Source organism: Pseudomonas fluorescens (assembly GCF_018614775.1).
Classification (GTDB): Bacteria; Pseudomonadota; Gammaproteobacteria; order Pseudomonadales; family Pseudomonadaceae; genus Aquipseudomonas; species Aquipseudomonas fluorescens_BY.
In genome coordinates this window covers 1-55,634 of record NZ_JAGGOF010000021.1, presented here as the reverse complement: position 1 = coordinate 55,634, position 55,634 = coordinate 1, and the positions used below count along the sequence as shown (strand labels likewise).

General features: G+C 62.4%; 55 protein-coding genes (1 of these 55 running past the window's edge). 30 read left to right on the top strand and 25 right to left on the bottom strand.

The genetic code is table 11. The features are described from left to right. On the bottom strand, positions 1 to 3,067 hold the 5' portion of the coding sequence (locus J7E36_RS06120; RefSeq protein ID WP_215000946.1) for an Lhr family helicase. Its footprint begins 1,247 nt before the window's first position; the window shows 3,067 of its 4,314 coding nt (coding positions 1-3,067); its start codon is at positions 3,065 to 3,067; its stop codon lies off the left edge, out of view. A gap of 309 nt (positions 3,068 to 3,376) precedes the next feature. Here J7E36_RS06120 and J7E36_RS06115 point away from each other — a divergent pair, with 309 nt between their 5' ends. Both J7E36_RS06115 and J7E36_RS06110 read left to right on the top strand, forming a co-directional pair. Further along, positions 3,377 to 4,261, top strand: a complete 885-nt coding sequence (locus tag J7E36_RS06115) for a sugar nucleotide-binding protein (RefSeq protein WP_215000943.1) — start codon at positions 3,377 to 3,379, stop codon at positions 4,259 to 4,261. Next, positions 4,254 to 5,183 (top strand): NAD-dependent epimerase/dehydratase family protein, encoded by a 930-nt coding sequence (locus J7E36_RS06110; protein ID WP_215000941.1) that lies wholly within the window; start codon positions 4,254 to 4,256, stop codon positions 5,181 to 5,183. The genes J7E36_RS06115 and J7E36_RS06110 overlap by 8 nt, the downstream gene beginning before the upstream one ends. A gap of 134 nt (positions 5,184 to 5,317) precedes the next feature. On the opposite strand, the gene J7E36_RS06105 is transcribed toward J7E36_RS06110, so the two are convergent. The 5 genes from J7E36_RS06105 to J7E36_RS06085 all read right to left on the bottom strand — a co-directional run bounded on the left by J7E36_RS06105 (position 5,318) and on the right by J7E36_RS06085 (position 9,512). After that, the gene (locus tag J7E36_RS06105; protein ID WP_215000938.1) at positions 5,318 to 6,016 is read right to left on the bottom strand and encodes an OmpW/AlkL family protein; all 699 of its coding nucleotides are present in this window, start codon (positions 6,014 to 6,016) and stop codon (positions 5,318 to 5,320) included. Positions 6,017 to 6,229: 213 nt separating this feature from the next. Then, positions 6,230 to 6,748, bottom strand: coding sequence for a DUF3299 domain-containing protein (locus J7E36_RS06100; protein WP_215000935.1), 519 nt, complete (start codon positions 6,746 to 6,748; stop codon positions 6,230 to 6,232). 11 nt (positions 6,749 to 6,759) lie between these two features. Continuing rightward, positions 6,760 to 8,025 (bottom strand): ABC transporter permease, encoded by a 1,266-nt coding sequence (locus J7E36_RS06095; protein WP_215000933.1) that lies wholly within the window; start codon positions 8,023 to 8,025, stop codon positions 6,760 to 6,762. A gap of 1 nt (position 8,026) precedes the next feature. Then, positions 8,027 to 8,737: an ABC transporter ATP-binding protein gene (locus tag J7E36_RS06090; RefSeq protein ID WP_215000931.1), complete on the bottom strand. Its 711-nt coding sequence runs from the start codon at positions 8,735 to 8,737 to the stop codon at positions 8,027 to 8,029. A gap of 184 nt (positions 8,738 to 8,921) precedes the next feature. Beyond that, positions 8,922 to 9,512 (bottom strand): DUF2796 domain-containing protein, encoded by a 591-nt coding sequence (locus tag J7E36_RS06085; protein WP_215000929.1) that lies wholly within the window; start codon positions 9,510 to 9,512, stop codon positions 8,922 to 8,924. A gap of 131 nt (positions 9,513 to 9,643) precedes the next feature. Here J7E36_RS06085 and J7E36_RS06080 point away from each other — a divergent pair, with 131 nt between their 5' ends. After that, the gene (locus J7E36_RS06080) at positions 9,644 to 10,021 is read left to right on the top strand and encodes a hypothetical protein (protein WP_215000926.1); all 378 of its coding nucleotides are present in this window, start codon (positions 9,644 to 9,646) and stop codon (positions 10,019 to 10,021) included. A 42-nt stretch (positions 10,022 to 10,063) separates the two neighbouring features. Here J7E36_RS06080 and trxA read toward each other — a convergent pair whose 3' ends face one another. The 3 genes from trxA to J7E36_RS06065 all read right to left on the bottom strand — a co-directional run bounded on the left by trxA (position 10,064) and on the right by J7E36_RS06065 (position 12,220). Beyond that, a complete protein-coding gene (gene trxA / locus J7E36_RS06075; RefSeq protein ID WP_215000923.1) occupies positions 10,064 to 10,936 on the bottom strand; it encodes a thioredoxin in 873 nt (290 codons plus the stop codon). 163 nt (positions 10,937 to 11,099) lie between these two features. After that, positions 11,100 to 11,759 carry a class I SAM-dependent methyltransferase gene (locus tag J7E36_RS06070; protein ID WP_215000919.1) on the bottom strand — a complete coding sequence of 220 codons (660 nt, stop codon included), beginning with the start codon at positions 11,757 to 11,759 and terminating at the stop codon, positions 11,100 to 11,102. Continuing rightward, the gene (locus tag J7E36_RS06065; protein ID WP_215000917.1) at positions 11,756 to 12,220 is read right to left on the bottom strand and encodes a YbaY family lipoprotein; all 465 of its coding nucleotides are present in this window, start codon (positions 12,218 to 12,220) and stop codon (positions 11,756 to 11,758) included. Before J7E36_RS06065 ends, J7E36_RS06070 begins: the two co-directional genes overlap by 4 nt. A 127-nt stretch (positions 12,221 to 12,347) precedes the next feature. On the opposite strand from J7E36_RS06065, the gene nrdR reads away from it, so the two are divergent. The 11 genes from nrdR to J7E36_RS06010 all read left to right on the top strand — a co-directional run bounded on the left by nrdR (position 12,348) and on the right by J7E36_RS06010 (position 20,354). After that, positions 12,348 to 12,812 (top strand): transcriptional regulator NrdR, encoded by a 465-nt coding sequence (gene nrdR, locus J7E36_RS06060; RefSeq protein WP_215000914.1) that lies wholly within the window; start codon positions 12,348 to 12,350, stop codon positions 12,810 to 12,812. After that, a complete protein-coding gene (ribD, locus tag J7E36_RS06055; protein ID WP_215000911.1) occupies positions 12,809 to 13,942 on the top strand; it encodes a bifunctional diaminohydroxyphosphoribosylaminopyrimidine deaminase/5-amino-6-(5-phosphoribosylamino)uracil reductase RibD in 1,134 nt (377 codons plus the stop codon). Before nrdR ends, ribD begins: the two co-directional genes overlap by 4 nt. 46 nt (positions 13,943 to 13,988) lie before the next feature. Then, positions 13,989 to 14,651, top strand: a complete 663-nt coding sequence (locus J7E36_RS06050; RefSeq protein WP_215000909.1) for a riboflavin synthase — start codon at positions 13,989 to 13,991, stop codon at positions 14,649 to 14,651. Positions 14,652 to 14,667: 16 nt separating this feature from the next. Next, entirely contained in the window at positions 14,668 to 15,759 is a 1,092-nt protein-coding gene (gene ribBA, locus J7E36_RS06045) for a bifunctional 3,4-dihydroxy-2-butanone-4-phosphate synthase/GTP cyclohydrolase II (RefSeq protein ID WP_215000906.1), read from the top strand. Positions 15,760 to 15,983: 224 nt separating this feature from the next. After that, entirely contained in the window at positions 15,984 to 16,460 is a 477-nt protein-coding gene (gene ribH / locus J7E36_RS06040) for a 6,7-dimethyl-8-ribityllumazine synthase (RefSeq protein ID WP_047229743.1), read from the top strand. Beyond that, positions 16,457 to 16,957: a transcription antitermination factor NusB gene (gene nusB, locus J7E36_RS06035; protein ID WP_215000903.1), complete on the top strand. Its 501-nt coding sequence runs from the start codon at positions 16,457 to 16,459 to the stop codon at positions 16,955 to 16,957. The genes ribH and nusB overlap by 4 nt, the downstream gene beginning before the upstream one ends. A gap of 18 nt (positions 16,958 to 16,975) precedes the next feature. After that, a complete protein-coding gene (gene thiL / locus J7E36_RS06030) occupies positions 16,976 to 17,941 on the top strand; it encodes a thiamine-phosphate kinase (RefSeq protein ID WP_215000900.1) in 966 nt (321 codons plus the stop codon). Beyond that, a complete protein-coding gene (locus J7E36_RS06025; RefSeq protein WP_215000897.1) occupies positions 17,938 to 18,441 on the top strand; it encodes a phosphatidylglycerophosphatase A family protein in 504 nt (167 codons plus the stop codon). Before thiL ends, J7E36_RS06025 begins: the two co-directional genes overlap by 4 nt. 11 nt (positions 18,442 to 18,452) lie before the next feature. Then, complete coding sequence (locus J7E36_RS06020; RefSeq protein WP_215000894.1) at positions 18,453 to 19,211, top strand: substrate-binding periplasmic protein; 759 nt, start codon at positions 18,453 to 18,455, stop codon at positions 19,209 to 19,211. Positions 19,212 to 19,320: 109 nt separating this feature from the next. Next, positions 19,321 to 19,938 carry a GTP cyclohydrolase II gene (ribA, locus tag J7E36_RS06015; protein WP_215000891.1) on the top strand — a complete coding sequence of 206 codons (618 nt, stop codon included), beginning with the start codon at positions 19,321 to 19,323 and terminating at the stop codon, positions 19,936 to 19,938. Beyond that, positions 19,935 to 20,354, top strand: a complete 420-nt coding sequence (locus J7E36_RS06010) for an MFS transporter (RefSeq protein WP_215000889.1) — start codon at positions 19,935 to 19,937, stop codon at positions 20,352 to 20,354. The genes ribA and J7E36_RS06010 overlap by 4 nt, the downstream gene beginning before the upstream one ends. A 198-nt stretch (positions 20,355 to 20,552) precedes the next feature. Here the strand turns inward: J7E36_RS06010 and dxs are convergent, their stop codons facing one another. The 4 genes from dxs to J7E36_RS05990 all read right to left on the bottom strand — a co-directional run bounded on the left by dxs (position 20,553) and on the right by J7E36_RS05990 (position 24,938). Continuing rightward, the gene (gene dxs, locus J7E36_RS06005) at positions 20,553 to 22,451 is read right to left on the bottom strand and encodes a 1-deoxy-D-xylulose-5-phosphate synthase (RefSeq protein WP_215000886.1); all 1,899 of its coding nucleotides are present in this window, start codon (positions 22,449 to 22,451) and stop codon (positions 20,553 to 20,555) included. A gap of 124 nt (positions 22,452 to 22,575) precedes the next feature. Beyond that, the gene (ispA, locus tag J7E36_RS06000) at positions 22,576 to 23,463 is read right to left on the bottom strand and encodes a (2E,6E)-farnesyl diphosphate synthase (RefSeq protein WP_215000882.1); all 888 of its coding nucleotides are present in this window, start codon (positions 23,461 to 23,463) and stop codon (positions 22,576 to 22,578) included. Further along, positions 23,460 to 23,702 carry an exodeoxyribonuclease VII small subunit gene (locus J7E36_RS05995; RefSeq protein ID WP_003185917.1) on the bottom strand — a complete coding sequence of 81 codons (243 nt, stop codon included), beginning with the start codon at positions 23,700 to 23,702 and terminating at the stop codon, positions 23,460 to 23,462. Before J7E36_RS05995 ends, ispA begins: the two co-directional genes overlap by 4 nt. A 99-nt stretch (positions 23,703 to 23,801) precedes the next feature. Next, entirely contained in the window at positions 23,802 to 24,938 is a 1,137-nt protein-coding gene (locus J7E36_RS05990; RefSeq protein WP_215000879.1) for a Fic family protein, read from the bottom strand. Between the two features lie 271 nt (positions 24,939 to 25,209). Here J7E36_RS05990 and J7E36_RS05985 point away from each other — a divergent pair, with 271 nt between their 5' ends. The 12 genes from J7E36_RS05985 to J7E36_RS05930 all read left to right on the top strand — a co-directional run bounded on the left by J7E36_RS05985 (position 25,210) and on the right by J7E36_RS05930 (position 40,253). Continuing rightward, the gene (locus tag J7E36_RS05985; protein WP_215000877.1) at positions 25,210 to 25,998 is read left to right on the top strand and encodes a YfaP family protein; all 789 of its coding nucleotides are present in this window, start codon (positions 25,210 to 25,212) and stop codon (positions 25,996 to 25,998) included. 33 nt (positions 25,999 to 26,031) lie between these two features. Next, positions 26,032 to 27,741: a DUF2138 domain-containing protein gene (locus J7E36_RS05980; protein ID WP_215000875.1), complete on the top strand. Its 1,710-nt coding sequence runs from the start codon at positions 26,032 to 26,034 to the stop codon at positions 27,739 to 27,741. An 8-nt stretch (positions 27,742 to 27,749) separates the two neighbouring features. Then, positions 27,750 to 28,388: a DUF1175 domain-containing protein gene (locus J7E36_RS05975; protein ID WP_215001019.1), complete on the top strand. Its 639-nt coding sequence runs from the start codon at positions 27,750 to 27,752 to the stop codon at positions 28,386 to 28,388. Further along, complete coding sequence (locus tag J7E36_RS05970; RefSeq protein ID WP_215001022.1) at positions 28,385 to 32,953, top strand: alpha-2-macroglobulin family protein; 4,569 nt, start codon at positions 28,385 to 28,387, stop codon at positions 32,951 to 32,953. Before J7E36_RS05975 ends, J7E36_RS05970 begins: the two co-directional genes overlap by 4 nt. A gap of 1 nt (position 32,954) precedes the next feature. Further along, positions 32,955 to 34,574: a DUF2300 domain-containing protein gene (locus tag J7E36_RS05965; RefSeq protein ID WP_215000872.1), complete on the top strand. Its 1,620-nt coding sequence runs from the start codon at positions 32,955 to 32,957 to the stop codon at positions 34,572 to 34,574. A gap of 3 nt (positions 34,575 to 34,577) precedes the next feature. Beyond that, positions 34,578 to 35,426: a YfaP family protein gene (locus J7E36_RS05960; protein WP_215000870.1), complete on the top strand. Its 849-nt coding sequence runs from the start codon at positions 34,578 to 34,580 to the stop codon at positions 35,424 to 35,426. Between the two features lie 336 nt (positions 35,427 to 35,762). Continuing rightward, positions 35,763 to 36,344 carry a YjfI family protein gene (locus J7E36_RS05955; protein ID WP_215001017.1) on the top strand — a complete coding sequence of 194 codons (582 nt, stop codon included), beginning with the start codon at positions 35,763 to 35,765 and terminating at the stop codon, positions 36,342 to 36,344. Between the two features lie 22 nt (positions 36,345 to 36,366). After that, on the top strand, positions 36,367 to 37,065 hold the full coding sequence (locus J7E36_RS05950) for a PspA/IM30 family protein (RefSeq protein WP_215000867.1): 699 nt from the start codon (positions 36,367 to 36,369) through the stop codon (positions 37,063 to 37,065). 181 nt (positions 37,066 to 37,246) lie between these two features. Further along, entirely contained in the window at positions 37,247 to 37,912 is a 666-nt protein-coding gene (locus tag J7E36_RS05945; protein ID WP_215000864.1) for a DUF2491 family protein, read from the top strand. Positions 37,913 to 37,927: 15 nt separating this feature from the next. Further along, on the top strand, positions 37,928 to 38,356 hold the full coding sequence (locus tag J7E36_RS05940; RefSeq protein ID WP_215000861.1) for a DUF350 domain-containing protein: 429 nt from the start codon (positions 37,928 to 37,930) through the stop codon (positions 38,354 to 38,356). A gap of 17 nt (positions 38,357 to 38,373) precedes the next feature. Further along, a complete protein-coding gene (locus tag J7E36_RS05935; RefSeq protein WP_215000859.1) occupies positions 38,374 to 39,084 on the top strand; it encodes a DUF1190 domain-containing protein in 711 nt (236 codons plus the stop codon). Positions 39,085 to 39,095: 11 nt separating this feature from the next. Beyond that, on the top strand, positions 39,096 to 40,253 hold the full coding sequence (locus tag J7E36_RS05930) for a glutathionylspermidine synthase family protein (RefSeq protein WP_215000858.1): 1,158 nt from the start codon (positions 39,096 to 39,098) through the stop codon (positions 40,251 to 40,253). A 273-nt stretch (positions 40,254 to 40,526) separates the two neighbouring features. Here the strand turns inward: J7E36_RS05930 and J7E36_RS05925 are convergent, their stop codons facing one another. The 8 genes from J7E36_RS05925 to J7E36_RS05895 form a co-directional block, all read right to left on the bottom strand. Next, the gene (locus J7E36_RS05925) at positions 40,527 to 41,459 is read right to left on the bottom strand and encodes a phosphatidate cytidylyltransferase (protein WP_215000855.1); all 933 of its coding nucleotides are present in this window, start codon (positions 41,457 to 41,459) and stop codon (positions 40,527 to 40,529) included. A 1-nt stretch (position 41,460) separates the two neighbouring features. Further along, complete coding sequence (locus J7E36_RS05920; RefSeq protein ID WP_215000852.1) at positions 41,461 to 42,081, bottom strand: lysophospholipid acyltransferase family protein; 621 nt, start codon at positions 42,079 to 42,081, stop codon at positions 41,461 to 41,463. A 9-nt stretch (positions 42,082 to 42,090) separates the two neighbouring features. After that, positions 42,091 to 42,546, bottom strand: coding sequence for a hypothetical protein (locus tag J7E36_RS05915; protein WP_215000849.1), 456 nt, complete (start codon positions 42,544 to 42,546; stop codon positions 42,091 to 42,093). Further along, positions 42,536 to 43,861, bottom strand: coding sequence for a phosphatase PAP2/dual specificity phosphatase family protein (locus J7E36_RS05910; RefSeq protein WP_215000846.1), 1,326 nt, complete (start codon positions 43,859 to 43,861; stop codon positions 42,536 to 42,538). The genes J7E36_RS05915 and J7E36_RS05910 overlap by 11 nt, the downstream gene beginning before the upstream one ends. Then, positions 43,861 to 45,618, bottom strand: a complete 1,758-nt coding sequence (locus J7E36_RS05905; RefSeq protein ID WP_215000844.1) for a bifunctional alpha/beta hydrolase/class I SAM-dependent methyltransferase — start codon at positions 45,616 to 45,618, stop codon at positions 43,861 to 43,863. The genes J7E36_RS05910 and J7E36_RS05905 overlap by 1 nt, the downstream gene beginning before the upstream one ends. An 11-nt stretch (positions 45,619 to 45,629) precedes the next feature. After that, positions 45,630 to 46,253 carry a CDP-alcohol phosphatidyltransferase family protein gene (locus J7E36_RS05900; protein WP_215000840.1) on the bottom strand — a complete coding sequence of 208 codons (624 nt, stop codon included), beginning with the start codon at positions 46,251 to 46,253 and terminating at the stop codon, positions 45,630 to 45,632. Between the two features lie 360 nt (positions 46,254 to 46,613). Further along, the gene (locus J7E36_RS25505) at positions 46,614 to 46,844 is read right to left on the bottom strand and encodes a DUF7683 domain-containing protein (protein WP_435304159.1); all 231 of its coding nucleotides are present in this window, start codon (positions 46,842 to 46,844) and stop codon (positions 46,614 to 46,616) included. Further along, on the bottom strand, positions 46,841 to 48,031 hold the full coding sequence (locus tag J7E36_RS05895) for a colicin E3/pyocin S6 family cytotoxin (RefSeq protein ID WP_231286431.1): 1,191 nt from the start codon (positions 48,029 to 48,031) through the stop codon (positions 46,841 to 46,843). Before J7E36_RS05895 ends, J7E36_RS25505 begins: the two co-directional genes overlap by 4 nt. A gap of 510 nt (positions 48,032 to 48,541) precedes the next feature. Between J7E36_RS05895 and J7E36_RS05890 the strand changes: the two genes are divergently transcribed. Further along, positions 48,542 to 48,949 (top strand): DUF6088 family protein, encoded by a 408-nt coding sequence (locus J7E36_RS05890; protein ID WP_215000837.1) that lies wholly within the window; start codon positions 48,542 to 48,544, stop codon positions 48,947 to 48,949. Next, positions 48,930 to 49,892 carry a nucleotidyl transferase AbiEii/AbiGii toxin family protein gene (locus J7E36_RS05885; protein WP_215000834.1) on the top strand — a complete coding sequence of 321 codons (963 nt, stop codon included), beginning with the start codon at positions 48,930 to 48,932 and terminating at the stop codon, positions 49,890 to 49,892. Before J7E36_RS05890 ends, J7E36_RS05885 begins: the two co-directional genes overlap by 20 nt. A gap of 86 nt (positions 49,893 to 49,978) precedes the next feature. On the opposite strand, the gene J7E36_RS05880 is transcribed toward J7E36_RS05885, so the two are convergent. The 4 genes from J7E36_RS05880 to J7E36_RS05870 all read right to left on the bottom strand — a co-directional run bounded on the left by J7E36_RS05880 (position 49,979) and on the right by J7E36_RS05870 (position 52,339). Next, the gene (locus J7E36_RS05880; RefSeq protein WP_215000831.1) at positions 49,979 to 50,206 is read right to left on the bottom strand and encodes a hypothetical protein; all 228 of its coding nucleotides are present in this window, start codon (positions 50,204 to 50,206) and stop codon (positions 49,979 to 49,981) included. Positions 50,207 to 50,428: 222 nt separating this feature from the next. Further along, positions 50,429 to 50,665, bottom strand: coding sequence for a DUF7683 domain-containing protein (locus J7E36_RS25500; RefSeq protein WP_435304158.1), 237 nt, complete (start codon positions 50,663 to 50,665; stop codon positions 50,429 to 50,431). Between the two features lie 185 nt (positions 50,666 to 50,850). Beyond that, positions 50,851 to 51,105, bottom strand: a complete 255-nt coding sequence (locus J7E36_RS05875) for a colicin E3-like toxin immunity protein (protein WP_215000828.1) — start codon at positions 51,103 to 51,105, stop codon at positions 50,851 to 50,853. 7 nt (positions 51,106 to 51,112) lie between these two features. Beyond that, a complete protein-coding gene (locus J7E36_RS05870; RefSeq protein ID WP_231286430.1) occupies positions 51,113 to 52,339 on the bottom strand; it encodes a colicin E3/pyocin S6 family cytotoxin in 1,227 nt (408 codons plus the stop codon). Positions 52,340 to 52,556: 217 nt separating this feature from the next. Here J7E36_RS05870 and J7E36_RS05865 point away from each other — a divergent pair, with 217 nt between their 5' ends. Both J7E36_RS05865 and J7E36_RS05860 read left to right on the top strand, forming a co-directional pair. Further along, positions 52,557 to 53,015, top strand: coding sequence for a GNAT family N-acetyltransferase (locus J7E36_RS05865; RefSeq protein ID WP_215000825.1), 459 nt, complete (start codon positions 52,557 to 52,559; stop codon positions 53,013 to 53,015). Between the two features lie 478 nt (positions 53,016 to 53,493). Then, positions 53,494 to 54,768 (top strand): glycoside hydrolase family 68 protein, encoded by a 1,275-nt coding sequence (locus J7E36_RS05860; RefSeq protein ID WP_215000822.1) that lies wholly within the window; start codon positions 53,494 to 53,496, stop codon positions 54,766 to 54,768. The last annotated feature ends 866 nt before the right edge of the window (positions 54,769 to 55,634 follow it).

Below are 55,634 nucleotides of genomic sequence, written 5' to 3'. Positions count from 1 at the left end.
CCAGATGCGCCAGGGCCTGGGTGGCTTGCGCAGTGGTCAATCCCAGCGGGTAGGCGATGGCCTTCAAGGGCAACGGGCCAAACGCGCTGAGCCGGGCGCGGAGCAGTTCCAACACGGCCTCATCGCTGTCCCAGGCTTCATCGAACCCGGCCAGGGCCGTCAACGGCGGCTGCCAGTGCGCCTGTGGATAAATCGCTTGCAGGCAGGTCAGTCGCTCCAGCGCCACCCACAGGCCGCGTTCGGCGCTGATCTGCACGCGGCTGGCCCGGCCACGTTCCGCCAGTGTCTGCAACCAGTCCAGCCATGACGGGTGGGCGCTGGCTTCGCTGTCGGCGATGCCGGCCAGGCTCATCAGTGCTTCGTGCATTTCATCGAGGTTGGCCGGCGTCGGCCAGGCTTCGTCCCGCACCGACTGGATGGCCTCGGCATCCAGCGCACCCAAGTCATCGGTGGATTGCGGATCGCTCCAGCGCCGGTTGATCACCGCCTGGGTCCGGCGTTCCTCCAGCGGCGCGTCATCGAGGAAGGTGTAGGGTCGGGCGCTGAGGATTTCGGCCGCCAGGGGCGAAGGCGCGGGCAGGTCTCGGCTGATCAGGCGAACTTCGCCAGCTTCCATGCGCCGCAACAGCGCCAGCCAGCCATCACAATCCATGGCTTCGTGCAGACAATCGTCGAGGGTCTGCTCCACCAGTGGGTGATCGGGGATTTCCCGCTCGCCGGCAAGATTCTCCAGGCAGGCGATCTGGTCGGGGAACACACTGGCGATCAGGTCTTCGCTTTTCATCCGCTGGATCTGCGGCGCGACTTTTCGCCCACCGGTGTAGCGTGGCAAGGCCAGGGCCACACCGGCGTTCCAGCGCCAGCGCACGCCGAACAACGGCGCGTCGAGCACGGCCTGGATCAGAAGCTGTTCGCCGCTCTGGCTGTTGAGGTAGCGCCAGACTTCATCCAGTTCGAAGCTGTGGCTGGTGGACAGCGACAGCACGATGGCGTCTTCGCTGGCGGCGGCCTGCAACTCGAAGTTGAAGGTGCGGCAGAAGCGCTTGCGCAGGGCCAGGCCCCAGGCGCGGTTGATGCGGCTGCCGAAGGGCGTGTGGATGATCAGTTGCGTGCCGCCGGATTCGTCGAAGAACCGCTCCATCAACAGCGTGTCCTGGGACGGCAGCGCCCCGAACGCCAGGCGTGCCGGGGCCAGGTAATCCAGCAGTTGTTCGGCGCTGGCCAGGTTCAGGTTCAACGTGTCGGTGAGCCAGTCGAGGGCCGGTTGCAGGTTGCCCGGCGTGGCGCTGAGCAACTGGTCCAGCTGGGCTTGCAGGCGCGCCACGGCCAGGGACAGTTCGGCGCTGCGCCCCGGGGCCTCGCCGAGCCAGAACGGGATGGTCGGCGGCTGGCCCTGGGCGTCCTCGACGCGCACCCGGCCGCTCTCGACGCGAATGATGCGGTACGAGGTATTGCCCAACTGGAACACGTCGCCGGCAATGCTTTCCACGGCGAAGTCTTCGTTGACGCTGCCGATGTTCAAGCCTTGGGGTTCGAGCAGCACGCTGTAGTCGGCGTTGTCCGGGATGGTCCCGCCGCTGGTCACGGCGGTCAGTTTGCTGCCCCGGCGCCCGCGCAGGGTGCGGGTGACGGCGTCGCGGTGCAGGTAGGCGCTGCGTATGCCCTGACGGCCATTGAGGCCTTCGGCGAGCATCTGCAGCAACGCCTGGTAGTGGCCGTCGTCGAGTTCCGCATAGGGCGAGGCGCGGCGGAACATGTCCAGCAGCGCCTGTTCCTGCCATTCCTGGCAGCTGACCTCGGCGACGATCTGCTGGGCCAGCACGTCCAGCGGCGCCTTGGGAATGTGCAGGATATCCAGTTCGCCCCGGCGCACGCAGTCGAGCAGGGCTGCGCACTCGATCAAGTCGTCGCGGGTGGTGGCAAACAACCGCCCCTTGGGCGTGCCACCCACCTGGTGCCCGGAGCGCCCGACCCGTTGCAGGAACGCCGAGATCGAACGGGGCGAGGCGATCTGGCACACCAGGTCGACATCGCCAATGTCGATGCCCAGTTCCAGGGACGCGGTGGCGATCAGCACCTGCAATTCACCGCGCTTGAGGCGTTGTTCGGCGTCGAGGCGAAACTCCTTTGCCAGGCTGCCGTGGTGGGCCGCCACGGCGCCCTTGCCCAAACGCTCGCTCAGATGACGGCTCAGGCGCTCGGCCAGGCGTCGGGTATTGACGAATACCAGGGTGGTGCGGTGTTCCCGGGCCAGGTCGGCGAGGCGATTGTAGACCAGTTCCCAGACATCGTTGGCCATCACCGCCGAAAGCGGCACTGGCGGCACCTCGATGTCCAGGTCCCGGGGGCGGGCGTGGCCGATGTCGACGATTTCACAGGGGCGACCGTGGCCCACGAGAAAACGCGACACCGCCTCGATGGGCTTTTGCGTGGCGGACAGGCCGATGCGCACCACCGGTTCGGCACACAGCGCTTGCAGGCGCTCCAGGCTCAAGGCCAGGTGACTGCCGCGTTTGCTGGCGGCGATGGCGTGGATTTCGTCGACAATCACCGTGCGGGTGCTGCCGAGCATCTGCCGGCCGGAATCGGAACCGAGCAGCACGTAGAGCGATTCGGGGGTGGTCACCAGGATATGCGGCGCGGTCTTGCGCATCGCCGTGCGGTCTTTCTGCGGCGTGTCGCCGGTGCGCACGGCGGTGGTGATCTGCAGGGGCGGCAGGTTCATTTGCCGCAGCTGTTCGGTGATGCCGGCCAGGGGATTTTGCAGGTTGATCTGGATGTCGTTGCTCAAGGCCTTGAGCGGCGAGACGTAGACCACCAGGGTCTGGTCCGGCAGGCCGCCCTGTTCCAGGCCGCGGTGCACCAGGTCATCGAGCACGGCGAGAAACGCTGTCAGGGTCTTGCCCGAGCCGGTGGGCGCCGCCACCAGGGTCGAGCGGCGCTGGCCGATCAACGGCCACGCCTGGGCCTGGGCGGCCGTGACCGCCGGGAAAGTCTGGCTGAACCAGGCGCGGACGGCGGGGTGAAAGCCTGCCATGGCGTGGTCGGCTGTGAGGGGCAGATTCATAGGGGCAGTTATGCGGGTGGGAGGGGGAAGATGCAAGTGTCGGCTGATTTCTCTGTTGTCTGGCAGGCCTCATCGCGAGCAGGCTCGCTCCCACATTGGATTTATTTTGACTACAAATCCTGCGTTCGTAATCGCCCACGGTGGGAGCGAGCCTGCTCGCGATGGGGCCATCGAGCCGGGCCCGAATTCCGGAACTGCACTTTACGGATGACGGTTGCGCACTAAACCCGCAAAATGCAACGATTCCGGTAACGCCCACGGGCGTTGTCGACCACACTCTTGTGCCAACAGACTGGGCCTGCTGACTTTATGCGAATGCGCCTTATGTTACTGGGCGGCGGAAATGCCCTTGGGCAGGCGCTGATTCGCCTCGGTGCAGAAGAAGACATCGGTTTTCTTGCCCCCCGCCCACCCGACGACGGCTGGGATGCCGCGAGCCTGACGCAACTGCTCGACGACACCCGCCCGGACGCCTTGATCAACCTGGCGTACTACTTCGACTGGTTCCAGGCCGAGGCCGTCAGCGAGCAGCGCCTGGCCAGCCAGGAGCGCGCGGTCGAGCGCCTGGCCGAGCTGTGCCAGCACCACAACATCGTCCTGCTGCAACCGTCGAGCTATCGGGTGTTCGATGGCTCCCGCGCCACGGCCTACAGCGAAAAGGACGAACCGGTCCCCCTGGGCTTGCGCGGCCAGGCGTTGTGGCGGATCGAACAAAGCGTGCGCGCCACCTGCCCGCAACATGTGCTGCTGCGTTTCGGCTGGTTGCTGGACGACAGCGCCGACGGCATCCTCGGCCGGTTCCTGGCCCGGGCCGAACAGCCCGATGAGCTGCTGCTGGCGGACGACCGCCGGGGCAATCCGACGCCGGTGGACGATGCGGCGCGGGTGATCATCTCGGTGCTCAAGCAACTTGATTGTGCAGCGCCGCTGTGGGGCACCTATCATTACGCCGGTCACGAGGCGACCACGCCGCTGGCGCTGGGCCAGGCGATCCTCACCGAAGCCCGCGCGCTGCATCCGCTGGCAATCGAGTCGCCGACGGCCCAGGCCCACGCCGCCCGGCCGGACGCCGCCGAAGAACCGCAACACGCGGTGCTGGCCTGCAAGAAAATTCTGCACACTTTCGGGATCAAGCCCCGCGCCTGGCGCGCGGCACTCCCGGGCTTACTGGATAGGTTCTATCGCCATGGCTGACGGCCCTGTTTTAATCACCGGCGGTGCGGGTTTCATTGGTTCGCACCTGACTGATGCCTTGCTTGCCAAGGGGCATTCGGTGCGCATCCTCGATGACCTGTCCACCGGCAAGCGCAGCAACCTGCCGCTGGACAATCCGGCGATCGAGTTGATTGAGGGCGACGTCGCCGATGCCGCGCTGGTGGCCCGGGCCATGGCCGGTTGCAGTGCCGTGGCACACCTGGCTGCCGTGGCCTCGGTGCAAGCCTCGGTGGACGACCCGGTGCGCACTCACCAGAGCAATTTCATCGGCACCTTGAATGTCTGCGAGGCCATGCGCCAGTCCGGCGTGAAGCGCGTGCTGTTCGCCTCCAGCGCAGCGGTCTATGGCAACAATGGCGAAGGCCATTCCATCGACGAGGAAACCCCCAAGGCCCCGCTCACGCCGTATGCCTCGGACAAGCTGGCCAGCGAGTTCTATCTCGACTTCTATCGCCGCCAGCACGCGCTGGAGCCGGTGGTGTTCCGCTTCTTCAATATCTACGGCCCGCGCCAGGATCCGTCCTCGCCGTATTCCGGGGTTATCAGCATCTTCAGTGAGCGCGTGCAGAAAGGCTTGCCGATCACCGTGTTCGGCGACGGCGAGCAGACCCGGGATTTTGTCTACGTCGAAGACCTGGTGGATTTGCTGGTGCAGGCCATCGAAAAGCCTGAAGTGGAAGTGGGGGCAGTGAACGTCGGCTGGAACCAGGCCACGACCCTCAAGCAGATGCTCCAGGCCCTGGCCTCGGTGGTCGGTGACCTGCCGCCGGTCAGCTACGGCCCGGCGCGCTCCGGCGACATCCGTCATTCGCGGGCGGACAATCAGCGGTTATTACAGCGCTTCAGCTTTCCACCGCAGACGCCGATGAGCGTGGGGCTGGCGCGGCTGCTGGGCCGCTGATCTACGGACAATGAAACCAATGTGGGAGCGAGCCTGCTCGCGATTGCGGTCTGTCAGCCAACATGGATGCCGGCTGGTCCACCGCAATCGCGAGCAGGCTCGCTCCCACAGTTATTTCTGATCCGGGATGAGGGTTAGAACTTGTAACCCAACCCCACCATGTAGATCCACGGATCGACGTCCACATTGACCTTGGCTCGGGTGCCGCCGGCCACGGCGTTGTTGTCGACATACGCCGTGGTGTCGATGTCGATGTAGCGGATCTGGCCGTTGATCATGATGTTGTCGGTCAGCATGTAGTCAGCACCCACCTGCCACGCCATGCCCCAGCTGTTGCTCGCGCGAAAGTTGCTGAAGCCGTTGGCGCTGGCTTCGCTGCCGACGTGTTCGTCGTAGATCCAGGTGTAGTTGATGCCGGCGCCGACATAGGGCTGGAACGCCGACTTGGCGTCGAGCGGGTAGTAGACCAGGCTCAGGGTGGGCGGCAGGTGCTTGAGTGTGCCGAGCTTGCCATTGGCCGCGCCCAGGGCGGTGCCCTTGATCTTCACGTCGTGCTCGAAGGGCGAGGCCGCCAGCAGCTCGATGCCCAGGTTGTTGGTGAGCATGTAGGCGAAGTTCAGGCCCAGTTGCGTATCGCTGCTCATGGTCGCCTTGCCGCCCAGGTCGGCGCCGGCCAGCGGGCCGCGGTCGACCTTGACGCTGGAACTGTCGGCTTCCGGATTGACGGTAATGGCACCGGCGCGAACGATGATATCGCCGGCCGTATGGGCCTGGGCGAGTGGGGCAGCGAGCGCGAGGGCGACGAGGGAAGCGCTGAGCAAGGACTTGTGCATGGGGGCTCCAGAGGACATTTCAAAAGGGATGTCCTATGGTACGAAGCGCTCTGGACCGGTCTTTTGACTCAGCTCAATGAAAGTGTGATGAGCACTTTTAAGGCCTCATCGCGAGCAGGCTCGCTCCCACATTGATCGTGAGAACATCAATGCCCCTGTGGGAGCGAGCCTGCTCGCGATAGCTATCCTACAAACAGCACATCACCACCAGGTTCACTCCGGCAACTCATACACATAAATCTTCTCCGCCTCCATCTGATACCCGGCATCGGCCAGTTCACTGGTGGACGGCTTGACCTGCATCGGCCCTTCGACCCAGTACGGCTGGTACAACTCGTCGAGCTTGACCCCGACTTCGCTTTTCACATGCACGATCTGATTCGAGGGCGGTGGCGGCACATGGATGCAGGCACCGAAATACGGCACCAGCAAAAAGTCCGTGGTGCGGCCTTCCTCGCTGACTTCCAGCGGCACGATGTAACCCGGCAAGCGGATCCGCTGACCGTCGAGTGCCTTGACCACTGGCGCGTTGGGCAGGTCTTGCCTGGCGGCCGGCGCGGCTTCGGCGGCCAGGGCATCGCTCATCTTCGACAGATCGTGCAGCGGGGTCATGTTCGGCACTTCCGGTGGCGCGTCCGGCGGGATCATTTCCGTCCAGGCCAGGTCCCTCGGCTCCGCCGCCCACAGTGGCAGGGCAATCATCATCAACAGCGCAAACAGGGCGCGGGGCATCTTCAAGGTCCTCATAAACGGATCGACAGACCGTCGGCCAGCGATTGGCGATAGGCGCGCCAGGCCGGCACGCTACCCATCAGCAGGGCGGCGATCAGGATGCCAGCCATCAGCGTCCATTCATACTCGCTCGGCCAACTGAGCGGCAGGTACAGGCCATAGGCCGATTGCACGTAACCCTGGGCGGCGCCGATGCCGACGTACAGCAGCGCCAGCCCGCAAGCGACGCCGGCCAGCGCCAGGGCAAAGGCTTCGAGCACCAGCAGGCTCGCAATGTGCCACGGTCGCGCGCCCACCGAACGCAGGATTGCCATTTCCCGACGCCGCTCGTTGAGGCTGGTGAGGATTGCCGTGAGCATGCCGATCAAGCCGGTCAGCACCACGAACAGCGAAATCACGAACAAGGCTTTTTCCGCCGTGCCCATCAGGCTCCACAACTCTTGCAGGGCCACACCGGGCAGAATCGCCAGCAACGGCTCGCCACGGAACTCATTGATCTCGCGCTGCAAGGCAAAGGTGGAAATCTTGCTGTTGAGGCCGAGCATGAACGCGGTGATGGCTTGGGGCGTGAGGTCCATGTTGCGTGCCTGATCGGCGCTGATGCGGCCATTGCCCTGGGCCGGCACGCCGTTCTTCCAGTCGATATGGATGGCTTCCATGCCGCCGAGGCTGATGTGCAGCGTGCGGTCCACCGGGGTGCCGGTACGCTTGAGAATGCCGACCACGGTGAACGGCTTGTCGTCATGCTTGACCAGGCTGATCGCCGCCACGCCGTGGGCCAGCACCAGTTTGTCACCGAGTTTGTAATGCAGCGCCTCGGCCACTTCGGCGCCTAGCACCACTTCGAACGGGTCCGTGGCGAAAGCCCGGCCATCGGCCAGTGCCAGGTGTTGCTGGCGGCCGTACTGGTAATGCTCGAAGTAGGCCTCGGTGGTGCCCATCACCCGGTAGCCGCGATGGGAATCGCCGAGGGACATGGGGATCGCCCACTTCACTTTCGGGTTGCTGGCGAAGTGCGCGAAGCTGTCCCAGCGGATGTTGTTGGTGGCGTTGCCGATGCGAAACACCGAATACAGCAGCAGGTTCACCGAGCCGGAACGGGCGCCGACAATCAGGTCGGTGCCGCTGATGGTGCTGGCGAAACTGGCCCGCGCCTCGGTGCGCACCCGCTCCACCGCCAGCAGCAGGCAGACGGAGAGGGCGATGGCGAATGCGGTAAGGATTGCGGTGAAGCGGCGGTTCGCCAGGCTGGCCATGGCTAGACGGAACAAATACATCTCAGACCTCGATGGGCGTGGCGGCGCGATTGAGATCGGCCAGCGAGAGGTGGCGGTCGAACAGCGGCGCCAGGCTCTGGTCGTGACTGACGAACAGCAGGCTCGAACCGGCTTCGCGGCATTCGGCGAACAACAGGCGCAGGAAATTTTCCCGGGCATCGTAGTCCAGGGCCGAAGTCGGTTCGTCGGCGATCACCAGTTCCGGTTGGCCGATCAACGCCCGGGCGGCGGCGACCCGTTGCTGCTGGCCGATGGACAGCGAGTCGGCGCGGCGCTCCAGCAGGCTCGGGTCGGTCAACCCCAAGTGAGCCAGCAGCGTGACCGCAGCTTGGTCGACACTGCCGTGGCGCTGCGTGGCCCGTTGCGCCCGCAGCTTGGAAAAGTGACAGGGCAGCTCGACGTTCTCGCGCACCGAGAGAAACGGCAGCAGGTTGAACTGCTGGAAGATGTAGCCGGTGTGGTCCACGCGAAACCGGTCCCGGCTGCCCGCGCCCAGTTCGCTGAGGTCCTGGCCGAGCAGGCGGATGCTGCCCCGGTCCGGTGTCTGCACGCCGCCCAGCAGCCCCAGCAGCGTGGTCTTGCCGCTGCCGCTCGGGCCCTTGAGAAACAACGTCTCGCCGCTCTCCAGGCGAAACGCCGGGATATCCAGCAGCAGCGGATGCCCGGGCCAGCTGAAGCCCAGGTCGGACAGTTCGATGAGTGCTTGGGTCATGGTTGCCGATGTCAGGATTGTAGGGTAGCCCCTTGTGGGAGCGGGCTTGCTCGCGAATGCGTTCTGTCAGCCACATTCGAGTGACTGACCCACCGCATTCGCAAGCAAGCCCGCTCCCACATTGGATTTGTGGTGAATGCTGATTCTGCATTCACAGCAGATCCCGCAGGGGCCTGCAGTGTACTCAGAACTTCAGGGTTGGCGCCTTGGCCGTCACTTCCACGCCTTGCTGGCCGCTCGGGCTGATCAGTTGTACCTGGATTTTCTGGGTGGCCGGGTAGGTCTTGAACAGGGTCGCCAGGTCCAGGCTCTTCAATGCGCCGGGCACGGCGCAGGTGAATTGGTAATGGGCGTGGATCTCGCTGTGGTCGTGGTGATGTTCATCGCCATCGCCATCGGCGTCTTCGTCATGGTCCTCGTGGTCCGGCTCATCGCCGAACAGCGGGCTTTCCAGCTCTTGCTGGGCCACGCTGCATTGGGCGGCGGCTGGCAGGTTGAACAGTGCCAGCGGCTTGTCCAGTTGCGCCCGTACGGCGGCGACCTTGGCCTTGTCGGCATCGCTGGTGGCGGCGTGTTCGAAGCCCACCAGATTCATCGCCGGGCTTTCCAGCTCCAGCTCCAGGGTCTGGCCGTCCAGCGCGGCGTTCAATCGCGCGACCCCGTGTTCGTGGGCGCCAAGGCTGCCGTGTTCATGGTCGTGATCATGCTCGACGGCCGCGTGAGCGACAGCCAGGGGCAGCAGGGCGAACGGCAGGGCGAGAAGCAAACGACGCATGGCGAATCTCCGACGAGGTCAATATTCTGTTATGTAATCTTATAACGAAAGTGCGGAGAGTTTGACCGGCTGCTTGGCGTCGCGCAAGGCCCATGGGAGCATGCGTACATGAAATATTCAGGAGCATGGTGATGTTGCGGATACGCGGAACCGTCGGCGATTGGCCGGTGGACTTGTCGATCGACATGGACGAGGGCGACTGGGCGCAGCTTGGCGCGCAGTTGCAGACGGTCAAACCTGCTGATGCAGCAACACCTGCGACCAGGCCGGTCAATCAGGACGATGCGCTGTGGCAGATCGCCAGGGAACTGCTGCGCAAGGCCGGGCAACTCAGCGGCCCGGACCTGCTGGAGCAACTGGAGGGATTGACGGGCAGCGCCTCGGCGGGCAAACGCTTGCTGGTGCGGTTGCGCCATTGTGCCGAGGTCAAGGTGCTGAGCGGCGGTGATACGCCGCTCTATAGCTGGATCGAAGCGACGAGCTCCAAGCCGCAAGCTGCAACAAGCTAAGACAGTCTTGCAGCTTACAGCTTGAAGCTTGCAGCTGCCCCTCTAGTACAACGCCGCAAACAGCTTGCGGCGATAGGTCGTCACCAGCGGATGGTCATTACCCAGCAGTTCGAACACTTGCAGCAGCGTCTTGTGCGGCAGGCCTTCGCCGTAGCTGCGGTTGCGCATGAACAGCTTGAGCAGCGCGTCGAGGGCCGGTTCGTATTGCTGGCGGGCCAGTTGCTGGATCGCCAGTTGGTACACTGCTTCTTCGTCTTGCGGGTCTTTCGCCAGGCGGGCCTTGAGGTCGGCGGCGTCCGGCAGGTTTTTAGCCAGGCCGAGGAACTGGATCTGCGCCTTGGCCCCGGCCAGGGCAGCTTTGTGCTCATCGCTTTTCACGGCGTCGAGCACGGTCTGCGCTTCGCCCAGCTCGCCGCGCTCGGTCAGGCAGCGGGCATACAGGATCAGGGCCTTGGCGTTGGTGTTGTCTTCGCCCAGCAGCACGCTGAGCAGGGCTTCGGCATCGGCAAAACGGCCGTCATCGAACAGCGCCTGGGCCTGTTCGAACGGGTCGGCAGCGGCCGGCGGCGGCATCTGCACATGCGGTTCGAGCATCGCCCGCACCGCCGACTCCGGCTGGGCCCCGGCAAAACCGTCGACGGGCTGGCCGTCCTTGAACAGCACCACTGTCGGCAGGCTGCGAATGCCGAAGCGGGCGACAACGTCCTGCTCAAGGTCGCAGTTGACCTTGGCCAGCAGCAACTCGCCCTGATAGCTCTCGGCGATGGTTTGCAACATTGGCATCAGGGCCTTGCACGGCGCACACCACTCGGCCCAGAAGTCCACCAGCACCGGTTTGTGGAAAGAGTTGGCGATCACCGACTGGTCGAAATCGGCGGTGGTGGCGTCGAAGATGTAGGGCGTGTCCTGGGTCATGGGAATCTCGTAGAACGCTTGAATGGGGCAACTATACGCGGGGTGTTGGGGTGCCTGGTAGACCGCTATCGCGAGCAGGCTCGCTCCCACAATGGGCTGTGCCTGACGCAAAACCTGCGAACAACCCAAGCCCCTGTGGGAGCGAGCCTGCTCGCGATGCTTTTTAAGGCCAGCGCCGCGCGTGATACAGGCTCACCTGCCGAAATTCCTCGGGCTCGGCCAGGTCCGGCAGGGTCAGGGCCTGGAGCATTTCGATGCGCCGGTACAGCGGATGCTGGAAGTCCCGCACCCGGGAATCGGCCACCAGCGCCTCGCGGCCACGGCTGAGGAATTCATCCAGCAGCGGCAGGTTGGCCCGGTCATAGAGCACATCGGCGACCAGGATCAGGTCGAAGCGATCGGCCTCGGCAAAAAAGTCTTCGGAATAACCCAGCGTCACACCATTGAGTTGCGCATTGGCCTGGCACGCCGCAATCGCCAACGGGTCGAGGTCGCACGCCACCACTTCCAGCGCCCCGGCCTTGATCGCCGCGATACCGGCCACGCCGGAGCCGGCACCGAAATCCAGCACCCGCTTGCCCTCGACCCACTGCGGCTGTTCGGCCAGATATCGCGCCATTGCCAGTCCGCTGGCCCAGCAGAAGCTCCAATAGGGTGGCTCGTGGAGGATGCGTCGGGTTTCTTCCGGGCTGAAGGCGCGGTCCATGTTATCGCCGTCAATCAGCCACAGCTTCAGGTCGGTGCCGGGCAGCGGGCAGGCCACCAGGTGCGCATCGCCGAGCAACTCGCCCAAGGCGCGTTGCAGGTCATGCGGTGCATTCACGGTGCTTTGACGAATTGCAGGACGCCGAGGGCCTGGGTGGTCGGTTGGCTGATGCGTTGTTCCGGCAGGTGCAGGATCAACTGGCCGGACTGGCTGGCGCGACCGCGCAGTTCCACCCGAGCGCCGACCGGAAAAGCTTCCGGGTTGAAGCGCAGGTGGAAGGGCAGGGCCTGGTTGGTGCCGATCAGGCTGGAGCTGGCGAGCAATTGCTGCGGGCGGTCCTTGTCATCGATCACCAGCAGCGCCAGTTCGACTTCGGCCCCGGCCGGCACGCCTTGCAGGGTGCCGCTCAATTCACGCTGATACGCCGGCAGCGGACCCAGATCCGCAGCCTGGCGGGCTTTTTCCTGGGCCTGTTTCGGCGCCGGTGTGGGCGCGGGGGTGGCGGGCTTGGGGGCGTCGCTGCTGCACGCCATCAGCAGGCTGAAAAGACTGAGCAAAACGAGCGATCGTAGCGGCATGTGTAGCTCCAGCAAGGTAAATTCCATGGATCTGACGGTAAGCCCGTCTGTATACCGTAAACCCTATGGCTTGTCTTGCCAGTGGGATGCGCTACCATGGCCCTCCCTTTTTTTGTTGCCTGCCACCATGCACTGTCCCTTCTGCGGTGCCAACGACACCAAAGTCATCGACTCACGACTGGTCGCCGAGGGCGAACAGGTCCGCCGCCGGCGTGAATGCCTGGCCTGCGGCGAACGTTTCACCACGTTCGAGACCGCTGAACTGGTGTTGCCGCGCCTGATAAAAACCGACGGCAGTCGCCAGCCGTTCGACGAAGAAAAACTGCGCGCCGGCATGCAGCGCGCCCTGGAAAAACGTCCGGTGAGCGTCGAGCGACTGGAAGCGGCACTGGTGCACATCAAGCACAAGCTGCGGGCTACCGGTGAGCGCGAGGTCAAGTCCCTGGTGGTCGGTGAGCTGGTGATGGGCGAGTTGCAAAAGCTTGACGAAGTCGCCTACATCCGGTTCGCCTCGGTGTACCGGCGCTTCCAGGACTTGAACGAGTTCCGCGAGGAAATCGACCGCCTGGCCCGCGAACCGGTGAAACAATGACCGTCTCCCAGCAGCAGGCCGTCCTCGATGCTCACTACATGGCCCGTGCCCTGGAGCTGGCGCGGCGTGGTCACTACACCACCCACCCCAATCCGCGGGTCGGTTGCGTGATCGTGCTTGACGGGCAGATTGTCGGTGAAGGCTGGCACATCCGCGCCGGCGAACCCCATGCCGAAGTCCATGCCTTGCGCGCCGCCGGTGAACGGGCCCGCGGCGCCACGGCCTACGTCACCCTTGAACCGTGCAGCCACCACGGGCGTACCCCGCCGTGTGCCGATGCGCTGGTCAGCGCGGGCGTGTCGCGGGTGGTCGCGGCCATGCAGGACCCGAACCCGGAAGTTGCCGGTCGCGGCCTGCAACGGCTGGCCCAGGCCGGTATCGCCACGCAGAGCGGCGTGCTCGAAGGCGAGGCGCGCGCGCTCAACCAGGGGTTCCTCAAACGCATGGAACATGGCCTGCCGTTCGTGCGGGTCAAGCTCGCCATGAGCCTCGATGGCCGCACCGCCATGGAAAGCGGCGAAAGCCAGTGGATCACCGGCCCTGCCGCCCGCTCGGCGGTGCAGCGCCTGCGGGCCCAGGCCAGTGTGGTGCTGACCGGCGCCGACACGGTGCTGGCGGACCACGCCCGGCTGACCGTGCGCGCCGATGAACTCGGGCTGGACGCGCAGCAGACCGCGCTGGTCATGAGCCGGCCGCCGTTGCGGGTGCTGGTGGACGGGCGCCTGCGGGTGCCGCTGAATGCCGCGTTTTTCAAGGCTGGCCCGGCGCTGGTCGCTACTTGCATGGCGGTGGAAGAACAGTACGCCAACGGGCCTGAATGCATGCTCATACCCGGTGAGGACGGCCAGGTCGATTTGCGTCAATTGCTGGTGGCGCTGGCGGCCCGCGGGGTCAACGAAGTGCTGGTGGAAGCCGGTCCGCGCCTGGCGGGGGCATTCGCCCGGCAAGGTTTGGTCGACGAGTTCCAGCTGTTCATCGCTGGCAAGTTCCTGGGTTCTTCGGCGCGACCGTTGCTGGACTGGCCGCTGGCGCAAATGAAAGACGCCCCGGAACTGAAAATCACCGAAATCCGTGCCGTGGGCGATGACTGGCGAGTCATCGCCGTTCCCGTACCCCCGGCCAGCGTATAATTCCCGGCTTTCGCTCAAGCGGCGGCCCGTTCTCGAGGAGGACTCCATGTTTACCGGCATCATCGAATCCATCGGCAGCATCCGTGCACTCACCCCCAAGGGCGGCGATGTGCGGGTCCACGTCGAAACCGGCAAGCTCGACCTGGGCGACGTCAAGCTGGGCGACAGCATTGCGGTCAACGGCGTATGCCTGACGGCCGTCGAATTGCCGGGCAACGGTTTCCTGGCGGACGTCAGCCGCGAAACCCTCGACTGCACCGCCATGAACGACCTCAAGAGTGGCAGCCCGGTCAACCTGGAAAAAGCCCTGACCCCCACCACCCGCCTGGGTGGGCATCTGGTCAGCGGCCATGTCGACGGCGTCGGCGAAGTGGTTTCCCGTACCGATAACGCCCGCGCCGTGGAGTTTCGTATCCGCGCGCCAAAGGCGCTGGCCAAGTACATCGCCCATAAAGGCTCGATCACGGTCGACGGCACCAGCCTGACGGTCAACGCGGTGGACGGCGCCGAGTTCCTGCTGACGATCATCCCGCACACCTTGAGCGAAACCATCATGGCCTCCTACCGGCCAGGTCGCCGGGTCAACCTGGAAGTCGACCTGCTGGCCCGTTACCTGGAGCGCCTGTTGCTCGGCGACAAGGCCGCAGAGCCTGTAGCCGGCAACATCACTGAAAGCTTTCTGGCCGCCAATGGCTACCTCAAATCCTGACCCAAGGGGGTGCCGCGTGGCGCTCAATAGCATCGAAGAGCTGGTCGAAGACATCCGCCAAGGCAAGATGGTCATCCTCATGGATGACGAAGACCGCGAGAACGAAGGCGACCTGATCATGGCCGCCGAGTGCTGCAAGGCCGAGCACATCAACTTCATGGCCAAGCACGCCCGTGGCCTGATCTGCATGCCGATGACCCGCGAACGCTGCGAGCTGCTGAAGCTGCCGCTGATGGCGCCGCGCAACGGTTCCGGCTTCGGCACCAAGTTCACCGTGTCCATCGAGGCCGCCGAGGGCGTGACCACCGGTATCTCCGCTGCCGACCGCGCACGCACCGTGCAGGCTGCCGCCGCGAAAGACGCCAAGGCCGAAGACATCGTCAGCCCCGGCCACATCTTCCCGCTGATGGCCCAGGCCGGCGGTACCCTGGCCCGCGCCGGCCACACCGAAGCGGCCTGCGACCTGGCGCGCATGGCCGGTTTCGAGCCCAGCGGCGTGATCTGCGAAGTGATGAACGACGACGGCACCATGTCCCGTCGCGCTGAACTGGAAGCCTTCGCCGCCGAACACAACATCAAGATCGGCACCATTGCCGACCTGATCCACTATCGGATGATCCACGAACGTACCGTCCAGCGGATCGCCGAGCAGCCGCTGGATAGCGAACTGGGCCAGTTCAACCTGGTGACCTACCGTGATTCGGTGGAAGGCGACGTGCACATGGCGCTGACTCTGGGCGCGGTGTGCGCCGACGAGCCGACCCTGGTGCGGGTGCACAACATGGACCCGCTGCGCGACCTGCTGATGGTCAAACAGCCTGGCCGCTGGAGCCTGCGGGCCGCCATGGCGGCGGTGGCCGAGGCCGGCAGCGGCGTGGTCCTGCTGCTCGGACACCCGCTCGACGGCGACGTGTTGCTGGCGCACATCCGCGAGACTGGCGACCAGGCGGTGGTGAAAAAACCGACCACCTACAGCATCGTCGGCGCCGGTTCGCAGATCCTTCGCGACCTGGGCGTGCGTAAAATGCGCCTGATGAGCGCACCGATGAAGTTTAATGCGATATCCGGTTTCGATCTGGAAGTTGTAGAATACGTGCCCTCCGAATAATGGCCTTGTTCAGTTCAGGAGGCCGTCCCCTGTGGGAGCGAGCCTGCTCGCGATAGCGGTCCGTCAGTCACACCTCCAATGACTGATCCATCGCCATCGCGAGCAGGCTCGCTCCCACAAGGGGTGTAGTTTCCTGAACTGAACGGCAAGCTCTGAAATTCGTGGCTAAATATCACCAAGGAGCGCGTATCGAGCGCGCTCTGGCTCTTTAAGAGATCTGACGAATGACCCTGAAGACCATCGAAGGTACCTTCATCGCCCCCCAAGGCCGCTATGCTCTGGTAGTCGGCCGTTTCAACAGCTTCGTGGTTGAGAGCCTGGTTGGCGGTGCGGTCGATGCCCTGGTTCGCCATGGCGTGAGCGAAAGCGACATCACCATCATCCGTGCGCCTGGCGCCTTCGAAATCCCGCTGGTTGCGCAGAAAGTCGCTCAAAAGGGCGAATATGCAGCAATCATCGCCCTGGGCGCGGTCATTCGTGGCGGTACGCCGCACTTCGAATACGTGGCCGGCGAATGCACCAAGGGCTTGGCCCAGGTGTCCATGGAATTCGGCGTGCCGGTCGCTTTCGGCGTCCTGACCGTAGACTCCATCGAGCAAGCCATCGAACGTTCCGGCACCAAGGCCGGTAACAAAGGCGCCGAAGCTGCCCTGTCCGCCCTGGAAATGGTCAGCCTGCTGGCGCAGTTGGAGGCCAAGTGATTAGCGACGAAAGTGATCGTTTCAACCCGCGCGACCCCAAGCCTGCCGATGCCGGCAAGCCTTCGAAAAGCGTCAAGCGTCGCGAAGCCCGTCAGCTCGCGACCCAGGCGCTGTATCAATGGCACATGGCCAAGCAGTCGCTGAACGAGATCGAAGCGCAGTTCCGGGTCGATAACGATTTCAGTGATGTCGACGGCGCCTACTTCCGCGAAATCCTCCACGGGGTTCCGCAGTGCAAGACCGAGATCGACACCGCGCTCACGCCTTGCCTGGACCTGACCATCGACGAGCTGGACCCGGTTGAACTGGCCGTGTTGCGCCTGTCTACCTGGGAACTGCTCAAGCGCGTCGATGTGCCGTACCGCGTGGTGATCAACGAAGGGATCGAGCTAGCGAAAGTCTTCGGTTCCACCGACGGCCACAAGTTCGTCAACGGCGTGCTCGACAAACTGGCCCCGCGCCTGCGTGAAGCTGAAGTGAAGGCGTTCAAGCGCTGATTGGCGCTTGCCGCGGCCATGGGCGAATTTGAGCTGATCCGTCATTACTTCGCCGCCGCGCCTTGTGCGCAGGGCGGCGAGGGCGTTGCGCTGGGGATTGGCGACGATTGCGCCTTGCTGGCCGTTCCGGCCGGGGAGCAATTGGCGGTATCCACCGACACGCTCGTGGCCGGTGTGCATTTTCCAGACCCTTGCGACCCGTTCCTGCTCGGCCAGCGCTCGCTGGCCGTGGCGGTCAGTGACCTGGCCGCCATGGGCGCCACCCCGGTGGCCTTTACCCTTGCCCTGACCTTGCCGACGGTAACCGCCGATTGGCTGCAAGCCTATGCGCGCGGTTTGAACCGGATGGCCCAGGCCTGTGGCGTGGCGCTGGTGGGTGGTGACACCACCCGCGGGCCGCTGAGCCTGACCCTGACCGTGTTCGGTCGCGTGCCGTCCGGCCAGGCCTTGACCCGCGGCGGCGCGCAACCCGGCGATCTGCTTTGTGTCGGCGGTGAGCTGGGCAACGCTGCCGGGGCATTGCCGCTGGTACTTGGCCAGCGTACCGCCGAACCGGTCGTCGCCGAGCCGCTGTTGGCGCACTATTGGTCACCCCGGCCACAGCTCGCCCTGGGCCAGGCGCTGCGGGGCAAGGCCAGTGCAGCGATGGATATTTCCGATGGCCTGCTAGCCGATTGCGGGCATATCGCCCTGGCCTCCGGGGTGGCCATACAAGTTGAACGGGACCGGCTACCGCTGTCCAACGCTTTACTGGCGTTCCTGGGGCCGGCGGACGCTGCGCAGGCGGCGCTCAGTGGTGGCGACGATTACGTATTGCTGTTCACATTACCACCGGTCCGATTGCCGGCGTTGCAGGCCGAAGGCTGGCCGATCCAGGTGATCGGCAGTGTCGCGGCCGGGCAGGGCGTGGCGCTGATCGACACCCGTGGACACGACATCACCCCGCAAATCCGGGGCTATCAACATTTTCGGGAGGCACCGTGACAGATCATCCCAACCAGGTCCCGGCCGAGTTCGTTCCGCCTTCGGTGTGGCGCAACCCCTGGCATTTCCTGGCGTTCGGTTTCGGTTCGGGGACCTTGCCCAAGGCGCCGGGCACCTGGGGCTCGCTGGTTGCGCTACCCTTCATACCGTTATGGCAGATGTTGCCGGACTGGGGCTACTGGTTGATGCTGGGCATCACCATGCTGTTTGGCTTCTGGTTGTGCGGCAAAGTGGCGGATGACCTGCGGGTGCACGATCATGAAGGCATCGTCTGGGATGAGATGGTCGGCATGTGGATCACCCTCTGGCTGGTGCCGGAAGGCTGGTACTGGCTGGTGACGGGTTTTCTGGTGTTCCGCTTCTTCGATATCCTCAAGCCATGGCCGATCCGCTGGATCGACCGGCATGTGCACGGAGGAGTCGGTATCATGCTCGATGATGTACTGGCCGGGGTTTTCGCCTGGCTGGCAATGCAAGGATTGGTGTGGTGTTTCACCTGAGGGAGCCAGGAATGGGCGTAAGCCGCGCACTACTGCTGTTGCTGTGCCTAGGGGCCTGCCTCGGTGTTCGGGCGGCCGAAACGGCGCCGCTGCCGGGCAAGATCCGCGCGGCCAGCGAGGAATGGGCCAATTACACCCAGGCCGACGGCCAGGGCATGGGCTGGGACATCCTGCGCGAGGTGTTCGAGCCCGAGGGCGTCAAGCTGGAGATCCGCAGCGTGCCGTACACCCGCTCTATCGGGCTGGTGCAGCGCGGCGAAGTCGACGCGCAGGTCGGGGCCTACCGCGATGAGACGCAGGGGTTGCTTTATCCCCATTGGCACTACGACGTCGATCATATCTACGCCTTGGGCCTGGCCTCCAAGCCGTCACCCACCCTGACCACTGTCGGCAATTACCGGCTGGTATGGATGCGCGGTTACGAATACAACAACTACCTGCCCAACATCCGGCGCTTCAATGAGATCCATCGGGCAGTGGGAATCTTGCCGATGCTGGTCCATGATCGGGCCGATTACTATATCGACGCACTGATGGAGATCCAGCAAGTGCTGGCCAAGGCCGATGATCCCCAGCAGTACAAGCTCTCGCCGTTGGTCAACCTGCCGCTCTACCTGGGCTTCGCCAACACCGAAAACGGCCGGGCGCTGTGCGCACTGTTCGATCGGCGCATGGAAGTGCTGGTCAAGAGTGGCAAGCTGAAGCCGATTTTCGAACATTGGAAGCAACCCTATCCCTACGACGAGGACGGCAACCCACCGAAGCCGTAATCAAGCTTTTCGATGGTTATGGCCGACAATTCAGCCTAAGCGTCCGTCCTGACGTGCTGTTACAATGCCCGCCTCTGCGAAACTCCAGTACTAGATCAGGAGCACACCGGTGCCTGTCGTTTTTGTTGCCGCTTCCAAGCTGCCAACGCCCTTTGCGCAATTCACCATGCATGGTTTTCTCGATGAAGCCACTGGCCGCGAGCACGTCGTGCTGAGCCTGGGTGATTTCGCCGACGGCGCCCCGGTGCTGGGCCGCTTGCATTCCGAATGCCTGACGGGCGATGCCCTGTTCAGCCAGCGCTGCGATTGCGGTTCGCAACTCGAGGCGGCGTTGCAGGCGATTGCCCGTGAAGGCCGTGGCGTGCTGCTGTACCTGCGCCAGGAAGGGCGGGGCATCGGCCTGCTGAACAAGATCCGTGCCTATGAACTGCAAGATGGCGGCGCCGACACCGTTGAAGCCAACGAACGCCTGGGCTTTGCCGCCGACATGCGCGACTACAGCATCTGCCTGCCAATGCTCGAACACCTGGGCGTGAAGTCCCTGCGGTTGATGACCAACAACCCGCGCAAGGTCAAGGCACTGACCGACATGGGCATCGTAGTGGCCGAGCGCGTGCCGCTGCACACCGGTCATAACCCCCACAACAAGCTCTACCTGGCGACCAAGGCCAGCAAGCTCGACCACATGATGGGCAACGAACACCAGGGCGAGGTTGACCGGGCGTGACGCGCGGTCAGGTCCGGCGACGGCTGTCCGTCAGTTGGTGGCAGTACCTGGCTTTAGCCTTGCTCCCGCTGTTCGTGATCAACGCGGTATTCGGCCAGGGCGAAGCGATTCTGCCGGTACTGGCAATGCCGCTGTTCATCGCGGGCGTGGCGTCGATGTTTGTCAGCCTGCGCTTCTTCGGGCCGTATAAAAACGCCTTGATTGCTACCCAGAAAGCCCTCGACACCGCGGACGAGCCCCAGGCCTGGATCACCCTGGCGGCCCGCCGCCGTGCAGCCCTGCTGGTGGCCGGGTTGCCGGCCTGGATCGGTGCGCTGGCGGTGTTCGTCGGCCTGGAAGCGGTGCCGTTGATGCTGCTGGCGTTGTCCACGGCGGTGTTGTTCTACCTGTATCGCATCCCGCGTCAGCTCGGCTGATTTGCCTTCGGCAGATAGACCGCGGCGCCCCCATCGCGAGCAGGCTCGCTCCCACAGTTGAATGAGGGTGTCTGTTCGAGCGCTGCTCTTGTGGGAGCGAGCCTGCTCGCGATAGCGGTGTATCAGTCAAAACAATGTCGACTGACAGACTGCTATCGCAAGCAAGCTCGCTCCCACAGGGTTCGGCGGTGGTTTGAGTTACAACCCCAGCAGTTGCAACCGCTGGCGCACCGAGGCTTCGATTCCGGCTTCATCCAGCCCGCACTCCGCCAGCATCTGCGCGGGCTTGGCGTGTTCGACGTAGAGGTCCGGCAGGCCCAGGTGCAGCACTGGCTTGAGCAGGTTCTCCCGGGCCAGGAATTCGCTGACGGCCGCGCCGGCGCCGCCCATGATGGCGTTCTCCTCGACGGTCACCAGCAGTTCATGGCTGCCGGCCATCTCGCGCACCAGGGCTTCGTCCAAAGGTTTGACGAAACGCATGTCCACCACGCTGGCGTCCAGGGTTTCAGCGACTTTCAGCGCCTCGGCCAGTTGCACGCCGAACACCAATATCGCGGTCTGCCTGCCCTGGCGGCGAATCACGCCCTTGCCGATCTCGATGGGGTCGAGGTTGGCTTCGATGGTGGCGTTCGGGCCAGTACCCCGGGGGTAACGCACTGCCGCCGGGCCGTTGAACAGATGGCCGGTGGTGAGCATCTTGCGCAGTTCGTTTTCATCGCTCGGGGTCATCACCAGCATCCCCGGGATGCAGCGCAGGAACGACAGGTCGAAGCTGCCGGCGTGGGTCGGGCCGTCTTCGCCCACCAGGCCGGCGCGGTCGATGGCGAACAGCACATCAAGATTCTGCACCGCCACGTCATGCACAAGCTGGTCATAGCCGCGTTGCAGGAACGTCGAATAGATCGCCACCACCGGTTTCGCGCCTTCGCAGGCCATGCCGGCGGCGAGGGTCACCGCGTGTTGCTCGGCAATCGCCACGTCGAAATAGCGTTGCGGGAAGCGTTCGCTGAAGGCCACCAGGTCCGAGCCTTCCTTCATCGCCGGGGTGATGCCCACCAGGCGTGGGTCAGCGGCGGCCATGTCGCACAACCACTGGCCGAATACGCTGGAGTACTTCGGCCCACCGGCCTTTTTCGGCGCGGCGGCCGGGGCGTCCAGGGGTTCGAGCTTGGTGATGGCGTGGTAGCCGATCGGGTCGACTTCCGCCGGGGCAAAGCCTTTGCCCTTCTTGGTGACCACGTGCAGGAACTGCGGGCCCTTGAGGTCACGCATGTTGCGCAGGGTGGCGACCAGCGTGGGCAGGTCGTGGCCGTCGATGGGGCCGATGTAGTTCCAGCCCAACTCTTCGAACAGCGTGCCGGGCACCAGCATGCCCTTGGCGTATTCCTCGGTGCGACGGGCGATTTCCCAGGCGCCGGGCAGGCGCGACAGGACCTTCTTGCTGCCTTCGCGCATGCTGGCGTAGGTGCGGCTGGAGAGGATCTTCGCCAGGTAGTTGGACAAACCGCCGACGTTGCGCGAGATCGACATGTCGTTGTCGTTGAGGATCACCAGCATGTTGGCGTTGACTTCCGGCGCGTGGTTCAGCGCTTCGAACGCCATGCCTGCGGTCAGTGCGCCGTCGCCGATCACGGCAATGGCCTTGCGGTCGCTGTTCTGCAGGCGGGCGGCAATCGCCATGCCCAGGGCGGCGCTGATGGAGGTGCTGGAGTGGCCGACGCCAAAGGTGTCGTATTCGCTCTCGGAGCGACGCGGGAACGCCGCCACGCCGTCCTTCTGGCGCAGCGTACCCATGCGCTCGCGACGGCCGGTGAGGATCTTGTGCGGGTAGGCCTGGTGCCCGACATCCCACACCAGCCGGTCGTCCGGGGTGTCGAACACGTAATGCAAGGCGATCGTCAGCTCGATGACGCCCAGGCCGGCGCCGAAATGCCCACCGGTCTGGCCGACCGTGTAGAGCAGTTCCAGGCGCAACTCATCGGCCAGGGTTTCCAGCTCGGCTTCACCCAGCCGGCGCAGGCCGTCCGGCGTGTTGGCGCGGTCCAGCAGGGGCGTGGTCGGGCGCTTGCGGGGAATCTCTTGAAACGTCGTGGGCATCAGGCGAATCGTTATAGGTATAGAAAGAGGCGGCAGTTTACCTTATGCATCGCACGCTGCCCACGCGTTGGCCGGAACTTGGCCAGAACTTGGCCGATCCGCAGTCTGAAGGGTTGACGCTGTATCAGTTGCGTCGTTCGACGATATAACGCGCCAGGTCGCGCAACGGCTCCGCTGCCGCGTCAAAGGGTCGCAGTGCGGCCAGGGCCTGGTCGCGCAATTCCAGGGCGTAGGCCTTGGCGGCATCGAGGCCGAGCAGGGCCGGGTATGTCGGCTTGTCGCGGGCGATGTCGGCGCCCTGGCGTTTGCCGAGGGTCTGGGTATCGCTTTCAACGTCGAGGATGTCGTCCTGCACCTGGAACGCCAGGCCGATGGCCCGGGCGTAGGTCTGCAAGGCGTGCAGTTGTTCGGGCGCGGCGCGGCCGCTGGCGAGGGCGCCGAGCCTGACGCTGGCCTCGATCAAGGCACCGGTCTTGTGCCGGTGCATGTATTCCAGCGCGCCCTGATCCAGTTTCAGGCCCACCGAGCCGAGGTCGATGGCCTGGCCGCCGACCATCCCGGCCGGGCCCGCCGCCAGCGCCAGGGCGCTGACCATGTCCAGGCGGATCTGTGCCGGGCAATTGCTCAGGGTCGGGTCCAGCAGGGCGCTGAAAGCCAGGCTCTGCAAACCGTCGCCGGCGAGGATCGCGCAGGCTTCATCGAATTGCTTGTGGGTGGTGGGCTGGCCGCGGCGCAAGTCGTCGTCGTCCATGGCCGGCAGGTCGTCATGGACTAGCGAATACGCATGGATGAGTTCCACCGCGCACGCCGCGCCGTTGGCCTGGTCGGCCGCACCGCCCAAGGCTTCGCACGCCGCATAGGCCAGCAGCGGGCGGACACGCTTGCCGCCGTTCATCACGCTGTAGCGCATGGCTTCGTACAAGCGCGCCAACTCCGGGGTCGGCGCGCTGAACAAGGTGTCCAGGGCCGCGTTGACCCGAGCCTGGCTGCTGGCCTGGTAGGCGGCGATCATTCAGGCTGTTCCGCGTCGAATGGCTCTTCGGTCAACTCACCGTCACGCTCAAGCAGTAATTGCACCTTCTGCTCGGCCTGGGCCAGCGCCGCCTGGCAGTCGCGAGTCAAGCCGATACCCTGCTCGAAAGCGGTCAGCGAGTCTTCCAGCGACAATTCGCCGTTCTCCAGCCGCTCGACCAGCGTTTGCAGGTCGGCCAGAGATTGTTCGAAATCCAGTGCAGCTTTTTTGCGGGCCATGGCGGCTATTCCGGTTGACTGTTAAACCGGCGCGACACTAGCAGACATGGGCTTTTGGGGCAAATGACGGGGCCAATCAGGGCGGTGGCGAAGGCAACGCTATGCAACTGGATAATGGACTCGATACCGAGTGCTGCGCCCACCCCCGGGCAATCGTTCTAGGCAGCCTTTCTCCAGCAACTCGGCAAGATGTCGGGTTGCCGTCGCCTTCGATACCTTGGCCACGGCCTGATACTGCGCAGCGCTGATGCCATGCTCAAAACCTTTTTCGCCCCCATCGAGCAAGCGGTTCAACACTTTGGTCTGTTCCGGGGAGAGTCCCGAAGCGCGATGAACCTGCCAGAAGCGCGTCTTGCCCAGCACACTTTCAATCTGCGGCATGGCTTTTTGCAGGCTGCGCAGCAGAGTCTGCAAAAACCAGGTGAGCCAATCGGTGATGTCCAGCGTGGCTTTCTGACTGCTTTCGAGGACTCGGTAATAGCCGGCACGGTCATCCAGAATGCTGACCGACATGGCATAGAAGCGAATCGCCTGTGCTTCGCCTTGGGCCAATGCCAGATCCGTCAGGGTACGGGTCAGGCGACCATTGCCATCGTCAAACGGATGCAGGGTGACAAACCAGAAGTGGGCGATACCGGCGCGCAACAACGGGTCGAGCCCGGTCTGGTGGCGGCTGGTTTCGAACCAGTCAACAAATGCTTGTAGTTGCCGCTCCAGGCCATGGCGAGGCGGTGCCTCGAAATGAATGGTCGGACGGTCCAGCCTGCCTGAGACCACCTGCATCGGTTCGTCGCCGCGCAGTGTGCCTACACGGATTTGCCTGTGAGCAAGATCATCGGCCTGTTCGGGAAACAGCCACGTATGCCACTCCAGTAATCGCTCGACCGTCAGGCGCTGATCGAAGTGCCGGGTTGCGTCCAGCAACAGCTGCGCCAAACCCTCGCTGCGTGGATTCACCGGGTTGTTCGTGGCCCACTCGAGGCCCAGGCGTCGGGCCAGGGATGATCGCATCGAACCGACATTCAACTGTTCTCCTTCGATGGCCGAGGAGGTCACGATGTTTTGCAGCAGCGTGTCCAGTTCGTTTTGCACGTTGAGCGAAGCCGTCACAGCGCCGGTCATGCCCAGTAGCTGACCTTGGGCCTGTACGCATTCGCGTAGCAGGGGCGACAAGGCGTCGGGCTGCCAGCGAAAGTCGGGCCAGTCGGGCTGCTGCCAGATCCAGTGAGGTTCCATAAGGCTGTCCAAACAGTGAGTGAGCCGAATAATAACGCTATTCGGCTCATTTGGTGAGCCGAATAAAAGCGCTAATCGGCTCACGCACCCACCAAGACGTGATTTCCCACACAGAATCGCGCGTTCCCCGATTGTGAATAATGGGCCGAATCGCTAATCTTCGCGCCATCTACAGCCCCCGTACGGCGGGCTCCCGGACGAAACCTGAGAAAAGACAAACAATGCGCCGAGGAAGGGCGCCAGGTTGCGTTGTGCATGGCAGGAGGCATACATGCGTTTTCTTTCATTGTTGATCGCGCTGGTGATCGCGCCATTGGCGTGGGCCGGGCCTTCGGCGCAGATGTCGGAGCCGGTGGGCGGCTGGCGCTACAGCGGCCTGCTCGATCGCACGGAAAACCCGCAGGTCGCCTATCCCACGCCGCCCATCGACCGTGGCGTGCAGCGCAATCGCACAATGATCGAAGGCCAGATCAAGGCCATGGGCACGATGCGCCAGCCCCACAGCCTGGCGGTCAACGGCAATCCACTGAATCTTTATACCGACGAGGAAGGGCGTTTCGCCCGGCCGTATGCGTTCGGCGCCGGTTCCAACAGCGTCGAGGTGCGCAGCTCCGAGGGCCAGTCCCTCAAGCGGGTGCAGTTCTACGAGGCCAACAACCTGCGCACCCCGGCACAGATTCGCGTGGTGCTGGGCTGGGACGACCCCAAGGCCGAACTGGATCTGCATATCGTCACACCGGACGGCCAACATGCGTTCTTCGGTCAGCCTGCACTGGGCAGCGGTGGTGGCCTGGACCCGGATGGCGTCGATGGCCCCGGCCCGGAAATGTTCACCATGACCGCGCCGATGCACGGCACCTACCTGGTCTACGTGAACTATTGGGGTAACTACGGCGACGGTGGCTATAACTTCGATGAAGGCAGCAACCAGAACGAGGTGATCACCTCGCAGATCAACCTGGTGCTCAACGAAAACACCGTCGATGAAAAACGCGAGACCTTTGTCGTGCCCCTGCGCGCCATTGGCGATCTGTTGCTGGTCAAGACTTTCAACTACTAATTCCGCTCCACGGATGAACAGGCCCTTGTGATTATGAGCGACAACACTGCTTCCCCGACCCCCGCGACACCGGTCGCCAAACCTGCGCGGCGCTGGCCGGCGTTGCTGATCGGGCTGTGCCTGGTGGCCGGGGTTGCCGCCGGGTTGGGCTGGTTCATACACAAGCCCAAGGCCCCGGCCACGGCGCTGGCGCTGGAAAAACTCGGCCTGAGCCGCCCCGACGGCTTGCTCGAGGCCCATTCCCTGAGCCAGTTGCCCAAGGATCTGTTGGCGGTGCCGTTCCTCAAGGCCACGCTCACCGAGGACTTCGTCTTCTATTACGAAGCCCACGCCGACCGCCTCGGCCTGATCGGCAGCCTGCGCCGGATCATCTACGAGCATGACCTCAAGTTGCAGGACAGCCTGATCGAAGAGCTGTTCGACCAGCCGGCCGATGTCGCGCTGTGGCGCGGCGCCGATGGTCGTCTCAAGGATTTCCTGCTGGTGATGGACCGTGGTGGATTGGCCAAGGTGCTGGAACCGCTGGCGAAAGTCGCCCTGGACGATACGCAGTTGAGCAAGCTCAGTGACCTGCGGGTCGGCGGCGACGATGTTGCGCTCTATCAACTCAGCTACAACGCCAGCAAATCCCTGGTCTTCGCCTCCCATGGCGACAAGCTGGTGGTGCTGTCCAACCCGACCAAACTCTATGACCCGGCCAACGGCCCGTCGCAAGAGCCGGGCAGCGTGTCGACCACCGCATTGGCGGCACTGCTCAACGGCGACAAACTGTTCCCCGAGGCGTTCGGCCTGCCGCCGAAGGCGCCGGAGGTCAAGCAACGTATCTCGGTCAATGCCAGCGTGCTTGCCATGGGCTACCAGCGGTTCATCCCGAACTTCGCCGGGCTGCGCTTCGACATGGACGACAAGGGCTGGCACAGCTTCCTGGCCATGGACGAGCTGGAGAACCAACCGGACTTCGACTTCAAGCCGATCTGGCAAGCCATGCCCATGGGCGCCAGCGCTTGCGTGACCTTGCCCCTGGCGGCCGAGCAGCAGAAACCGCTGCTGATCAAACTCGGCGCCGAGGAAAAAGCCGCCCAGGCCATGATCGACCATGTGGCCGGCGCGGCGGGCCTGTGCTGGTACGCCGATTCGCGGTTGTACACGCCGCTGCTGGTGGCGAGCCTGAACGAAGACGACGGCAAGCTCGACGCCGACCTGGGCAACCTGTTCGGTTCGATGGTGGGCGCCTATGAAAACAATGTCGCCGAACACGCATTCCCGGTGGTCGAGAAGCAGGAAGGCTCGATGCACCAGTGGCAACGTCAGGTGAGCTCCAACTTCGGCCCTTACCTGGCCAAGGATTCGCTGCAACCGGAGTCCATCACCGGCAAGGCATTCATGCGGGTCAGCCTGGCGCGCCACGGTTCGACCCTGCTGTTTTCCCTCGACGACAAGTTGGTGGACAAGGCCCTCGGCACCCTCGACAAACGTTTCCCGCCGATGGCCGACGTGGTGCCCAAGGACCTGCTGATGCCGATCTACTTCGGCCCGGACTCGATGGCGCAACTGATGCAACGCGAGACCCTCGACAGCCTGCCCCAGGACATGGAGCCGGTGTTCTACAACGCCGCGCAAACCTACCTGATCCCGAAACTGCGCACCCTCGGTGGCTATGGCAAATATGCCCTGACGCTGCCGGCCGGCAGCGAGCCTGACGGTCACTGGCAGTGGCTGCCGCTGGAATGGAAAGCGCTGTGACAGCACGGATGCGCAACCCCGGAGCGTGGGCGTTGATGCTCGCGCTGCTGTGGGGTGGGCGGGCGTTTGCCGTCGAGACGCCGGCGCTGGACGTCGAGCAATCCCAGGTCTTTCGCGCCTGGTTTGTGCGCATCGCCCAGGAACAGCTGACCAGAGGCCCGAGCCCACGCTGGTTTCAACAGGACTGCGCCGGGCTGGTGCGCTTTGCCGCCAACGAGGCGCTGAAGGTCCACGACGACAAGTGGCTGCGCAGCAATGGCCTGTCCAACCGCTACCTGCCGCCGGAACTGCCATTGAGCGATGCGCAACGCCGTCTCGCCCAGCAATGGCAACAGGGCGGCGGCAAGGTCGGGCCTTACGTCAACGCCATCAAACTGATCCAGTTCAACAGTCGCCTGGTGGGCCGCGATGTGGCCCAGGCCCGTCCTGGCGACCTGATGTTCTTCGACCAGGGCGACGACCAGCACCTGATGATCTGGATGGGCCGCTACATCGCCTATCACACCGGCACCACAACCCCTACCGACAACGGCATGCGTTCCGCAAGCCTGCAACAACTCATGAACTGGAAGGACACCCGATGGATACCCGACGCAGCCAACCCCAACTTCATCGGCGTCTATCGACTCAACTTTCTCTCCCAATGACCGGTGCCCGCATGCTGCGCTTGTGTTCGAAACTCCCCTTGCTGCTGGCCTTGTTGCTGGCACCCGTCGTCAACGCCGAAGACACGGTGGAGCCCAGTGGCTACACGCCCGTGGCCGGTGAAAGCTTCTTCCTGCTGGCCGACAGCAGTTTTGCCAGCGACGAGCAGGCCATGGTCCGCCTTGAAGCGCCGGGCCGTGACTATCGCCGGTTCCGCATGGAGCCCTATGGCGGCGCCGACATCCGCGTCTATCGCATCGACAAGCCGCTGGATTTCCTCAAGCGCCAGAAGAACCTGCACCGCGTGGTCAGCGACGGCCAGTTCAAGGGCGAAGGCCTGTCGAACACCCTCGCGTACCTGTGGGACAACTGGTACCGCAAATCCCGGCGGGTGATGCAGCGGGCGTTCTCCTACGAGTCGCGCCAGCAAGTGACCGAAGAAGTGCCGGAGCTGAAGATCGGCGACGCCCTGGTCGCGCCGACACCGTACGACGCCCCTGCCCAATTCGCCTTGATCCCGGGTTTGCCGGTGGTCAGCCAGTTCCGCTACCCGTTGTGGCAAGCCAAGCCGATCCAGCCGCCTGCGGGCGTCAACCTGGCCGGCTCGTCCAGTGAGTTCGTCAGCGTTTCGCCGGGCAACGTCTACGTGCCGTTGAGCCAGTTGAAACCGGGCCTGTACCTGGTGGAAGCGCTGATCGGCAAGTACCGGGCCACCACCATGGTCTTCGTCTCCAACACCGTGGCGGTGAGCAAGATTGCCGGCGACGAGCTGCTGGTCTGGACCGCACGCAAGCATGAAGGCCGTTCGGTGCCCAAGGTCAACGTACTCTGGACCGACGGCCTGGGCGTGATGAGCAGCGGTGCCACCGATGACGATGGCTTGCTGCGTCTCAAGCACGTCAGCCCGGAGCGTTCGTTCGTCATCGGCGAGGACGAGGAGGGTGGGGTATTCGTTTCGGAAAACTTCTATTACGACAGCGAGATCTACGACACCAAACTCTACGCCTTTACCGACCGGCCGCTGTATCGCCCGGGGGATTGGGTGTCGCTGAAAATCGTCGGCCGTGAGTTCAAGAACGCCCGTGATTCGGTGCAACCGGCCGCCGCCGACGTCAATGTCAGCGTGCTGGACGCCACCGGTACCGCCTTGCAAACCCTGGCCCTGAAACTGGATTCCAAGTCCGGTACCCAAGGCCGTTTCCAACTGCCGGAAAACGCCGTGGCCGGCGGCTATGAGTTGCGCTTCAGCTACAAGGACCAGCTCTACAGCAGCGCCTTCCGCGTGGCTGAATACATCAAGCCGCACTTCGAAATCGCCCTGAACCTGGCCAAGCCGGACTACCGTACGGGCGAGCCGGTCAAGGGCAGCCTCGTGCTGCTGTACCCGGACGGCAAGCCGGTGGTCAACGCCAAGGTCAGCCTGAGCCTGCGCGCCCAGCAATTGTCGATGGTGGATAACGAACTGCAATACCTGGGGCAATTCCCGGTGGAGCTGACCAGCAGCGAAGTGACCACGGATGACAAGGGCAACGCCACCCTCGACCTGCCGGCCGCCGACAAGCCGAGCCGCTACACCCTCACCGTGTTCGCCAGCGATGGCGCGGCGTATCGGGTCAAGACCACCAAGGAAATCCTCATCGACCGTGGCGCGGCGAACTTCACCCTGGGCGCGCGTCAGCGTTTCAGTGCCGTCGGCGAGAAGGTCGCGTTCAGCTACGCCAACGTAGGTGGCAACGAGCAAACCAAAACCGTGACACCGGGCAGCTACGCCTGGGTGCGCCTGGAAGACCAGAGCACCGGCGAAGGCAAGCTGACCGCCAAGGACAAGGGCTTCAACCTGACCTTCGACCGGCCCGGCACCTACAACCTGACGCTCAAGGACGACCATGGCCGGGTCATCGGTGCCGCCGCCCACGCGGTGACGGGCGATGGCATCAAGGCCGTGCCGGGCACCGTCGAGATTGTTCTCGATAAAGCCGAATACAAGGCCGGTGACGAGGCGCTGGCGCTGATCACCTTCCCGGAGCCGGTCAGCGACGCGCTGCTGTCACTGGAGCGCGACAAGGTCGAGGCCACGGCGCTGCTGTCCAAAGGCGCCGATTGGCTGAAGATGGAAAAGCTCAGCGACACCCAATACCGCGCGCGCATTCCGGTGAAGGACGCCTTTGCGCCGAACATGACCTTCTCGGTGCTCTACACCAAGGGCGGCCAGTACAGCTTCCAGAACGCCGGCCTGAAGGTGGTCACGCCGCAGATCGACGTGGCCGTCGTCACCGACAAGGCGACTTACCGCCCTGGCGACACAGTTACCGTGGACCTGAGCACCCAGTTCGCCGGCAAGGCGATTCCGGCGCACCTGACGGTCAGCGTGGTGGACGAAATGGTCTACGCGCTGCAGCCGGAAGTGGCTCCGACCATCGACCAGTTCTTCTACCACCCGCGTCGCAACAACGTACGCACCAGCGCCAGCCTGTCGTTCATCAGCTATGACGTGGCGTTGCCGGGCAGCCCCGGCGCGCCGGGCAAGGCCAACCGCAGTGAACGTGGGGTCAAGGTGCTGGAACGGCCGCGCCGTGAAGACGTCGACACCGCCGCCTGGCAACCGGAGCTGGTCACCGACGCCAGCGGCAAGGCCCGTTTCACCTTCAAGATGCCGGATTCGCTGACCCGCTGGCGCATCACCGCCCGGGCCATCGCCGACAATGGGCAGGTGGGCCAGAAGAAACAATTCATCGCCTCGGAAAAACCGCTGTACCTGAAGTGGAGCGGCCCGACCCGCTTCCGCACCGGCGACAAACCGCAAGTAGGACTGTTCGCCTTCAGCCAGTCGGAGAAGCCGCTGAAAGCCGAGCTGCTGATCCGTTACGCCGGTGCTGAACAACGGGTGACGGCAGAGTTGAAGAAAGGCATCAACTACGTGGCGCTGCCGGCCATGGAACTGAGCAATGGCGACCTGAGCGTCCAGTTGCAATTGAACGGCGAGACCCAAGACGCCCTGGCCGTGCACCTGAATGCCAGTGGCAGCGGTTGGCAAGTCACCCAGAGCCAGCGTGTCGACGTGGCGAGCGGTGACACCGCGCTGAACCTGCCGGCCGACGCCAGTGATATCCGCCTGCGCCTGGACGACAGCCCGCAAGCGCTGTTCCGTTCAGCCCTGGATGACCTGTTGAGCTACCCGTATGGCGGCGTCGAGGAGACCGCCAGCCAGTTGCTGCCGTTGAGCATCGCCTACCCGAGCCTGGCGTCGAACGCCCAGGCCCGTGACCGCTTGCGCCTGATCATGCAGAACAGCCGCCTGCGCCTGGTGCAGATGGCCGGGCCGTCGGCGAGCTTCACCTGGTGGGGCGAGGACGGTGAGCCGGATGCGTTCCTCACCGCTTACGCCTATTACGCCGACTGGTACGCCAGCAAGGCCCTGGACATCAGCCTGCCGCCGGAACACTGGCAGCGGGTGCTGGAGGTCTACGCCAAGCAGGCCGGTGATACGCCGCTGCTGCAACGGGCGCTGATCCTGTCGTTCGCCAAGCAGATGCAACTGCCGGTGAACACTTTGCTCAGCGGCCTGATGGACGACCTGGCGAAGGCCGGCAGCGGCGACGCCGACAGCGTGATGGACGGCGATGAAGACAGCCTGGTGATGAACGCACCGGATTCGGCCCTGGGCCTGGCGAGTGCCCGCGTGTTGACCGCCTCCCTGGCCAAGCAGGTGAAGGTGCCGCTGCCAGATGCGTTCAATCGTCAGCTGGACGCCGCGCAACAGCAACTGGCGGTCAGTTCCACGCCGTTTGCCGAGGCGCTGGTGCTGTCGCTGCAAGCCTTCGATCAAGCCCGCGCCAAGGCGCTGCTGGAGCGTGTGTTGCCGCAACAGTCGACCCTGGAACGAGCCCTGGCCTTGAGCTGGCTGCAACGCAGCATTGAGCAGGCCGCGCCGGCCGTGACGCTGACGCCGGGTGACGGCTGGAAAGCCCGACAGGGCGCCAGCGGTGAACCCTACTGGCAATGGCAGGGGGCGCAGGCGCCGACCGTGCTGACCCTCAGCGGTGCCCAGGAGCGCCCACTGCAAGCGGCACTGAGCTTCCAGAGCCAGCAACCGCCCGTGGCATCGATGGCCGTGTCCATCACCCGGCGCCTGTCGCGTCTGGTGCCGGGTGACGAGGCGTTTACCTTCAAGCTCGAGCCGGTGGGCAACAAACCGTTGTCCAGCGACAGCCTGTACCTGGATGAAGTGATCATCAACAGCAAGGCGCCGACGCCGCTGCGCTACGGCATGCTCGAAGTGCCGCTGCCGCCGGGCGCCGATGTGGAGCGCACCACCTGGGGCATCCAGCTGATGGGCAAGGGCGACAGCGAGCCGACCTCCCTGGAGAAGGCGCGCTTCGAGCCGGGCCAGATGGCTTACGCGGTGCCGGTGGATGCCCTCAGTGGCGAGTTGCGCTTGCGGCATCTGGTGCGTTTCTCGCAGAAGGGTCAGTTCAACCTGCCGCCAGTGCGATTCACCCAGGTCTACGCACCGCAAAATCAGGCGCGGGAACAGAAAGCGGCGCTCGGTCAGGTCACGGTCAACTGACATGCGTGGGCGGCTGCTCGGGTGGCTGTTGTGCTTGATTCCTGTGCTGGCGACAGCGCAGGACGAGCCGCTGCGCCTGGCCTTCGATGGCCAATTGCTGCGGGTAAGCCCGACCCAGGTGCTGGATCGCCAGCCGCTGCCCGACACATTGCAGGCGCCGTTGGGCAGCCTGTGGAAGCTGTTTGTCTACGCCTGGCTGGTGGACACTGGCGCCCGCGAACCGGCGTATGAATGTCGCGGCGAGTCGAAGGAAGAAGTCTATTGCTGCAGCGCCGGGCAGAGCATCGGTCGCGATCAGGCGCTGGTGAAGTCCTGCGGTTTGTATTTCGAACCCCAGCGGCTTGGGCTTTCGGCGCCGAACTGGCGTGGTTATTGGCAATCCCGCCAGGCGCCGGCGTGGCTGCTGGACCTGCCGGCCTTGCAGCCGCAAACCCAGGTGCCGGTCGCTGAGCTGCTCAAGGTCCTGGCCACGTTGCCGGCCCAGGATCAGGCCCGTCGGGTGTTGCTGGACGTGGTGCTCAATGCCGCGGACGGGCGTTTGGTCGGCGAGTTGGGCAGTCGCCTGCGGATCAAGACCTGGAGCTGGCTGGGCGAACAGGGACCTGCGTCGCGCCAGGGCGGTTTCGCCGGTTGGCTGGCCGACGGCACGCCCGTGTGGGCCGGTGGGCGTGGCACCAGCCAGCAGGTCTTGAAGGTCTACGGTGGTGGTCTGGCGGCGGCGCTGCCGTCGCGTTGGCCGGCGGAAACCGGGCGTTGTGTGGAAGTGGGGCTGTTTGCCCGCTATCCCTTGCAACGGGTGCTGGCGGGCGACCGCCCGGCTACGCCAGGTCAGTTGCGCGGCGACTACCGCGTGGAGTTCGCCAACGGTAACCGGCTGGATATCCACAGCGATGGCGAACTGTTCCTGACCCCCGGCAAGCTGGTCGCGCGGCTGGATCGCGAGGAGTACGTCGCCCGGGTCCTGCAACGGGAAGCCAAGGCCGAACCCGCCGAAGCCGCCAAGGCCTTGGCGGTGGCGATCCGCACTTACCTGCTGCAAAACGCCCAGCGCAACGGCGATTGCCTGAGCATCGATGACAGCAGCCATCGCCAGCGCGTCGCGCCACGCCCGGCGACTCCCGAAACCCGCGCAATTGCCGCCTGGACCAGCGATCTGGTGTTGGCGGGCACCGATGTCACCTATCACTCCGACCAGGCCGGCCCGGACAAACTGTCCTGGCTGCAAGCCGTCGAACAAGCCAACGCCGGCCAGCGCTACGACGCGATCCTGCTGCACGCCTACCCGCGCGCCAGCCTCAGCCGCTGGGACAATCCGGTGGCGGCCTGCGAGGCGCTGCCCGCCGCCCAGGACTGGTTGCTGAAACAGCGGCGGGGCTGGCGTTCGCGGCTGGAAAGCGAAGTCGGCTACAACGAAATCAGTGCTTTCGCCGTCTGCCGCGTCGCATTCGGCCGGCCTTATGTCGACCGCGAGCGCCAGCGCATCTATGTGCGCGGCGTGTTGTCGCTGCAAGACCGCCTCGACCTGACACATGAATACCTGCACCTGACCTTTGAAGCTCATCCCAACGGCCAGGACGAAGACTATATCGAAGGGCTCGCCCGTCACCTCTTGCTGGAATAGACCATGACACTCCGTTATCCACAGGTCTTGCTGTTGCTCTGCGCCCTGACCGCGTTGCCACAGGCCTACGCTGCCGACTCCGTCAAGCTCGATACCCCGATCGGCGGTTGGCGCAGCGGTGCGCCGGGCGATGAAGACGAAAACTACAGCCAGACCGTCAACTACCCGGCTTCGTCGGTCAACACGCCCCAAGGCCAGGCCGCCACCGCGCGTATCACCGGCCAGATCAAGGCCGCCCCCAAGGGGGACAGCGAGCCGGGCAAGCTGATCGTCAATGGGGTGAGCATGCCGCTCAAGCTCGACTCGGACGGCCAGTTCGACCGGCCGTTCTCGTTCCCCAACGGCAGCAACAGCGTCGAAGTGCGCAGCCCCGACGGCCAGCATCGCCACCGCACGCAGTTCCTCCACACCAGCGGCGGCGCCAGCTCGGCCAAGCTGCGGGTATTGCTGACCTGGGACAGCGACGGCACCGACCTGGACCTGCACCTCGTCACCCCCGACGGCGCCCACATCTGGTACGGCGACCGCGTCGCGCCCAACGGCGCCGCCCTCGACGTTGACGTTACCACCGGCTACGGTCCGGAAATCTTCTCGATGCCTGCACCGATCAAAGGCCAGTACCTGGTGTACGTGAACTACTACGGCGGCGGTTATCGCCGGGTCGCGGATGATGAAGAAGGTGAAGGGGGCGAGGAAAGCGGCGGCACCGAGCAAGCGGTGCAGGCCCTGACCACTGCGCAAGTCACTGTCATTACCGAGGAAGGCACGCCGAACGAGAAGATGGAAACCTTCGTCGTGCCGATGCGGGCGGTGGGGGAACTGACGTTGGTCAAGAGCTTTAGTTATCCGTAAGCCCGCTCGGAGTCACACAGAGATCCCTTGTGAGAAAGATCCCCTGTGGGAGCGAGCCTGCTCGCGATAGCGGTGTGACAGCTTGCGAAGAGGTTGGCTGACCTGACGCTATCGCGAGCAGGCTCGCTCCCACAGGGTATTTCAGCAACTGTGGGAGTGAGGTAGAAAAATCTCACGCGTGAGCTATTGAGCGTTATCAGAGTTACCTGTAGTGTTTCTCACGCGTGAGTTTTTCACAGTGGGGTCAGTATCATGCCAGACAGCTCTCCAGCAGATTCGGCGAGCCGCGACGCGGAGCGCTCCAAACCCGCCGCGAAGAAACCGTCGAGCTTCTACATGAAGCAGATGCGCGCAGGCCTGAGTGCCGCCGGGTATGTGAAACACGAGACTTGGGTGCTTCCGGAAAACCGAAGCCTGCTCAAGCAGATGGAGAAACAGCTACGCCAACCGATTCTGGCTGGCTCAATCAAGTCGGAGGATTACATGAGCGCAGGTAACAACTGGAACATCGATCGCCTCTACAGCGCCTTGCAGGCGCTGGACGAAGTGGTTGCCAACGAAATTACCCTCTCCCTCGTCCAGGGCTCCGAGTCCAGCATCAAGCTGGAAATGAACGACTTCGGCGGCTTGCCGATTTACATCGCCGTGGTCGGTGACCAGATCATCGTCGACACCGTTCTGGTCGATGTCGAATCGATCAACGACGTGGCGGCCTTCAACGACGCAGTCCTGCGCAGCCGGGAGATGTTCCCGCTGTCCTCGATCGGCATCGAGTCCATGCCCAACGGGCAGGTCGTCTACAACATGTTCGGTGCGCTGAGTGCAGGTTCCAACCTGACCAACGTCGTGACTGAGGTCAAGACCCTCGTCGACAACGTCCAGCGTGCCAGTGAAGCCTTCGAACGCTTCTTCATCTAATTCGCCGAACAGGAACCATCCAATGACTCAGTCCATCTGGAGCAAATTGTTCACCGCGCTGCGTGGCGGTGCCAACGAAGTCGGCGAATCGATCGTCGACCAGCAAGCCCTGCGCATCCTCGACCAGGAAATCCGCGACGCCGACACCGCACTGGCCAACGCCCGCCGTGAGCTGGTCACGATCATGGCCAAGCACAAGCTGTCGACCGATCGCGTTGGCGAGTACAACGCCAAGATCAAGGACCTGGAGTCCAAGGCCCTGGCCGCGATCCAGGCCAACCGCGAAGACCTGGCGCTGGAAGTGGCCGAAGCCATTTCGACCCTGACCAACGAGCTGGAGGTCGAGCAGAAGCAGGCCGCCGAGTTTGGCGGTTACGCCGAGAACATGCGCAAGGACATCACCAAGGCCGAAAGCCGCATCAAGAGCCTGCGCCAGCAAGTGGACATGGCCAAGGCCCGGGACAGCGTGCAGAAAGCCCAGGTCAGTGCTTCCATCGCCAGCGGCGGCGCCAACGGCAAGCTGGAAACCGCCGTCGGTACGCTGAACCGCCTGCAAGCCAAGCAGCAGCAACGCGCCGCGGAGCTGCAAGCCCAGGACGAACTGGCCGATGCTTCCACCGGCACCGACCTGGAACGAAAGCTGCGCGACGCCGGCATCACGCCGAACGAAGGCAGCGCCAATGCAATCCTGGAACGACTGAAGAAAAAATCGGCCGAGTAAGCGGTTCGAGTGCTCTGAGCACGGCGTACCCGTGGCGCGGGAGCAATCTCCCTCGCCACAGCGTTACTCGGCAAGGGTCGGTCAAAGTACTGTTCTCCACCCGGCGCAGCAGCCTTAATGCTGCCCGACGAGGGCGGCGAACTTTTCTACATCGCTTCCACGCATCTCAAGGAAATCTCCAATGGGATGGTTTAAACAGTTGATGGGGCTCGAAGCCCCGAACGCGAACAAGCATTCCACCGGCGACGTACCGCCACTGGACGGTCCGCTGGGCCTGGCTTCCGGCAAAGGGCTGATGTTCGACACCACGCTGAAATTGCTGCTCGACGGCAACAGCGCCGTGGTCATTCCGGGCCCGCAGGAAATCTGGAGCATGGGCGTGGTCGATCTCGGCCAGTCGAACTGGCTGTCGCGCTTCTACATGAACGACGAAGACTACTGGCTGCAAGTGCACACCAGTGGCGCGGTCGATGGACAGGTCGAGTCGGTGATCCTGTTCAACTACCTCAGCTATGTCACCGTCAACAGTGAAGCGGAGTTGCGCCGGTTGGCCGGGCCGGAAAGCCTGATTGGCCTGCCGACCTACACCCACGACGGCGTCGACTACACCCGCGAATGGGGCACCGAGAGCGGCCAGACCGAACTGGTGGCGTTGAGCGAACGCGTGAGCAATCCGGACGAGTCCTACAGCGTCGAGCACCGTTCGATGCTGTACGCCCGCGACACCGGCCTGACGGATCGCAGGGAGTTCCTGCTGTTCTCTGTCGAGGAGGACGCCGAAGCCACCATCAGCTTGAGCACTTCGCTGGGCATTACGCTGTACACCACCGACCTGAACACCATTTGAATAAGGAAGACGTCCATGCTTGAAGCGCTGTCCATTTCCCTGAACAAAGCTGCCGTGTTCGGCTTCGTGTTGTACATTCTCGGCGCCGCCGTGCTGTTCGCGCTGTTCCAGTTCATCTACACCCGCATCACCCCGCACAAAGAGTTCGAGCTGATCCGCTCAGGCAACGTGGCTGCGGCCATCGCCCTGGGCGGCGCGATGATCGGTTTCGCCATCCCGGCCAGCAACGTGATTGCCTACTCGGTCAGCCTCCTCGACTTCGTCGTCTGGGCGGTGATCGCCGCGTTTGTCCAGTTGCTGGCCTTTCTGGTCACCAGCCTGGTGCTCAAGGGAGCTTCGCAGCGTATCAAGAACGGTGAAATCGCCACGGGCATCTACATCGCGGCCGTGGCCATCAGCGTCGGCATGTTGAACGCCGCGTGCATGACGCCGTCCTCGAACTGATCGCGCCAGGAGGCCCGATGAAACGAAGCAAGTACGTACAGCTTTCGCTGGCCGCGTCGGTCGCCATGGCGATATCCGGTTGCGGGCCGACGGAAAAAACCTACCCGTTGCAGAAGAAGTACAACTTCCAGTCCGTGCAGCAATGCGTCGATGAAAAACTGCCGGTGGACGTCTGCTCCGACGCCTACATGAAAGCCATGGCTGAACACCGCAGCATTGCGCCGGTGTACGACAGCCAGGCCGATTGCGACGCCGACTTTGTCGCCGACTGGTGCCAGCAGGATTCCACCGGCAAATTCATCCCCAAGCTGGGCGGCTTCGAACTGACCGCCAATGGCGAAGTCACGCAGTCCCAGGTGGACGCCGCCGCGGCCCAATTGCCGGCCTCGGCAGCGGGCACCGGTGGTTCGGGCTTCTCCGGCGGCAGCCTGCTGACCGGCTTGCTGATCGGCAACATGCTGAGCAGCAACCGCAACAGCTATTACTCCGAGCCGGTCTACCGCTACCGCGATGATCGCGGTGGCTACGCGTCCTCGACGCTCGCCCAGCGGGTTGCCAAAGGCTTGACCTTTACCAAGTCGAACCAGGCGCGGTATGGCAGCTACACCGATACCATCCGGTCCGCCAACAAGTCGATCTCCGTGGCCTCTTCCACCTCCCGGGGCGGCTTCGGCAGCAAGGCCAGTGCTCGCAGTGGTTGGGGCGGTTCGAGCAGCTCCGGCGGCTGAGGGGCGAGGCCATGAAGAAGATCCATTGCGCAGAACGGCATGACTGGAAACAGACGGCCGAAAAACTCGGCTTTCTGTTCCACACCATCGACGACGAACCCTATTGGGACGAGAGCGCCTACTACCAGTTCACGCTCAAGCAGATCGAGAATGACCTCGAAGACCCGACCACCGAGATCCATCAGATGTGCATGGACCTTGTGGCCCGCGTGGTGCAGAGCGAAGAAATGCTGGAGCGACTGAGCATCCCCGCGCCGTTCTTCGACCTGGTGCGCACTTCATGGCTCGAAGGCCACCCGCACCTGTATGGGCGCATGGATTTCTCCTACAACGGCAACGGTCCCGCCAAGCTGCTGGAACTCAACTACGACACGCCGACCAGCCTGTACGAAGCGGCGGCGTTTCAGTGGGGTTGGCTGGAGCAGTGCATCGAACGTGGTTTGCTGCCTGCGCATGTCGACCAGTTCAACAGCATCGACACCAAGCTGCACCAGGCGTTTGCCCAATTGCAGCTCAAGCAGCCGTTCTACTTTGCCTCGATGAAAGACTCGGTCGAAGACAAAGGCACCACCGACTACCTGCGCCTGATCGCGGAGACCGTCGGCATCGAATCGCGACACATCGACATCGAAGACATCGGCCTGAACAGCGAAGGGCGCTTCGTCGATCTGCAAGAGCGCTGGATTCCCCACCTGTTCAAGCTGCACGCCTGGGAATTCATCTTCCACGAGCCGTTCGGCGCGGCCATTGCCCAGAGCGACACGCAGTTTTTCGAACCGGCCTGGAAATCGATCATCTCCAACAAAGGCATCCTGCCGTTGTTGTGGGAGTTCAACAAAGGGCATCCGAACCTGCTTGAGGCCCGCCTGGATACCGACCCCGGTAAAGCGGTGCCCAAGGGCTGGGTGCGCAAGCCGTTCTTTTCCCGCGAGGGCGCCAACATCGAGCTACAGACGGCCGATGGCTTGATCGTGAAGGAAGACGGCCCGTACACCGACGCCCCGTTCATCCTCCAGGAATTCGCGCCGCTGCCGCGCTTTGGCGACAGCTACACGCTGATTGGTTCGTGGGTGATTGGCGACCAGGCAGCGGGCATTGGCGTGCGGGAAGACAATAGCCTGATCACCAAGGATTCGAGCCGGTTTTTGCCGCACCTTATCCTTGACTGATTGCCGCCCATACTGAGAACCCCTGTGGGAGCGAGCTTGCTCGCGATAGCGGTGGACCCGCTTGCATCTTTGTCGACTGACTTGCCGCCATCGCGAGCAGGCTCGCTCCCACAGTGGATCTTCAGTGAGGCCGGAACCTGCACCCGCCACAGTTCCCTGGTGGGAGCGAGCCTGCTCGCGATAGCGGTGGATCAGCCAACATTGATGTCAGCTGACATGTCCCTATCGCCAGCAGGCTCGCTCCCACAGGTCAGGTGTTCACTGCAGACTGTTTCAAGTCCACCAGTACCGCACCAAGTGAAAGAAGATCGGCGCGGCGAAACACACCGAGTCGAGCCGATCGAGCATGCCGCCATGGCCTTCGATCATGTGTCCCCAGTCCTTGACGCCGCGGTCGCGCTTGATCGCCGACATGACGATGCCACCGGCAAAGCCCAGCAGGTTGATCAGCAACGCGATCAGGAACGACTGCCACGGGTTGAACGGCGTGATCCACCACAGCGCGCCGCCGATCAGCGAGGCCAGGAAAATACCGCCGACAAAGCCCTCGACGGTTTTCGACGGCGACAGGTTCGGGGCGATCTTGCGTTTGCCGAACAACTTCCCGCACACGTACTGCAGCACATCCGACAGCTGCACCACGATCACCAGGTAAGCGATCAGCAGCAGGTTACGTCCTTCAAAACCGGCGATGTCCAAGGTCAGCAAGGCCGGCACGAACGAGATGCAGAACACCGCGATCGTCAACCCCCATTGCACCTTGGAAGCGCGTTCGAGGAAGTGCGTGCTGTCGCCGCCCAGGGACGCCAGGATCGGCAGCAGCAGGAACACATACACCGGGATGAAGATCGAAAACAGTCCGTACCAGTCGTAGTAGATCAGCAGGTATTGCAGCGGCAGCGCCAGGTAGAACGCGGCCACCAGCGCCGGATAATCACTGCGCCGGGTCGGCGTCAGGGTCAGGAATTCCCGCAGGGCGTAGAACGACACCGCGTAGAACAGCAGGATCACCGCCGCGTTGCCAAGCCAGAACGCGATGCCGATCACCAGCACCATGATCCACCAGGCATTGATCCGCGCGTTGAGGTTGTCGATGACCGAGTTCGGCGCGCCGCGGGTTTTCAGCTTGAGGATGAAACCGACCAGCGAAGCCAGCACCAGAATGGCGCCGATCCCGCCAAACAACATCAGGGTATATCGATCCATGTCAGACGTGCTCCGGGGCCAGTGCCAGCAGCGCGGCGCGGCTGCGTTCGAGAAAATGCTCTTTGCTCTCACCCTCTTCGATGCACAGCGGCGCACCGAAACTGGTGGTGCATAACAGCGGCAGTGGCAGCATCCGGCCCTTGGGCATGACGCGGTTGAGGTTGGCGATCCACACCGGGATCACCTCGACCTCGGGATGACTTTTCATCAAGTGGTAGATCCCGCTCTTGAAGGGCAGCAAGCCTTCCCCGGGGTTGCGCGTGCCCTCGGGAAAGATGATCAGCGAGTCGCCGCTTTCCAGGGCTTCGAGCATCGGCTGCAACGGATTGTACGAAGGGTCCTTGCGCTCGCGGTCCACCAGCACACCGTTGAACACCCGGTTGATGATGTAGCGGCGCAGCGGGCTCTTCTGCCAGTAATCGGAACCTGCCACGGGCCGGGTGAGCTTGCGCAGCGCCGGCGGCAGCGAGGCCCAGAGCAGCACGAAGTCACCGTGGCTGCTGTGGTTGGCGAAGTAGATCCGCTGCACCGGTCGCGGCGCGCTGCCGAGCCACAGGCTGCGGGCGCCGGTGACCATGCGGGCGGCGGAGGTGATGAGGTTGGCAACCACGGGTTCGAACATGAAGATTCCTTATCCTGAAAAAGCTAACCAAGGGCTGGCCAGGATGAAGCCCAGCGTCCAGACAACTTGTAGCGCCAGCAACAGCGACTGCCTGCGCAGCAAGCGCAAGGCGCCATCGCTGCGTTCGCTCCAGGGACGCCCGCCGCGTTCGGCCGGTTGCAAACCAAGCGCGGCGAGGGCCTGATCCAGGGCCTGGCTGCGCTCGGCCAGCGGTTGGGTGGCGTCCGCCACGCGCTGGAACAGATCGGCATCGAACGCCACGCGCAACGCCCAGTATTTTTGCAGCACGCCGAGGCTGAACAGCACGATGCTGAACAACAGCAGCCACGGATTGACGCTGCCCGCCAGCCACTGACCCAATCCCAACAGCGCCGCCAACAAGGTCAGCCCGGTGGAAAACTGGTCCAGCGAATGGCCCCGACGCAACAGGCTCGCCACGGTGTGCAGTTGCATGTCACTGCTCATGGCGCAGCGGCTCCAGCGCCTGACGGTGCGCCTGATGCAAGACAATCCGCGGGCGAACCCGTTGGATCTGCACAATCGCCGCGTCCACGCTCGCCGCCCGGCCGCTGTGCAGCAGCCAGGCGATCACCGCCGTGGCGCTGCGCGAATAACCCAAGGCGCAGCAGACCAGCACCGGCCCGTGTTGGCGCAGGCTTTCGATGGCCTTCGCTGCTTCAAGGCATTGCTCGGTGGTCGGCGCCGTGAGGTCCAGCACCGGCAACGAGCGATAGGCGATGCCGGTGCTGTCCATGGACAACTCGGCGCAGAGATCCAGCACCCCGGCAAACGCGCTGTCCTTCAACTCCAACGGCGTCGGGATGCGCCCGAGCCAGACGTTATCGGTCACGTGATCTGGCTGCGGATGCTTGCGCGTCCAGCAACGGGAGTTGATCCATGCCGCCGCCAGATACGGCGCCAGCAACCAGCGCACCGCCGGGCTCAGCCGACCATCGGCACGTTTCTGAAACCCGCCGGCATCGAACAGCAAATAATTCAGCGCCACCATCAGCACCGCCACCGCCGGCCAGATCAACCACAGCCAGGTGCCGCCAAAGGCGAACGCCGGTATGAACAGCGCCGCCGCACCCAGGCCATAACGCAGCGCCAGTTGCAGACGGCTGCGGTTCGAGGTCAGGCGAGCACTTTGCAGCGGGCTCGGCCGGTCCAGCGGCCACAACCAGACGCACAGCCAACCGGCCAATGCACCGGTCGGCACGTCGACAAAGTGATGCTGGTAAGTGGTCAGCACCGACACACCGATCAGCGCGAACCAGCCGTGCATCAGCCAGCGCCAAGCGCCCTGCAAATGCCGCTCATAGCAGACCCAGAGAATCACCAGCAGCGCGATGTGCAGCGACGGCGCCTGGTTGAACGGCTTGTCGAAACCGGCGAGCACGTCGAACAGCCAACCGAACACCCCGTCCATTTCCGGCCGGGGAAAGGTGAAGCGCAACGGCCAGATCAGGAAGCAACTGACCGCGATCGCCTGCGCCGTGAGCAGGCGCAAGGCGTGGCGCTTGAGTTCGGCGCGCGTGCTGGGCAACAGCAGCGACAGGCCGTAAAGCAGATCAATCGACCAGTACGGCACGATGGTCCAGGCCATGAACGGCAGGTGGCTTTCCCAGCCGAACACCAGCGTGCCGACGTCGTCGCGCTGGGACGTCACCCACGTCGCGAAGCCGTAGGTGCTGAAGAACAGCGGCGCAAGCAACAGCAGCCAGCACACCGCCGGTTTCAACAGGGCGGGCTCGCGGGCGGGGGCGATGACGGCGCTCATCACTGCACGCGCTGAGCCAGCGAAACGCTGAAGATGCCCCACTCATCGACCCGCAGGGTGATCTTGCGGAAACCCGCCGCCTCAACCAACTGATCCATCTCGGCCTGGCTGCGCCGACGCATCACCCAGGCCTGGCCGGCGCGGTGACTGGTGAGCGCGCGAGCGATCAGCTCCAGTTGCGGGTGCCACGGCTGGCCGGTGTAGATCAGGAAACCACCGGGCTCCACCGCTTCGGCCAGGCCGGCGAGCGAACCGCCGACCATTTGGTTGTCGGCAAACAACTCGTACAAACCGGAGACCACGGCAAGGGTCGGCTTGGGCTCCAGCGCGGCAAGATCCTGGCGGTCGAAGGCGTCACCTTTGACGAAACGTGCAATCTCGCCGAGGTTTTTTTCGACGATCAACGCGCTGCCGTCGCGCACGTTGATGTCGCTGTAGTCACGCAGCAGGATCGATTCGGGCAACGGGCTGACGCCTTGTAGCGCCTCGAGAATGTAGCGGCCATGACCGGCGGCGATGTCGACGATGCGCACCTCGCGGTTCTCTTCGCGCAACTTGCCCATCGCCAGACGCAGCAACTCCTCGACGTTCAGCTTGCGCTGGCGAATGCCGCGCCAGCCGATGGAGTTCAGGTAGTTCTGGTCGATCATCTTGCCAATCGGCGAGGTGCCGGTAGGGCGATTGCGGTAGACGTAATCCAGGGTGCTGCCGGAGTCGAAACCGGTGTCAAAACCCAACTTCACCCCGGCCGACAGCTTGCTGCCGAAACGCATGCTGGCGCGGGTCATGCGCCAGTACAAATCGCGCAGCGAATTGTGCGGCAGCGGCGTGGCCAGCGACTCGGACTCGGCGCAGGTCGCGCCCAGGCGGTCGGCGTCCAGCAGGGAAGGGCGGTCCAACGGGCGGGCAAAATTCTGCAGGATGAAACGCCGTGCACTGGCAATGGCCGGTGCGCGGTTTTTCTCGCCCAGGGTGTCGTGGAAGAACCCCGGCAGGATGTGTTTCTCCTTGTGCACGCTGCCCAGCCGCTCGAAGAACTGCTCCTGGGGTTTGCGGTGCACCACGAAGTCGGAACCGGAAATCAACAGCTGCGTCGGCACCTGGATCGCCTGGGCATCGGCGACCACGCGGTCGGCAGCCTCGTACAAGCCCAGCAACACGTTCACCGAAATCGCCTTGGTGATCAGCGGATCGCTGTCGTAGGACGCCACCCGCTCCGGATCATGGCTGAGGAACTTGGCCTTGACGTAACTGTTGACGAAAAAGTTGCCGCGAAACTTGCGCATCAGCGCCAGCCCCGGACGGGCGAACGGCACGTAGAGCTTCACCTTGAACGCCGGCGACGCCAGCACCAGCGAGCGAATGCGCGGCGCGTAATCGTGGACCCAGGTCGACGCAATCACCGCGCCGACGCTCTGCGCCACCACGGCAATGTTCTGCTCGTCGATCTGATGCGTCGCGCCGATGTGATCGCAAAAGGTCTGCACGTCCCGCGCGCTGGTGGCGAAACTCGGGCTGTCGCCCCGTGCGCCGGGAGACTGCCCATGGCCGCGGGCGTCCCAGGCAAAGAACTCGAAACCGGGCAAATCCAGCTCATCCACCAGGTGCGCAATGCGCCCGGAGTGCTCATGACCACGGTGAAACAACAACACAGCCTGGCGGGGTTCACCCGGGTCCGCGGCCACGGCCGGCCAGTGCCGGTAGAACAACTCCACGCCATCGTGGGTGGTGAACGTCCGGTCTTGAGCTTCGCGCATTGCAAGTTCCTTTATGCTGAGGGAGCGTTTTCCTTCACTTGGCCCAGGCCACGACGGACCCGGTTGACCAAGGTATAAACCAACAGGGCGGCAACCACCGCCATCACACCATCGACCCACCCGGCGCCGAGCCAACCCAGGGCAACCCCGGTGGCCAACACGCCAAACACAAAGGCCCGATCACTTTTGCCCATCGGCCCGTCATAGCGCCGCGAAGCCCCGACCATCGCCCCCAACACGCCAGCGTATTCACTGAACAACGCCAACAGAGTGACGCACAACACCAGCAACAGACTGGCATCGAGAATCAGGGCAAAAGGCAGGATCAAGGCAGCGTCGGCGATGATATCGCATAGCTCATTGAGGTAGGCGCCCAGATGCGATTGCTGCCCAAACTCCCGCGCCAGCATGCCGTCCACCGCATTCAAGGCCATGCGCAGGAACATCCAGACCGGCACCAGCACGAACACCCACGGGTGATCGGCGAACCAGGCAATCACCGCCCCCACCAGCACCGAAATGATGCCGGCGAGCAGGGTGACCTGATTGGCAGTCACGCCCTTGTCATAGAGGCGCTGGACGGCGGGGCGCAGCAAGTTCTGGAAAGCGGGTTTGAGCTGGTAAATGGAAGGCATTGGAACGGAATCTCGGGCCGGTTTTTCGGATGAGCGGTGCGCAGGTGCGAGATTACGATAGGTTGGAGGGTTGCTGGTGGGTATTTCTCGAGATTTGGGCTTGGGTATACATCTCGGATGGATCTGCCAGCGTGGGCCCGGCTGGCACCACGCATTTTCAAAGGTGGGAGCGGGCTTGCTCGCGAATACGGTTTATCAGTTAACACCTATGCCGACTGATGCGCCGCCTTCGCGAGCAAGCCCGCTCCCACAGAGACCGCGGGATGATCCTGAATCTCAGGCCCACCGCTAGTCCGCTGTGGGAGCAAAGCTTGCTCGCGATGGCGGTGTACGAGCCTGCGACAGTGCCGCAGAGATAAATTATTCAATGCAAACAATTTGGATAATTCGGTTGTCGCCGTTTAATGTCGTGTGGGTCCACTTCTCTAATGTCTTTATCTGATCTGGCAGAAGGTCGTACCCATCATATGGGTCTTCAGGCTGCGTCCATCCCATTAGCTCCGCTAATTGCTCTGAATACGACAGTGGTATTTCCACGCTCTGCAATAACTCTTCGGTCACCCTGTCGAAAACCTCGATTACATGTTTCATTTTTCTACTCTTCTCGATGGATCCGCAGGTTTTGTTTGCTCGCCCGTTTCGGCGTTGAACTCGCCTAGGTGCTTACCTTGTTTTGTGTATACCTCCACCGCGCCATGTTGTGAGTCCCATTCATAGATCGTTCCTGAGCGATCTTTCCAACGCCGGCGTTTTTTGCCTCCTCCGCGTACAACCGTTTTCATCGGGGCAGACTTCGCATCGGGGAACGCTGGGAGTGATGATGGGGAAGGGTAATACTTGTGATCCCCCGGAACACTCACAACAACATAAACCGGCCTAACCCCCGAATCAGCCGGAAACACCAAAATAAAATCCCGATACTCCGGCGGATAAATCGGATCAACAATAATGCTGTCGGCCATCGGTGTCGGCGGATAGATCCAAACCGCAGGCGCCTGAGGCGCCGCTTCTAAGGCCGGGATACCCAGCGTGTCAGCCGGATCAATAGCAGGCGTCCAGATCAACTCCACGCCGTCGCCCAGATCAGCAACGTACCGGTCAGCCCAAGGGACAAGGTGAACCACATCCACCATTTCCCAATCACGACGCTGCCCGGTGTAATAGCCATAACCCTTGAGTCTGCCATCCGCCTGCTGCTCAATTTGCAAACGCACACGGCTGCGCGCCTGCTTGAGATTGCGCAGTTGCTCTTCGGAATAAAGCGAGCTATCGCCCAGGCTGGAAGGCCAGAGCAAGGCGACCAGGCCGGTTAACAACCCAGTGGCGACGGTGCCGCCTACCGTCGCCCCGACCGTTTCAAGCGCGGTACCGCCGAGGGCGAGGCTGCCCACCGAAGCGGGTATCACACCAGCGGCAATCCGCTTGAGCGGAACAGCCCCCGATGCGTCAGCCTGCCTGCCGCCGAGCCAAACCAACTCGCCGTACTGCTTGACCAGGTCTGCCGGCACGTAGCCGTTGGGATTGCTGTAGTCGGTAATGCCGTCAGGCAGCTTGCAGCTCTTGGCGAACACGCTTCCAACCATGGGTCGTAGCTTTTTCTCCACCGTGGCCCAGCGTTCCTTTTCATAGGCAGCCTGCCGGGCAAGCATGGCCTCATGAGCCAATTGCCCGGCTTCGCGCGCGGCCAGTTCGCTGGGCGTCATGTCCCGATAGGTGACGTGATGCCCGTCGCCGCCGGGCGGGTTTTTAACCTGGGGGATATCTTTTTTGCGTGTCACGGAGGGGTAAGTCTCGTCCAGTCAAGGCAGGACGGACGCTAACGCAGGGGTTGAGGGCAGCGCTGTAGGGCGCTTCTGTGAAGGCTGTGCCCTTTCTCCACAAGTCTTGTGAGAAGCAGTTTTACAAATCAGTGGGTTCATATTTCTGCTGGAATATGTCGATAAGTACGGCCCGCATACCTACCGCTACAAATAACGCGCCCCGCCTCCAGCGCGCCAACCACTCAAGCCCAGCCCCCGTCCTCTAGGGAGTGAGCCTGCTCGCGATAGCGGAATGTCAGCTGGCGACGATTTTGGCTAAGCCGACGCCTTCGCGGGCAAGCCCGCTCCCCCAGACTGGTCAAATGTCGGAAAAGGCTCGAGTCTCGCACAGTAGTTTTTCGGGGGCATTGGTCAGTATTCCTGCACTGATTTATACTCAGCGCAGAATGAGCATTGTTTGTTTAAAAAAATTCTTATTAAACAAATGGTTATTGGATATTTCTGGTTTAGTGATATCGGTGGTGAGCCATGGTTATCGAAGAGCGGCTTAAAAGATCAATCGCTTTGCGCAAGGACGATGTGTTTCTGCGTTCCGAGTTTTACGGCTTTGGCAGCCCCGCTCAGGTATCGCGAGCCTTACGTCATCTGGTTGCCAATGGCGTATTGGTCAAGCTCGGCGTAGGCGTTTTCGCAAAGGCGAAACCGAGCGTGCTCACGGGCAAGCCGATCCCGGTTCGTCCGCTTGAAGTTTTGGCGCCTTTGGTTTTGCAAAAGCTTGGCGTGAAGATCACCGCAGGTCGTGCAGCGCGTGAATACAACGCCAGCGACAGCTTGCAACTGCCTGCCGGTATCGTTTTTGACACGGGACCACGGCGCATCAATCGGAAACTTGGCTTTGGCGGCCGTTACGTTGTCTATGAAAACCATCACGCTTGAGCAGGTTGAGCTAATCGATGCCGTATTGGCCGAGGGCGGTGTCGGACTGCTGACGGCCAGCATTCTGGAAAAAGACGTGCACGTAACGGATGCTTTGCAGGCCCTGATGGGTATGCGGTTTCCAGGTACTCGCTTGGTGTTTTGTGGTGGAACGAGCTTGTCCAAGGCCTATCGACTGATCGAGCGCATGTCCGAAGACGTCGACTTGAAAATCGTACTGGATGAGCCGCAGACCTTGAGCGCCTCGGCTCGAAAGCGTCACCTCAGCCAACTGAAAGTAGAGGTGTGTCGTGCACTCACCAGGCTCGGCTTCGAGGAAAGCGTAGAGGAGCGTGTTGCCCGGAATGAAAACCGATACTTCGCCAGCCGTTGGCAATATTCCCCGCGGTATCCCCACGATGCCAGTCTGCGCCCGTATTTAAGTCTCGAACTGACTGCGCGGACCCCGCAATTTGAAACGACGCAGCAGCCGCTGGAATATCTGGTGAATCGACTTGCCGCGAGGCTTGGAGAAATGGGCGATATTTCCTGTGTGGCGGTTGAAGAAACGCTGGCCGAGAAAGTCATTTCATTTCTACGGCGCTATGCCCAGCACCGCGCTGGTGCCATGCTTCAAGCGTGGGACGATACGTTAGTGCGGCATATCTACGATGTTTACTGCATAAGCCTCGGCGATCCTGCTGTTGGCGAACGAGCTGCTGGCGGTTTCAAACAGCTGGTAGCATTCGATGCTCAAGAATTTGGTCGACAGTTTCTGCCGTTCGGTGCCGATCCGGGGCACGTCATGCGGGAGGCGCTTCGGCAGGTAGGCTCGGATGCCGAGATTCGTGGCCAGTACAACGCAAAGCTGATGCCGCTGATTTTCGGCGCTGTGCGCCCCAGCTTCGATGAAGCGTATGCCGTGTTTCGGCTCCATGCTGAAGCTTTGATCAAGACCCTTTAAATTCTTCTACTTAAAAAATCACCCGTCCCTCAACCAAACCCTGTGGCCTGGTCGGAAACTCTGCTTTGAGAGCGTCTCACTGCCGATCAAGCGCCGCCGCTGGTTAAAAAAAGTACCAGGTTTCGAGGTAGCTCGATTGAGCATGCCTCCTCCAAAGCTTCAATTTGAGCTTTATCTAATCGATAGTCGTACAAGTAATCTTCCTCCTGCACCCAGTTCATTATTTTCGCAAGGTCCTTGCTTTCAATAGGGAGCTTTATCTCGTACGAAGCAAAATCCTCTCCGTCAACTACGCCCATTATTGCGTGGTTCATGGTTCTATCGTCCTCGTTCGGTTGGCGGGTTTTAATTCTTCTCCTCTGGCAGCTCGCCGATTTCTCCCCCGGAGCCAGCCGCTGTTCTGTGCAGGTTCAGCGCCTACCATCTTCAACCTGCCTGAGTCCGCGTTGCGATGGAAAGTCGCCACCGAACGTTGCCTAGGAAGAGTGGTTATTCGGCGAGGTGTCTGATATTCATCCCCACCCACTAAACCTGCACTAATTTCCCATGTGCGATGAAATCTGGAAGTCGTATTTCGGATCATCGAAGTTCGTACCTATCATTTTTTCGATTTGGATGATTTGATCCTGGGTTAGGTTGTATACGAACAATTCGTCCTCGGGTTTGATCCAATGCATGATCGCTCTCAGCTCATCAACGTGACCAAGTGGAATCGGGAGTACAAACTTTAGATCCTCAGTGGTTTTGTCGAATGCACAAATTTCAAAAATCATGGTTCTATCTTCCGTTTCGGATTGGCTGGTTTGATTGTGTACCCGCGGACACCCCATTCAAATGTGGGAGCGAGCCTGCTCGCGATAGCGGAGTGTCAGATGGCGACGATAGTGACTGTGCCGGTGTCTTCGCGATTCCAAGCCCGCTCCCAGATGGGCTCCGGTGATCCGGAACCAGTGCGTAGTTACCAATTGTCGCGATAGTCGAATGCAACTTGATAGTCGTAGCTGGCCCAATCAATAGGATGCTGAAAGTGGGGTTGCAGGATATCTACCCATTCCAGGGGTACATCAAATCCCCCATTGTTTATGCTGTTCGAGAGTGGAACTCCCAGCGCGTCAATAACACCGCTGTCTTCGCCAAAATCTTTTGAATATTCTTCCCCCTCATAAGATTCTGTTTTCTTGCTATACCACTCAAGTCTCAGTTTGAGTCCCATCTAGTCCTCACAGATATTTCTTGATGCTGCGGTTTTTTTTGGGGCCGTCTGTTTGTTCGCCAGTGATGGGATCGTACGCACCTAGATGGCTGCCGTCGCTTGAACGGTAGGCTTCCAATTCGCCGTGTGAGGAATCCCATTCATAGATTGTTCTCCCCTTTGCATCAATCCATCGATCCCGAAGGCTCCCGCCTCCTTGCGCCGGCGTTTTTTTCTTGCCTCTTTTCAATCCGGGAAAGCCGGTTATTTCATGCGTTTTCGGCGCTGGGTGATAGCCGTGTCCGGCTTCGGCTAACCCTTTGCGAGGCACACTCAGAACAACATAAACCGGCCTAACCCCCGAATCAGCCGGAAACACCAGAATAAAATCCCGATACTCCGGCGGATAAATCGGATCAACAATAATGCTGTCGGCCATCGGCGTCGGTGGATAGATCCAGACCGCAGGCGCCTGAGGCGCCGCTTCCAAAGCGGGAATACCCAGCGTGTCAGCCGGATCAATAGCCGGCGTCCAGATCAGCTCGACACCATCGCCCAGATCAGCAACGTACTGGTCAGCCCGAGGAACGAGGTGAACCACATCCACCATCTCCCAATCGCGATTCTGCCCGGTGTAATAGCCATACCCCTTGAGGCTGCCATCCGCCTGCTGCTCGATTTGCAAACGCACACGACTGCGAGCCTGCTTGAGATTGCGTAGTTGTTCTTCGGAATAAAGCGAGCTATCCCCCAGGCTGGAAGGCCAGAGCAAGGCGACCAGGCCGGTTAACAACCCAGTGGCGACGGTGCCGCCTACCGTCGCCCCGACCGTTTCAAGCGCGGTACCGCCGAGGGCGAGGCTGCCCACCGAAGCGGGTATCACACCAGCGGCAATCCGCTTGAGCGGAACAGCCCCCGATGCGTCAGCCTGCCGGCCGCCAAGCCAAACCAGTTCGCCGTACTGCTTGACCAGGTCTGCCGGCACGTAGCCGTTGGGATTGCTGTAATCAGTAATGCCGTCAGGCAGTTTGCAGCTCTTGGCGAACACGCTTCCAATCACGGGTCGTAGCTTTTTCTCCACCGTGGCCCAGCGTTCCTTTTCATAGGCCGCCTGCCGGGCAAGCATGGCCTCATGAGCCAATTGCCCGGCTTCGCGCGCGGCCAGTTCGCTGGGCGTCATGTCCCGATAGGTGACGTAATGGCCGTCGCCGCCGGGCGGGTTTTTAACTTGGGGGATATCTTTTTTGCGTGTCACGGAAGGGGAAGTCTCGTCCAGTCAAGGCAGGACGGACGCTAACGCAGGGGTAGAGGGCAGCGCTGTAGGGGCTTTTTTGTATCAGGCGTGCCGTTTTCCATAGGCTCTGTAGGAAAAGCGCGGAGAGACTGAAGTTGCTGATGGATCGGACGTTTGGATAGTGTGAAGGAACGGCATTGCCCCTAGTTGAAGAAGGCATTTACAAGGAGCGTTTCAGATGTTGCGGATAGATTGGCTCGAAAAACAAATGGATAAATGCGACCTGATGGCCGAATGGCTTTATCGGGAATTCAGCTACGAATTTGCGCAACAATCCCTCACCCATTGGCAGCATGAATTCTCGACGGGGCAGGGCGATGGCTCGTGGAAGTGCCTGATCGCCACGGAACAAGGCCAATTGCTGGGCGGCGCCTCGCTTGCCAGCAACGACCTGCCTGCTCGGCCAGAGCTGGGCCCGTGGCTCGCTTGCGTATACATCGCCCCCGAAGCTCGACCCAGAGGGCTCGCCGCGCAATTGATCGAAGGTATCTGCTGCCATGCAAAAGAGGCTGGATTCACCACCTTGTACCTGCACACCCACAACCAAAGTCAGTACTACGCCAAGCTTGGCTGGGAAGTCTTGGAGCGCTTCGAGGCCTGGGGAAAAGAGCAAAGCCTGATGTTCCGAAGCCTATAAGCGGCAGGATCAGGACATAGGCCGTGGTCACACAATCTCCCTCTGTGGGAGTGACCTCGGAACACAAGTCGTCCCCTGACAACCAAGCGACGCCGCCTCAAAAAACCTGTTGCCCTGTGCTCATCGAGCTTTTGTACAGCCCCCGTATGGCTACCCGTGTTGTGTCGGGTTTGCGCCGGAATGCACGCTGAGTTAACCGAACCCGGCATTCACTGCTTCCACCCGTTACGCGCTTTCCATGAGTAGTGGTTCAGAGCACTGAGCGTGCAGGCAACGTCGTCGATCTCTCCATGAATTAACTTCTGTAAACGACTGTAGCTGAAACGTATCAGCTTCAAGAAAAAACCAAATTATGCACAAATGCATTTTTTTCTTGACCCGCGCGGATGCGTCCCTATAAGGTAGTTTTACTGTATGCGCATACAGTATTTCTTAACCGTTGTTTATTTGAATCCATTCATGGACGAGGTAATAGCTTATGAAAACCAACGCTGAAAAATTCGGTGTAACCCCCCATCAACCCAGCCGTTGGACCCGCGCGGATGCGCTGAAAGTCCGGGCGGACGATCCCACCACCACCCAGCCGCTGGTCAGCGCGGATTTCCCGGTATTGAGCAACGACGTGTTTATCTGGGACACCATGCCCCTACGCGACTTGGACGGTAACGTGACATCCGTCGATGGCTGGTCGGTGATCTTCACGCTGACTGCCGATCGTCATCCAAACGACCCGCAGTACCTTGACGAGGACGGTAACTACGACATCCTCCGCGATTGGAACGATCGTCACGGTCGGGCAAAGATGTACTACTGGTTTTCTCGGACCGGCAAGAACTGGGAATTCGGTGGCCGCGTGATGGCCGAAGGGGTTTCGCCGACCGCTCGCGAATGGGCCGGCACGCCGATTTTGTTGAACGACCGAGGTGAAGTGGACCTGTATTACACCGCCGTCACCCCAGGCGCGACTATCGTCAAGGTGCGCGGTCGGGTGGTAACCACTGAACATGGTGTCAGCATGGTCGGCTTCGAGAAGGTCAAGCCGCTGTTTGAGGCCGACGGCAAGATGTACCAGACCGAAGCCCAAAACGCTTTCTGGGGATTTCGTGACCCATGGCCATTCCGCGACCCTAACGACGGCAAGCTGTACATGTTGTTCGAGGGTAACGTGGCCGGTGAGCGCGGCTCGCACAAGGTAGGCGAGGCAGAAATCGGCGATGTGCCGCCGGGTTATGAAGATGTCGGCAACTCGCGCTTCCAGACCGCCTGTGTTGGCATCGCCGTGGCCCGCGACGCAGACGGGGACGACTGGGAAATGCTGCCGCCACTGCTGACGGCCGTGGGGGTCAACGACCAGACCGAGCGCCCGCATTTCGTGTTCCAGGATGGCAAGTACTACCTGTTCACGATCAGCCACACCTTCACCTATGCCGACGGTGTGACCGGGCCGGACGGCGTGTACGGTTTTGTCGCGGATTCGCTGTTCGGCCCTTACGTGCCGCTCAACGGTTCCGGCCTGGTGCTGGGCAACCCGTCCTCCCAGCCATTCCAGACCTACTCGCACTACGTGATGCCAAACGGCCTGGTGACCTCCTTTATCGACAGCGTACCGACCGACGAAACCGGCACGCAGATTCGTGTGGGTGGCACTGAGGCACCCACGGTAGGCATGAAAATAAAAGGGCAGCAAACCTTCGTGGTGGCCGAGTACGATTACGGTTACATCCCGCCGATGCTCGACGTCGCGCTCAAGTAATAGCAACACAGGGCTTTCAGGCAGCGGATTTGTGGTCGATGACAAAACCGTTGCGGATATGATCGAGATATCCCGCCTGATTTATTGCGATGTTGGTCGCAAGCCCCATCGAACAATGAGGGGAAACCCTCTTGCGACTGGCTGCAAGGACGCATCCAGTCGCGCTCCCGCCAATCCCATTTTTGAAACCCTGGCGTGTCGCCATTTTTCGATTTCGGCGACACGTTCCATCGTCATGTCGCCAGTAGCGACATAGGCACACCAGCTCCTCTGTGGGAGCGAGCCTGCTCGCGATAGCGGCCTATCAGCCAAATAGACCAGCATCCTACAGACCAATCAGCAGCCCGACACAACCCCAATATCCAGCCCACACCGCCTTGCGCCATTGCCTACAACTACGCCAGAATCCGCCGGCTTGTGCACCTTGGGCCACGCCGGTAGTTTGAGTCCTGTCACTGCTCATCAGTGATCGGGTTTAGTCGCCCAGGATGAAACAGGTTGTGCAAGGCGTCATCCAGTCAGGATTCCATCCTGAACTCGATGGTGGCTGTGCGCAGGGCGTCCTCGGACGCGCCGGTTTCTTGTTTCCCCGGTCGACTAACCTGCGTACAGCTGCCTCCCATCGTTTAGTCGCGAGCGGGTGATGGCTCCAACTACAGGAAGCAAGACGATGGCAAAAGTTACTCCGAACCCTCCAGCGACAGACGAAACCGTATCCCGCGCCCAGTCGGCTCGTAACAAAAAGCTCGACGACGACGCAGCGACGCGAGCCTTGGACTTCTACCTGAAGCCCACGCCCGAAAAAGAAACGTCCGACAAGGCCCACCCTCTTTTCCTAATTGCTCCGTAACCGATCCATAAACCCC

What these genes read in the sequence shown, in the direction of transcription:
- J7E36_RS05975 (WP_215001019.1), top strand. Translation starts at nt 27,750, where the DNA reads ATGCGCAACCCCGGAGCGTGGGCGTTGATGCTCGCGCTGCTGTGGGGT.
- J7E36_RS25500 (WP_435304158.1), bottom strand. Translation starts at nt 50,665, where the DNA reads ATGATTTTTGAAATTTGTGCATTCGACAAAACCACTGAGGATCTAAAG.
- J7E36_RS06085 (WP_215000929.1), bottom strand. Translation starts at nt 9,512, where the DNA reads ATGCGTCGTTTGCTTCTCGCCCTGCCGTTCGCCCTGCTGCCCCTGGCT.
- J7E36_RS05985 (WP_215000877.1), top strand. Translation starts at nt 25,210, where the DNA reads ATGCGTTTTCTTTCATTGTTGATCGCGCTGGTGATCGCGCCATTGGCG.
- J7E36_RS05980 (WP_215000875.1), top strand. Translation starts at nt 26,032, where the DNA reads ATGAGCGACAACACTGCTTCCCCGACCCCCGCGACACCGGTCGCCAAA.
- J7E36_RS05905 (WP_215000844.1), bottom strand. Translation starts at nt 45,618, where the DNA reads ATGCGCGAAGCTCAAGACCGGACGTTCACCACCCACGATGGCGTGGAG.
- J7E36_RS06050 (WP_215000909.1), top strand. Translation starts at nt 13,989, where the DNA reads ATGTTTACCGGCATCATCGAATCCATCGGCAGCATCCGTGCACTCACC.
- J7E36_RS05970 (WP_215001022.1), top strand. Translation starts at nt 28,385, where the DNA reads ATGACCGGTGCCCGCATGCTGCGCTTGTGTTCGAAACTCCCCTTGCTG.
- J7E36_RS05915 (WP_215000849.1), bottom strand. Translation starts at nt 42,546, where the DNA reads ATGAGCAGTGACATGCAACTGCACACCGTGGCGAGCCTGTTGCGTCGG.
- J7E36_RS06105 (WP_215000938.1), bottom strand. Translation starts at nt 6,016, where the DNA reads ATGCACAAGTCCTTGCTCAGCGCTTCCCTCGTCGCCCTCGCGCTCGCT.
- thiL (WP_215000900.1), top strand. Translation starts at nt 16,976, where the DNA reads ATGGGCGAATTTGAGCTGATCCGTCATTACTTCGCCGCCGCGCCTTGT.
- J7E36_RS05930 (WP_215000858.1), top strand. Translation starts at nt 39,096, where the DNA reads ATGAAGAAGATCCATTGCGCAGAACGGCATGACTGGAAACAGACGGCC.
- J7E36_RS06100 (WP_215000935.1), bottom strand. Translation starts at nt 6,748, where the DNA reads ATGCCCCGCGCCCTGTTTGCGCTGTTGATGATGATTGCCCTGCCACTG.
- J7E36_RS05890 (WP_215000837.1), top strand. Translation starts at nt 48,542, where the DNA reads ATGGTTATCGAAGAGCGGCTTAAAAGATCAATCGCTTTGCGCAAGGAC.
- J7E36_RS05995 (WP_003185917.1), bottom strand. Translation starts at nt 23,702, where the DNA reads ATGGCCCGCAAAAAAGCTGCACTGGATTTCGAACAATCTCTGGCCGAC.
- trxA (WP_215000923.1), bottom strand. Translation starts at nt 10,936, where the DNA reads ATGACCCAGGACACGCCCTACATCTTCGACGCCACCACCGCCGATTTC.
- J7E36_RS05955 (WP_215001017.1), top strand. Translation starts at nt 35,763, where the DNA reads ATGAAGCAGATGCGCGCAGGCCTGAGTGCCGCCGGGTATGTGAAACAC.
- ispA (WP_215000882.1), bottom strand. Translation starts at nt 23,463, where the DNA reads ATGATCGCCGCCTACCAGGCCAGCAGCCAGGCTCGGGTCAACGCGGCC.
- J7E36_RS05940 (WP_215000861.1), top strand. Translation starts at nt 37,928, where the DNA reads ATGCTTGAAGCGCTGTCCATTTCCCTGAACAAAGCTGCCGTGTTCGGC.
- J7E36_RS25505 (WP_435304159.1), bottom strand. Translation starts at nt 46,844, where the DNA reads ATGAAACATGTAATCGAGGTTTTCGACAGGGTGACCGAAGAGTTATTG.
- J7E36_RS05885 (WP_215000834.1), top strand. Translation starts at nt 48,930, where the DNA reads ATGAAAACCATCACGCTTGAGCAGGTTGAGCTAATCGATGCCGTATTG.
- J7E36_RS05900 (WP_215000840.1), bottom strand. Translation starts at nt 46,253, where the DNA reads ATGCCTTCCATTTACCAGCTCAAACCCGCTTTCCAGAACTTGCTGCGC.
- ribH (WP_047229743.1), top strand. Translation starts at nt 15,984, where the DNA reads ATGACCCTGAAGACCATCGAAGGTACCTTCATCGCCCCCCAAGGCCGC.
- dxs (WP_215000886.1), bottom strand. Translation starts at nt 22,451, where the DNA reads ATGCCCACGACGTTTCAAGAGATTCCCCGCAAGCGCCCGACCACGCCC.
- J7E36_RS06115 (WP_215000943.1), top strand. Translation starts at nt 3,377, where the DNA reads ATGCGAATGCGCCTTATGTTACTGGGCGGCGGAAATGCCCTTGGGCAG.
- J7E36_RS06110 (WP_215000941.1), top strand. Translation starts at nt 4,254, where the DNA reads ATGGCTGACGGCCCTGTTTTAATCACCGGCGGTGCGGGTTTCATTGGT.
- J7E36_RS06020 (WP_215000894.1), top strand. Translation starts at nt 18,453, where the DNA reads ATGGGCGTAAGCCGCGCACTACTGCTGTTGCTGTGCCTAGGGGCCTGC.
- J7E36_RS05965 (WP_215000872.1), top strand. Translation starts at nt 32,955, where the DNA reads ATGCGTGGGCGGCTGCTCGGGTGGCTGTTGTGCTTGATTCCTGTGCTG.
- J7E36_RS05875 (WP_215000828.1), bottom strand. Translation starts at nt 51,105, where the DNA reads ATGGGACTCAAACTGAGACTTGAGTGGTATAGCAAGAAAACAGAATCT.
- J7E36_RS05960 (WP_215000870.1), top strand. Translation starts at nt 34,578, where the DNA reads ATGACACTCCGTTATCCACAGGTCTTGCTGTTGCTCTGCGCCCTGACC.
- J7E36_RS05990 (WP_215000879.1), bottom strand. Translation starts at nt 24,938, where the DNA reads ATGGAACCTCACTGGATCTGGCAGCAGCCCGACTGGCCCGACTTTCGC.
- J7E36_RS05925 (WP_215000855.1), bottom strand. Translation starts at nt 41,459, where the DNA reads ATGGATCGATATACCCTGATGTTGTTTGGCGGGATCGGCGCCATTCTG.
- J7E36_RS05945 (WP_215000864.1), top strand. Translation starts at nt 37,247, where the DNA reads ATGGGATGGTTTAAACAGTTGATGGGGCTCGAAGCCCCGAACGCGAAC.
- J7E36_RS05950 (WP_215000867.1), top strand. Translation starts at nt 36,367, where the DNA reads ATGACTCAGTCCATCTGGAGCAAATTGTTCACCGCGCTGCGTGGCGGT.
- J7E36_RS06090 (WP_215000931.1), bottom strand. Translation starts at nt 8,737, where the DNA reads ATGACCCAAGCACTCATCGAACTGTCCGACCTGGGCTTCAGCTGGCCC.
- J7E36_RS06065 (WP_215000917.1), bottom strand. Translation starts at nt 12,220, where the DNA reads ATGCCGCTACGATCGCTCGTTTTGCTCAGTCTTTTCAGCCTGCTGATG.
- J7E36_RS05920 (WP_215000852.1), bottom strand. Translation starts at nt 42,081, where the DNA reads ATGTTCGAACCCGTGGTTGCCAACCTCATCACCTCCGCCGCCCGCATG.
- J7E36_RS05860 (WP_215000822.1), top strand. Translation starts at nt 53,494, where the DNA reads ATGAAAACCAACGCTGAAAAATTCGGTGTAACCCCCCATCAACCCAGC.
- J7E36_RS05880 (WP_215000831.1), bottom strand. Translation starts at nt 50,206, where the DNA reads ATGAACCACGCAATAATGGGCGTAGTTGACGGAGAGGATTTTGCTTCG.
- J7E36_RS06095 (WP_215000933.1), bottom strand. Translation starts at nt 8,025, where the DNA reads ATGTATTTGTTCCGTCTAGCCATGGCCAGCCTGGCGAACCGCCGCTTC.
- J7E36_RS05935 (WP_215000859.1), top strand. Translation starts at nt 38,374, where the DNA reads ATGAAACGAAGCAAGTACGTACAGCTTTCGCTGGCCGCGTCGGTCGCC.
- J7E36_RS05865 (WP_215000825.1), top strand. Translation starts at nt 52,557, where the DNA reads ATGTTGCGGATAGATTGGCTCGAAAAACAAATGGATAAATGCGACCTG.
- ribD (WP_215000911.1), top strand. Translation starts at nt 12,809, where the DNA reads ATGACCGTCTCCCAGCAGCAGGCCGTCCTCGATGCTCACTACATGGCC.
- J7E36_RS05910 (WP_215000846.1), bottom strand. Translation starts at nt 43,861, where the DNA reads ATGAGCGCCGTCATCGCCCCCGCCCGCGAGCCCGCCCTGTTGAAACCG.
- nrdR (WP_215000914.1), top strand. Translation starts at nt 12,348, where the DNA reads ATGCACTGTCCCTTCTGCGGTGCCAACGACACCAAAGTCATCGACTCA.
- J7E36_RS06080 (WP_215000926.1), top strand. Translation starts at nt 9,644, where the DNA reads ATGTTGCGGATACGCGGAACCGTCGGCGATTGGCCGGTGGACTTGTCG.